Genomic DNA, 57,671 nt, shown 5'->3' with positions numbered 1-57,671 from the left:
TGGTCTTGCTCTTGGTCATATCGGTGACTCGAACAAACGAGAACTGTTGATGAAAGAAGCCTCGATCGGTTTACTCAACGGCATCATGTGGGCGCTGATTATTGGCGGCATTGTTGTCGCTTGGAAAGGTAACTGGATGCTAGGGGGAATCATTTCCGCAGCGATGCTGACCAACTTATTGGTCGCTGGGGTTGCCGGAGTAACGATTCCAATCCTCTTAAAGAAAATGAACATCGACCCAGCTTTAGCTGGTGGTATGGCGTTAACGACCGTAACGGATGTAATTGGTTTATCAGTATTCTTAGGGCTTGCCACAATACTGATTACCTAACTGAAAAAACTAAAAAGCCTGATGAACACATCAGGCTTTTTTAATTCTGAATTAGGAAAGCTTACTCACCCGCCACTTTCATCGCATCCAGTAAGATTGAACCCGTTTGAATTTGCGAGCGCGTTTCAACGTCGCTACCTACGGCAACAATCTTATTGAACATGTCTTTTAGATTACCAGCAATGGTAATTTCCGATACTGGGTATTGGATTTCGCCGTTCTCAACCCAAAAGCCTGCAGCACCGCGAGAGTAATCACCTGTTACCACGTTCACGCCTTGCCCCATCACTTCTGTCACTAGCAAACCAGTGCCGAGCTCTTTAAGCATTTGTTCGAAGTTTTGACCAGTCGATTTCACGTACCAGTTGTGGATGCCACCAGCGTGACCTGTCGGCGCCATCTTCATTTTACGTGCGGCATAACTGGTTAACAGGTAAGTCGCTAGCACACCGTCAGTGATGATCTCACGATCTTGAGTGTACACGCCTTCGCTATCGAAGGGGCTTGACGCCAAACCACGTAATACATGTGGACGCTCCGAGATATTGAACCACTCAGGAAGCACTTGCTTACCAAGGTGATCAAGTAGAAAAGAAGATTTACGGTACAGGTTACCACCGCTGATCGCCATAACAAGGTGACCAATCAAGCCAGTTGCAACATCAGCGGCAAACATGATTGGGTATTTACCTGTCTTTAAGCGCTGCGCATCTAAGCGGTTAATCGTATTCTCTGCCGCCTTACGACCCACTGTTTCTGGTGTCCATAAGTCATCGCGATGACGTGCCACTGTGTAGCTGTAATCACGCTCCATTTCGCCATTTTGACCAACGCCAATCACACAACAGCTGGTACTGTGGCGGCTAGACGCATAGCTTGCTAATAAGCCATGGCTGTTACCATACACTTTTACACCGTAGTGGCTATCATAACTCGCGCCATCACTTTGCTTGATTGCACTGTCATAACTTAACGCTTCTTTCTCAGCGGCGATCGCCACATCGGCAGCATAATCGGGATCAGGGGCGTCTGGGTGGAAAAGATCAAGCTCAGGGATCTCTTGCACCATGTATTCTTTGGCTGCGGGCCCTGCAAATGGATCTTCAGATGTGTAATGCGCAATATCCAGCGCCGCAATAACGGTTTGCTCGATAGCAGCTTCACTTAAATCAGACGTGGAAGCACTGCCTTTACGTTGACCTCGGTAAACGGTAATGCCCAGCGCACCATCGCTGTTGAACTCGACATTTTCTACCTCGCCCATGCGAGTAGATACACTTAAACCAGTGCTTTTGGTAATTGCGACTTCGGCGGCGTCAGATTTTGCCGATGCAAGCTTTAAGGCTCTTGCGACGGCTTGCTCTAGCTCGGTACGTTGCTCAGCAACCTGCTGTTTAATATCCATTGTCTTTCACATCTTGTCTTTGATGAACAATAGGATAACAAGAATTTCGCTTTCTCCCCACGATTCTTGTTAAAATAGTCATAATATTAATCAAAACACAGGCAACTGAAATGGCACGTAAGAATCAAAAAGCGCCATGGGAACCAGAAGAAGAGATCATCTGGGTAAGCAAATCCGAGATGAAGCGAGACATGGAAGAACTGCAAAAGCTAGGTGAGGAGCTTGTCGGCCTCAAACCTGCAGTTCTCGAAAAGTTTCCATTGAGCGAAGACCTGCGAGAAGCAATTGCAGACGCACAACGCTTTAAAAACGAAGCACGTCGTCGCCAATTACAACGTATTGGTAAGTTGATGCGTTATGAAGATCCAGAGCCAATCCAAGCGGCGTTGGATAAGATTCGTAACAAGCACTCTCAATTAACGGCGGTATTCCACAAGCTTGAAGCTCTGCGTGATCGCGTGGTAGAAGAAGGCGACAAAGCCATTGATGACGTAATGGAAATGTACCCAGAGGCTGATCGTCAGCGTCTACGCCAATTGGCTCGCCAAGCAGCCAAAGAGAAAAAAGCAGGGAAACCAGCAAAAGCGTACCGCGAAATCTTCCAGATCCTAAAAGGTCTGAACGAAAAAGAGTTTTAATTCGACGGTTCGATGCCAACGAGCATTCAATTAACGAAAAAAGCAGACATGATGTCTGCTTTTTTATCTTTTACTTAAATGTCAGTGTTACACCAAGCGATTAATACGCTCTCCGCGCTCGAAAGCGTCAATGTTCTCAATCAAGATTTCCACTAAACGTTGAATCGAAGAGTCACTACCCCATGCAACATGCGGTGTCAGTAACAAATTAGGTAAACCCATATTGGCAATCAGCGGATTGCTCTCATCAGCTGGTTCTTGTGTAAAAACATCAAAACCAGCCGCAGCAATTTCTCCCTGTTTTAGGGCATCCACCAGCGCTTGCTCATTCACCAAGCCTCCACGCCCCGTATTAATTAGAATGGCGTTGGGCTTCATTTGTTGCAACTCTGCTTGACCAATCAAATTCTGAGTATGCTTGTTGAGCGGACAGTGCAAAGTCAACGCATCAGAGCGTTTCAATACTTCCTCAAACGGCACATAACCAGGTCGACATTCTGATGCACCTTTACGCTCAGCAAAGATCACCTGCATGCCTAGCGCATCAGCTAACTGTGCTGTCGCTTGCCCTAAAGCGCCGCTGCCAATAACACCTAGCGTGCTACCACCTATATCCCCGATTGGGTGCGTAAAAAAGCAGAACTGCTTATTACGCTGCCATTCGCCAGCGGCAATATCTTGATGGTAACCAAATAAATTTCGGCGTAAAGCAAACAGCATCGCCATCACGTGCTCAGGTACCGAACGCGTCGCGTAACCACGTACATTGGCAACCGCAATATCATGCTTAGCACAGTAGTCCACATCGACGTTGTTAAAACCAGTTGCGGCAACCGCGATCATCCGCAATTGTGGTAGTTGCTCTAATACATTATGGTCAAGCAGGACTTTATTGCTAATCACGATATCTGCATCTGCTAACCTTTCTATTACCTGCTCTGGCGCGGTTAAGTCGTACTCACGCCAGTGGTGCTGAAAGCTAGGTCGTGGGATCTCAATATGTTCTGGGATGGTCGCTCGGTCCAAAAATACGATGGTCGGCAAAGACATAACAACTCCTTGTTCACGGCTGAAAGACAGGATACATCAACCACAGTAACGAAATAGCGAACTAGAAAGAACCGTTGTTGACTGCGGTTGGCATTAAGGGTGTGGCAACGTTTTATAATCAGGCAATGTACGTTCTGGCGAAAAATAGTTAAAGATCGCCGCCTCGGCTTCAGGATAAAAGTCACAAGGTACAAAAATACTGCTCAGCTGATCCGTGGCTGGGTGATAAAAACTTAGCTCCGCAGCGTGCAGCTCTAAACGTTCTGAAAACTGATACGCCTCTTCAGTTGCATAAAATTCATCACCCACAATTGCATGACCAATCGCCATCAAATGCACGCGCAACTGATGCGATCGACCAGTAATGGGGAGTAACCGCACAACGGTCGTATGGGTGCCATCTGGGTGCACTTCACGCTTCACCACTTGGAATAAAGTTTGAGATGGCTTGCCGTCGTCGAAGCATACTTTTTGTCGCGGACGATTTGGCCAATCACAAATTAATGGAAGGTCAATATTCCCTTCTTGCGGCTCGGCATGCCCCCAAACACGTGCGTAATACACCTTGTGGGTGAGACGATATTGGAACTGCTTTTTTAATGCTCGCTCCGAAGGTTTGTTTTTCGCCAGCAGCATCAACCCTGATGTCGACATATCCAAGCGATGCACTACTTGGATTTCTGGATGCACTTCCTTGAGGCGGCTCCACATGCTGTCGTAATGCTCTGCAAGTCGACCAGGAACAGACAGTAACCCAGATGGCTTATTCACTGCCAGAATGTCGTCATCCTCAAAAACGATATCGACCCAAGGATCGGTGGGAGGGGTATATTCAAGCATTGCCATGGGAGATCTCTACAAAATAAAAACGCCGCGATTATATACCCAAATAGCACCCAAATGCAGGGTGCTGAAGAAAAGTTCAAACCAATAAAACAAAGTCAATCCTTTAGCATAAAAACTAAAAATAGCACGTTGTAAATTTAGTTTGACAACAAGACGCATAACTGAATAGAGTGCTAGATGCACACAGCATGATATTCGCAAAGAATACTTAAAATAAATACATCAAAACACAGCATTTAAAAGACATTACCGTTGCGCAGTATAGGGCGAGCGCTCAGCTTGTCATGTACTGCGGTATGTATCTCTTTAGAAAGGTACATAAGATAAAAAGGACAATAAGCAATGGACTCCGCCGTTATAGATAAACCCCAATCCAAACTTTCCTTATTTTTTCGTTCGTTAGGCCCCGGCATATTAATGGCATCTGCTGCGGTCGGTGGCTCTCACCTCGTCGCATCAACCAAAGCTGGTGCGATTTATGGCTGGCAACTGGCGGCGCTGATTCTGCTCGTAAACCTGTTTAAATACCCTTTTTTCCGAGCGGGTGTACAATACACCATGGGGACAGGGCTCACCTTGGTTGAGGGCTACGCGAAATTAGGTCGGCCTTATCTATGGCTATTTCTATTTCTGAGCGTGGTCTCAGCCGTAATCAATACCGCCGCTTTGTTGATGTTTAGTGCTAGCTTGCTGGGCTACTTCATTCCGTTTTCACTATCAATGGCATCACTCAGTATCATTGTGATTGTCACCTGCCTGATCATATTATTTGCAGGCCATTACAAAGCGCTCGATACGTTATCTAAGGTGATCATGTCGGTGTTAACCATCGCGACTTTACTTGCCGTTTCTATCGCTTTTGGTAACCCTGTTGAGCAAGTGACCAACTTCGATCCACCGTCACCTTGGTCTATTGCGGCAATTGGCTTTATCGTCGTAACAATGGGGTGGATGCCTGCACCGATAGAGATCTCCTGCTTGACCTCTGCGTGGTTAAAACGCCAATCAAGCCAGCAAGAAGTAACATACCGCTCTGCTCTATTTGACTTTAATGTCGGTTATATTGGCACGGCTTTTCTTGCCATTATCTTTGTATCGTTAGGTTCTTTGATGCTCTATGGTTCTGGCGTTGCACTTGAAAACTCAGGCGTTGGCTTCTCCCACCAATTGGTTGGCTTATATGCGGCGACGATTGGCGAATGGTCTCGTTACTTAATCGCGGTAATTGCGTTTTTCTGTATCTTTGGCAGCACGATTACCGTTATTGATGGCTATTCGCGCGTTATTTCAGATTCTCAACGCCTACTACGCTCGCAACCAGACACTAACCCTAAAACCACTTCAGCGATCATGCTGGTAGTCTCCTTACTTGCATTAGGTATTGTGGTTTTCTGGGCTTCTGCGTTATTGCCTATGCTGAACTTTGCGATGATCCTCGCCTTTATGACCACGCCATTCTTTGCTCTGCTAAATTACACATTAGTGAGCAAAACCGAGTTACCTGAACCTTTGGCTGTTGGACCTAAATTGAAGTGGTTGTCGATTGCCGGTTTGATTTACTTGTTTGGCTTCTTGGCTGTATTTATCTGGTGGAAGTGGTTGATGTAAATGAGTTAGCTATCAGTGATTAATGCATTCCGCATAAAGAAACTAAACCGCAAATAAAGAAAAAGGTCTTCAACTGAAGACCTTTTTTAATGAACAATAAATGCTTACTTAGTTGTGGCTCACCACAATCAAACGTAGCGAGTCGAGCTGCACTTGAGCTTGGTTGATGTAACCAGTGAGCTCCTTAATTTGTGCATCAATGGCTTCAATTTCTTCGTCACGAATATTTGGGTTTACCGCTTTCAGTGCTTGCAAACGCTCAAGTTCTGCATTCAAGCTATGCTGCATATCTTGATGAGCTTGCTTGCGTACTTCCTCAACCTTCTCTTCGATAAGATTGTCCCCCGCTTCGATCAAGCGGTGTACGTCTTTCTGTACCGACGTGACCAACTTGCTGCCTAAGTGACGGTTTACAGGGCTGAGCTGGCGGTTAAAGCTTTCAAATTCCACTTGAGCAGACAAGTCATTGCCACGCGAGTCCATCATCAAACGGATTGGCGTTTTCGGTAAGAAGCGCGCGATGCCACTGCGTTTTGGTGCTTGCGCATCTACCGCATAAATCAGCTCAAGAAGAATCGTACCTACTGGTAGCGCTTTGTTTTTCAGTAGAGATACCGCAGACGTACCCACTCCTTCACTCATCAGAAGATCGATACCACCTTGGATCATTGGGTGCTCCCAACTGATAAAGTGCATATCTTCACGAGATAAAGCCGTATCACGATCAAACGTGATCGTCGCCCCTTCGTATGGCAGGCCTGGGTAGCTTGGTACCATCATGTGCTCAGATGGGGTCACAATCAGTGCGTTTTCACCTTTGTCGTCTTGGTTCAAGCCAATCGTATCAAAAAGAGAAAGTGCGAAGGTGACCAGATTGGTATCGCCGTCGGTTGATTCAATTTTCTCAACGATTTGTTGTGCTTTTTCCCCGCCATTTGAATGCATTTCTAACAGGCGATCACGGCCTTGCTCCAATTGGGATTTCAGCTCTTTATTCATTTTTGCTGACGCTTCAATGATCTCATCTAGCGTGCTGGTGTCACCAGAAGCAAGGATTTCAATCAGATCATCAGAGTACTTATCGTAAACGGCACGGCCTGTTGGGCAAGTTTCTGCAAAAGCGTTTAAACCTTCATCAAACCAGCGAGCAAGAATGGCTTGCGAGGTACCTTTCAGGTAAGGAACATGAATGTCGATGTCGCGGTTCTGGCCGATACGGTCCAAACGACCGATACGTTGCTCAAGCAAGTCAGGGTTGAACGGCAAGTCAAACATGACTAATTGGTTGGCAAACTGGAAGTTACGGCCTTCAGAGCCGATTTCACTACAGATAAGAACCTGTGCACCACCTTCTTCTTGCGCAAAGTAAGCGGCTGCTTTGTCACGCTCAAGGATCGACATACCTTCATGGAAGACGGTCGCACGAATGCCTTCACGCTCACGCAGCGCTTGCTCCAATTGCAGAGCCGTACTTGCACGAGAGGCAATCACCAGAATTTTCTCGCTGCGCTTCTCTTTTACCTTTTCAAGTAACCAATTCACGCGCGAGTCAAACTGCCACCAGCTTGCATCATCGCCTTCAAATTCTTGGAAGATCTCTTCTGGGTAAAGGTTCTTCATTGCACGTGCTTCCGAACTCATCTTACCGCCGATCATCCCAGCAACACGCATTGACGTGGTGTATTGCGGTGGAATATCCATTGGCATCAGGTGCACGTTACGCGCTGGGAAGCCTTTGATAGCAGCACGTGTATTACGGAACAGAACACGTCCCGTACCGTGACGATCCATCAAGTTGTCGATCAACTCTTGGCGCGCTGACGCTTTCGCTTCTTCGTCCGCTTCACTTTCGATAATGCGGAAAAGTGGTTCTACGTCTTGTTCAGACAGCAACTCAGTGATCTGGTTTTTCGCTTCATCAGGCAGTTTTTCACCAGAGAAGAGTGAAGTAATCGCATCTGCTACAGGCGCGTATTGCTCTTCTTCCTCGACGAACGCTTCGTAATCGTAGAAACGGTCAGGATCCAGCAAACGCAGACGAGCAAAGTGGCTTTCACGACCAAGCTGTTCTGGCGTTGCCGTCAGTAACAACACTCCAGGAGTACGTTCGGCTAAACCTTCTACCACTTGGTATTCACGGCTCGGTTTATCTTGGCTCCAATCAAGGTGATGCGCTTCATCGACAACTAATAGGTCCCATTCGCCTTCCAGTGCTTGTTCAAAACGCTTGCGGCTCTTGCGTAGGAAGTCTAAAGAACACAGCACGTATTGCTGGGTATCAAATGGGTTTTCTGCATCCGCGAATGCTTCGATACAACGCTCTTCGTCAAAGATAGAGAAATGCAGGTTGAAACGACGCATCATCTCAACCAGCCATTGATGTTGCAGTGTTTCAGGTACCACAATCAAAATGCGTTCTGCACGGCCAGACAGCACTTGCTGGTGGATGATCATGCCCGCTTCGATGGTTTTACCCAAACCCACTTCATCCGCCAGTAATACGCGTGGCGCGTGGCGACGGCCAACTTCGTGCGCGATATAAAGCTGATGAGGGATCAAACCTGCACGCATACCACATAGGCCACGCATTGGGCTCTTATGCTGCTCAAACTGGTTGGTTAACGCACGGTAACGCAGAACAAAGTTGTCCATACGGTCGATTTGACCGGCGTACAACTTATCTTGAGGTTTGTTAAAACGAATTTGGTTACTAAGGAAAATCTCACGCAGAACAACGGCGGTTTCTTGCGTGTCTTCACGAGTACCGAAATAGGTGTATAGGCCTTCATCTTCCAGTACTTCTTCAACTTTTAGAGACCAACCTTCTTGGCAGTCGATGACATCACCAACGTTAAAAGTGACTCGGGTAACAGGTGCATCGTTACGTGCGTAAACTCGGTTTTCCTCTGACGCTGCAAACATCAATGTCACAGTACGAGCATCCATTGCTACAACGGTACCTAAACCTAAATCGCTTTCCGTATCGCTAATCCAGCGCTGCCCCAAAGCAAATGTCATGAATTGACTACCTCGTTATTAGTTCTTGATTCGTGTTTCTTGTTGGTCTACTCATGCCCGTAGGCATGGATAATAGTTTAGATCTGATTCTGGCTTCTGCTATGCCGATAGCATTCGTCATTCTAGTATGAACTGAGTATTTTTAAGCCAGCTCAACATGATAAATCGGACGTAGCCTATACGCAGAAAAAGGTCGCTAATCTTACTTGAAGCTGTGATTTAGGTCACGCCGAAACCGCATCAAGCGGAAACTTTTTTTCCCAAACTATAAATGCAATCAAATTGTAAAATACTCATGCCAATTATTAAGTTGTAGAACGTAAATATTACGTATACTTCTAGTGAGGGGCGTTTAAAACCATTGCATATGATTTAAGCGCGTTAGTACACGATTAGGATCAACACGGGTTTGCAGTAAGTTGTCTTGCTACTCGGTTGCACACTAACCGACATCAGCCCGACAACCTCTATTGCAAGCAATCAGAGTTAGGCCGCTTCACACCTATTTGAGAACGACCTAACCACTCGCATGCAGAGCCGTATTACGGCAAGGAGACGCTATGGGCGATACCGATCGGAAACTGTTTGTACTTGATACCAACATTCTTCTTCATGAACCCTTTGCCATCTTCTCTTTCCAAGAACACGATGTCGTTATCCCCATGACCGTGTTGGAAGAACTCGACCGAATCAAAGACAGCAAACGCGATGTCGCAAGAGATGCTCGCGTGGCTATTCGCGCTTTGGAAGATTTGTTTAAAGAAGCAACGCCCGATGAAATTTCTGAAGGTATTCCTGTTTCTAAAGACAGCCCCGACCAAGGCACCATTTCCATTTTGGCGGATTTTGAACTGCAGGAAACCGTCAAAGCCTTCGCCGACAAAGCCGGTGACAACCGTATACTCAATGCGGTGCTTTATCTGCAAAACAAACGAGCACCACGTGAAGTGGTACTGATCACGAAAGACATTAACATGCGTCTGCGCGCCAAAGGCGCTGGCGTACGTTTTGTTGAAGACTACCGAACCGATCAACTGATTGACGACATTCAATACCTCACCAAAGGCTTTCAACTGCGTGAGGGGGACTTCTGGAGTGATATTGAGGAAGTAGAAAGTTATGCGCTGGGCGGAAAAACCTATCACAAGCTCAGTCGTGAACCTTTTGAACCAACCTTTATTAACCAATATGTGATTGATGAAGACAGCGACTTTGCTGGCCGCGTAGAAACCATCAATGAAGACAAATTAACGTTACTCGACCTGAGCCGCGAACGCATGATGCACCGTAAGGCTTGGGACATCACACCAAAAAACATCTACCAAGGAATGGCGTTGGATGCCTTACTTGACCCGGATATTGACCTGGTGATTTTAACCGGTGCCGCTGGTAGTGGTAAAACGCTATTAGCCATGGCAGCAGCACTGGAGCAAACAATTGAAAAAGGCATGTTCGATAAAATTATCGTGACGCGTAACACGCCAGACATCGGTGAATCCATCGGCTTCCTACCCGGCTCAGAAGAGGAGAAAATGATGCCGTGGTTAGCGGCGGTGACCGATACCTTGGAAGCGCTACATAAACACGATCACTGCACTGAAGGCTCATTGAAGTACATCTGCGATAAAGCCAATATTCAGTTTAAATCGATCAACTTTATGCGTGGCCGTTCGATTCAAAATGCGTTTGTGCTGCTTGATGAGTGTCAAAACCTCACCGCTTCACAAATCAAAACCATCATCACCCGCTGCGGCGAAGGAACCAAAATCGTCTGCTCCGGTAACTTGGCGCAGATTGACTCCCATTACCTCACCCCTGTTACCTCTGGTTTGACCTACATGGTTGAACGCTTCAAGAACTTTGAAGGCAGCGCGAATATTCACCTTAACGGCGTGGTTCGTAGCCGCTTGGCAGAGTTTGCCGAAGAGAACCTATAGTCGACATCGACTCACAAAAACAAAAGAGCGCTCTAATAAGCGCTCTTTTTATAACGATTCGAATGAGTTACTCAGTACCACCCACCGTCAGTGAATCCAATTTCAAGGTCGGCTGACCAACGCCAACTGGCACACTTTGACCAGCTTTACCACATACGCCAACGCCCTTGTCGATACTTAAGTCGTTACCAACCATCGACACTTGCTGCATGGCTTCGATACCAGAGCCAATCAACGTCGCACCTTTAACAGGGCGCGTAATTTTGCCGTTTTCAATTGAGTACGCTTCCGATGCGGAGAACACAAACTTACCCGAAGTAATGTCCACCTGACCGCCACCAAAGTTTGGCGCATACAACCCTTTCTCTACCGTCGAGATGATTTCTTCTGGCGTATGTTCACCTGGAAGCATGTAGGTGTTGGTCATACGCGGCATCGGCAAATGTGCATACGACTCACGACGACCGTTACCTGTTGGGTTCACACCCATTAACCGCGCGTTTAGCTTGTCTTGCATGTAACCTTTCAGCACACCATTTTCGATAAGCGTGTTGTATTGGCCATTCACCCCTTCATCATCCACATTGAGTGAACCACGAAGGTCTTTTAATGTACCGTCATCAACAATGGTACACAGTGAAGACGTCACTTGTTGACCCATTTTGCCAGAGAAAACCGAAGATTCCTTACGGTTAAAGTCACCTTCTAAGCCATGACCTACCGCCTCATGTAGCAATACGCCTGGCCAACCTGAGCCCAATACCACTGGCATCATGCCTGCTGGCGCGGCTTCTGCTTCAAGGTTAACCAACGCCATGCGAATCGCTTCGTCTGCATAATGGAAAGCTTGTTTCACACCATTGCTTTCCGTTAAAAAGAAATCGTAACCAAAACGGCCACCGCCACCAGCGCTACCTCGTTCACGTCGTTCACCTTTTTGAGCGAGCACGCTAATAGACAAACGTACCAAAGGACGAATATCGCCTGCATAAGTACCGTCTGTTGCCGCAACAAGCATCTGCTCATGCACACCGCTGATGCTGATCGAGACTTCTTTAATCAATGGTTCTTTAGTGCGGATGTAAGCATCTAGAGACTTAAGTAATTCTGTTTTTTGCTGCTTTTCCCATTCAGCTAGTGGATTCACAGCCGCGTAGTACGCTTGGTTCTCCGTACGTTTAAACGCATGAACTTTGCCATTTTGCCCTTGCTGAGCAATACCGCGCGCCGCCATTGCACTCTGCTTCAGGCCTTCAGGCTGGATTTGATCAGAGTAGGCAAAGCCTGTTTTTTCGCCAGTTACGGCGCGGACACCAACACCACAATCAATGTTAAAAGAGCCATCTTTGATGATGCTGTCTTCTAGAACCAGAGACTCATGCCAGCTGGACTGAAAGTAAATGTCCGCATAATCGATCTGGCGTGTCGCAATGCTGGCAAGCGTGTCAGCAATGTCTTGTTCTGTCAGACCATTTGGGGCAAGGAGTGCCTGTTCTATTTGGTTTGTGCTCATAGTTAGCTCTTTTATTTCCGTCTCAATTCATTTTGAAAGCGACTGTGTTGAGTCAGCGGCATATTCTGCCTTACTTGTTGGCTTTGTGACAAATCTATCTCTGTCACTAACAAGCCTACTTCATCCTGAAGCTGCTTATGGATACGTCCCCAAGGGTCAACGACCATCGAGTGTCCCCATGTTTTTCGTCCACATGGATGCGTTCCAGTTTGTCCGCTTGCCAAAATCCAACATTGTGTCTCAATCGCTCTAGCTCGCAATAATACTTCCCAGTGAGCTTGCCCCGTCACAGCGGTAAACGCAGCAGGCACCACAATGATATCCGCGCCTTCTTGGCGTAATACTTTATAAAGCTCAGGGAAACGAAGATCGTAACAGATGCTCAATCCAACGCTGCCGATATCGGTTTCCGCCACGACTATTTGATTACCCGCCATAAACGTGTCCGACTCACGATAACTACCATAACCATCGGCTACGTCGACATCAAACATATGCAGTTTGTCATAGTGAGCAATGCATTTACCGTGCGGCGGCAATACAAGCGTTGTGGTCGTGACACCTTTTTCGGTTTGAATGGGCATGCTTCCGGCAATCAGTGTTAACTGGTTCTTTCTTGCGATTTCAGAGAGCCGCTGTTGAATCACGCCACTCCCAAGTGGCTCTGCATGTTGATGGTACGCTTCGCGGTTGGCAAACAGCACCGTATTTTCAGGGGTAAGGACAAGCTTGGCACCTTGCTTACTCGCCAAAGCACACTGTTTTTCAATAAAGTCCAGATTCGCAGTGATATCAGGACCCGATGTCATTTGAATAATGCCAACACGTTCCATGTGTTTCCTCCCTATTCCATTTTAGTCGGTGAGTTATTTGGCCTGTTCACGCAGCTTTTCTGGCAGTTTGTATTCACCTTTACTTCGAGAAATTTCTTTTACCGTTGGTGAATCTAGTGGGCCTTTCACTTCATAATTGACTTGAGTGAAGACCTCAACCACCGGAGAAATCACTGTTGAGATGGCCAAGACATACAACGCGGTTTGTGGCGCTACTGCAAACGCGGTCAGCATTGGTAGGCCTGATGTGATGTCTGGGGTGAACTTCACTTCCGCATCGACCATTCTGCTGTTCATATTGGCGATGCCGCGGATCTGCATTTCTCCTGCTAAGGCATCCATCACGATATCGTTGGTGATAAATACGCCATCTTGGATCTTGCCCGTGCCTGTGATCGAGTTAAACGCCATGCCTTTATCGAATACGTCGGTAAAGTCGAGCTGCATCTTACGGATAATAGAATCCAAGCTGAACAAGCCTAACAAGCGTGCCGCACCACTGACTTCACTGATCACGCCTTTACCAAATTCCGTTGAGACATTCCCTTGCAAGGTTTGTGTCTTCATCGACCAAGGCGCGCCGTCCCATTCCATATTGGCGTTGATCTCAAATGGTGCCTGCTGAATACCCGATGTGATACCAAAGCGCTCCATAAGATCAGTGTTGTTATCACCTTTCATTTTCATGGTTAAGTTGGAATGGCTACTCTCTTTTGTCAGATCCCACCAACCGCTCATATCAATGCGGTTTTTGCCGCTGCTAAAGGTGATATTTTTCCACTCCAAACGGTTCTCGCGACGCTGCAAATCAACATTCACCTTCCCCACTTTGTAACCTTGCAACCAAAAATCATCGATGTTCAAAGTTAAGTTTGGCATCTCAGCGTGAAACTGGCGGTCAAAATTGGTAATCAAAGGCGCGTTTTGATCCTCACTGGCAAAGAGCGAACTGCGCTCTTTGGTCATCTCTTCAAACCCTGGAATATACAGGTGCAAGTGCTCCAAAGAGACCGATAAGTCATACGGCTTCAGATAGTTAGCCTTACCTTTAACCTCTTGACTGTCCACATCGAGTTGCCAGCTCAAATTCTTTTTGCTTGCGGAGAAGTCCACATCATGAAACTCAATCCCACCAAGCTGCAAGTTTGACGTTTCAACATCAATCCGTGTAGGCAATGGAATGCTCGGCGTCTTCATGCTTGCCAGAACAGATGAGGATTGCTTACCTTCCGAGCCCTGAAGCAGCTCTGCCCACTGGTCTAAATTAAGCTCACCGACACGCACTGATGCATCGTGTCCGACAATAGGGCTGATCCTGAAACCACCTTTGCCGACCATTAAATGAGTCGCCGTCAGAACAGGTACCTCGCCAGTTATATCTATCTCGGTTTGATACTTAGCATTTGGGATCTGTAGTCTTGCTGAAATTCTTTCTTGGTTGCCGGATGCCTGTAGTTTTGCTTGCCCGGATTCGCCAACTTGTTTCGCTAGCGGATAGGGATATTGACTCGCTAAACGATTTAGCTGCGCCAACACATCAAGTTGATAGGTGAAGCCTACATCATTAAGTTGTAAGTCAATGTCCATTTGCCACGGCGCATGCCCAGAAACAAGCTTTAACCAACGCTCACCAACATAAGGTTTGAGAGGCTCTACGTCCCAATCCCCTAATGTATTAATCGTCACATTGTAGCCCTGTTCCGCACTCTCACCACGAAAATCGAGGGAGATAGGCTGGGTAAGCAACTCTGCAGACAAACCCGATGTGGTGACCACATCATTATCGAAGTGGATACGCCCTGTGGCTTTCTCCAGCGTCATTGGCGGCGCTTCAATATCGACACGATTTTCTGTTAAATCGGCATAACCCCAAGCACGGGACTCTTTTTCAAAATCAAACGGAATGTTGAGCTGGAACTCAGAGTAAACCGGACCACTCACTTGCAGCGCCGTCAACGCTGCCCCGACCGAGTCCACCAATGGCGTCGCCATCATGTAGTCACGAACTTCATTGCCCGGCGCGCTCGCTTTGGCTTCAATCTCAATGTGTCCACCTTCCGCCAACTCAGGAATTCGCCCGGTAATACGCTTTGCATGGACACCATTTAACGTGGCGGACTTTGAATCCAAATACATGGCATCATTTTCAAACAGCAAGTCCAGCTGCAGATCCGTGATGGTTGGCCACGCCGTATCAAAGCTAAATTTAGCGTCTTTTAAACCGACCCACGCCTGAAACATGCCATTATGATCTTTATAAGGAAAATCCCCTAACTCGCCATACCACAGCAGCTTAGCCGTATTAACTTTACCACCTTGAATCGCAGTCGATAGGTAATCCGTTAAGTCTTGTCCGAGTGCCAGAGTCGGCAGGTAACGCCATGTTTCACCTGCGTTATAGAGATCTGCTTCAGCATAAAACGATAAAAATGGGCTTTGTTCTTTTGGAAAATCAAGACGGAATGCACCTAGTACTTGAAGATCCGGTGTCGCAGCCGTCACTTTATCAGACCACAAGCGCCAGCCGCTCTCATCTTGCTGCCAGATAATATCGACTTCACCTTGTTTGATATTCAGCGGAGCTTGAAATACATCACCGTACGGAAATACATCATCAATGACGGTTACTTTCGCTTTTGCCTGATCTAAATTACCAGATACACTGCCCTGTACATGATGGAATCCTGGTAGCAGTTCCCATTGCGTCATCGCGAGTTCATCCAGTTCCGCGGAGTAGCGTAACGTGTCTAAACCACCGTTCATGGACAAGCGAACATCTTCAACTCGGCCTTTCGGTGCCAATTTGTTGATAAGGTCACTGGTCGATTCTGACTCTGGAGCCAATTTGATGAGCGGAATAAGTGCTTCGATATCGAGTTGAGAAAGGTTGAGCGTCCAACCATTCGGTTGCCAATCAAACGCTGCGTCTAATTCCGGCCAAGGGGTGTTGTCGGTTCGGATCCGAAGTGAGTGACCATTTACTTTCCAACCTTGTTTATCTGGTCGAAGATTGAAAATACCTGACTCGATAAACAGCTCATGACGACCGTTTTCATTCCACACCAGCTCAGAAGGTAATAGTTCAACATACGCATCATTCGGTTGGCTGTGTTTCAGCGTCAGCCAAGTGTTTAAACTGACCTTACCCGACTCAGCACCCGACTCTTCTTGCATGTAAGTGGTTAACCAAGGCGTCACTGAGACATCTTGGGCACTCACGTAAAACTCACCAGACACATCACGCAGCGAACCATGGTCTTTAAAGTTAGCGCTCACTAACAATGAATTCAGACGAACATCGGCAATGTTCACGGTGCCTTCTGCTAAGTGGTGCTTGCCTTGGTTGCTCCAACGGAGCTGCTCGATATCTAAACGGCGAGTCTCACCAGATACCGATTTATACCAAATCCGTGAGTCGGTAATGGTGAAGTCTTCAAACTGACGTAAAAGAAGTGAGTCGAGTTGGTCGATGAGCTTCACTTCGCTCTTGTCCACACTCGGCTCCTGCTCTTGACGACTAGAGGTCGGCAGAATGTCTACGGTATGAATATCCAGAGCGAGGTTATGAATGGTAAGGTCAGCAACCACCGGTTTGAGTTGCAAAAGAGATTGAATGAGATCGAATTCAATTTGGATTTCTTCAACGGCAAAGCGTGCATCCTGAATATTCGGCAGATTCGCTTCCAAACCGAGTAGCGCGATCGAGGGGTGATTATTGCGCCACGTCCCTGCGACGTTGGCGATAGAAAAGTCAAAACCTGTGTCCTGCTTGACCCAGGTTTTGATCTCATCTTGGAAGTGGTTAAGTTGTGGCAATGTGACGCGCAGTGTGGTTACTAATATGGCCAATAACACCAGTACAGTAACTAAACTCCACGCACAAAAACGCCCAAAACGGTTAACACCAGAATTCACAAATGTTCCAAATTACATCATTACGACGTCAAACTGTTCCTGAATGTACAGGGGCTCAGCCTGAACTCGCACTTGCTTGCCAATAAATACTTCGAGCTCAGCCAATGCATGAGACTCATCACCCAACAGCGCTTCAGCAACAAACGGCGATGCATATACAACAAAATTATCGGCGTCGTAAGCACGGTTTACACGAGTAATCTCGCGTAATATCTCAAAGCACACGGTTTCAACCGTTTTCACGCTACCACGGCCCTCACAAGTAGGACAGCCAGAACACAAGATATGTTCAATACTTTCTCGTGTGCGCTTACGCGTCATCTCGACTAAGCCGAGCTGAGTAAAGCCGTTGATGTTGGTTTTTACTCGGTCTTTAGCCAGTGCGGTTTCCAACGAGGTAAGCACTCGCTGACGGTGCTCTTCAGACGCCATATCGATAAAGTCGATGATGATGATGCCGCCGAGATTGCGCAAACGCAGCTGACGAGCAATAGCTTGCGTTGCCTCAATGTTGGTATTAAAGATGGTCTCTTCAAGATTACGACGACCAACAAATGCACCAGTGTTGATATCGATGGTGGTCATGGCTTCAGTTTGATCGATGATCAAGTAGCCACCCGACTTTAGCTCAACCTTGCGCTCTAAAGAACGCTGAATTTCATTCTCGGTGTCGTACATGTCAAAGATTGGCTTGTCACCTTCGTAAAGCTCAAGCTTGTCTGTTAACTCAGGTACATACTCAGAAGTGAATTCTTTCAGGTTTTCATATTCGAGGCGGGAGTCGACCATGATTTTATCGAGCTCTGTGCCGACAAAATCACGCAGAATGCGCTGGGCCAAACCAAGCTCACCGTAAAGCGTTGAACGCGTTTTGTATTTTGAACGACGCTCCATGACTTTTAGCCACAAGCGCTTAAGAAATGCCGCATCTTGAGAAAGCTCTTTTTCATCTGCGCCTTCCGCGGCGGTACGAATGATAAAACCACCGTGCTCATCACAGTAATGGTTCACCACTTTTTTCAGACGCTCGCGCTCTTTCTCACTCTCAATACGCTGCGAAACACCGACATGACTGGCACCCGGCATAAAAACAAGATAACGTGAAGGTAAGGTGATATCCGTCGTTAAACGCGCGCCTTTCGTGCCGAGCGGATCTTTGACCACTTGTACAACAATGTCTTGTCCCTGACGTACCAGCTCAGAGATATCACGGACTTGAAACTGCTGTTTTTCGTTCTCTGCCACACATTCGGTATGCGGGACAATATCTGACGCATGTAAAAACGCCGCTTTATCTAAACCGATATCAACGAAAGCCGCTTGCATACCTGGCAGTACTCGGCTGACTTTGCCTTTGTATATATTGCCCACAATGCCGCGACGCGATTCGCGCTCGATATGTATTTCTTGTAGTACTCCACCTTCAATCATGGCCACACGAGTTTCACTCGGGGTCACGTTAAGCAGCAATTCTGCACTCATGTGCACACCTCAAAACAATTATAAAAATTCTTGAATTAGCTGATCGGTTTCGAACAAAGGTAAGCCTACTACAGCCTGATAACTGCCTTCGATTCGGGTGACAAATCGCCCTCCGAGTCCCTGAATACCATAACTTCCAGCTTTATCGCATGGCTCTCCTGACTGCCAATATTGTTCGATTTCTTCGTGAGTCAGTTGTTTGAACCACACGTCAGTGGTGACGACCACTGAATGTTGTTGTTCCGATGATACGACGCTCACCGCAGTCATCACTTGATGACGACGGCCGGATAAGTCAGTAAGCATACGCTTTGAATCTTCAAAACTTTTTGGTTTTTCTAGCACACGGTCATCGCATACTACGACCGTGTCAGAGCCCAATACAACGGAATCAGGCTTAGCTAATGCTAAGCCTGCCTGAGCTTTTTCCAAAGAAAGACGCAGCACGTACTCTCGTGCCTGCTCATGAGCCTGTTTAGCTTCCTCAATATCAGGCAATACGATCTCAAAGTCATAACCTAGTTGAGCAAGCAGCTCTTTTCTTCTCGGAGAACCCGAAGCGAGAACGAGAGATAAGCTTTTCTTCACCGCTTTACCTTACGTGCCATGCACGACGAACTCGTCGCATTAATAAAAACATCCATGGCCAAAGTATACAGTTTATTGCTGCCGTCCACAGAGATAATGGATTAAATACTACGTCCTGGTTCAAATATTCCCCACAGAATATCAAAACTTCCAATAACGCAGTAAAAAAGGCAATTAAAATCGACTGTTGCCACAATGCCATGTTACGAATCAACAGGAAATTCAACGCCACCAGATAGATGACAATCGACATCATCATGCCGCGAATTCCAAGCGTTGAGCCGATCAAGATATCCCATAATAAGCCCAGCACTAGCGCGGTTCCAACGTTCACTCGGTGCGGCAGTGCCAACACCCAATAACACGTTACAAGGAACAACCATGATGGACGTAAAACATCTAACACACCTGGCCACGGAATGGTTTGCAACACCAGCGCAACGAAGAAACTGACACCAATCACCATTCGGCTGCTCACTACATTATTGGCCATCAGTTACCTCTTGTTCTTCTTGCTCTAACCCTTCATCCACATTGGATCGCAGCACTTTGTGTTGACGATCTTCATTCGGCCAAATCAGCAGTAGGTAACGTAAGCGATCAAACTCTACAACTGGCTCAGCTTTGATTGACGCAAACTCTTGGCGCGTATCGTGATCCACATTGGTAACCGTCGCGACTGGATATCCCTCTGGGTAAATTCCACCTAGGCCGGATGTCACCAATAGATCGCCAACCTGAATATCAGTACTGGTTGGAATGTGCTCCAGTTGGATTTCATCCATTTCACCATTGCCCGACGCGATCACTCGAATATCGTTACGGATCACCTGGACAGGAATCGCATTTTTCGCATCCGTTAGCAACAGAACACGTGCGTTGTGCGCTGCGACAAACGTGACCTGACCAACAATGCCTTTTTCGTTGATCACTGGCTGTCCGACGTACACACCGTCTATTTGTCCTTTATCAATCACCACTTGATGACGATAAGGTGAGGTATCAACCGCCATCACTTCTGTTACGACTTTCTTTTCATCCCGGACAAATGAAGAACCTAACAATTTGCGTAGACGTTGGTTTTCTTCTTTATATTGATCGAGCAAGATCAGCTCGCTTTTCAGGCGTAGCACTTCTCGCTTTAAGTTGCGATTGCCTTCAACTAATGCCTGACGAGTATTAAAACGTTCAAATACGCCATCGAACATGCTGCGAGGCAAATTGGCTGCGTATTGAATGGGCGCAACCATACTGTTCAATAAGTATCGGACGTTGGAAAACGTATCTAGACGACTATCAGCCAGCATTAAGCTCGCCGACACGATGACAGCAAAAAACAGACGTAATTGCAGAGACGGACCTCTGCCAAAAATCGGTTTCATCTTGTTTTTGACCTGATTGCTTCCATGATTATTGAGCCTTACTTGGCAACCTAAAAATACTTAAATAAATACTTTTAGGTATGGAGCATGTTTGAATTACAGAGAGAGCAGAAATGAAGGTGAAGCCCGACATGAGCTTCACCTAAACCTTTATTCTTCAGAGAACAGATCGCCACCGTGCATGTCGATCATTTCTAGTGCTTTACCGCCACCACGCGCAACACACGTTAGTGGATCTTCCGCGATAACCACAGGGATACCGGTTTCTTCCATTAATAGACGATCGAGATCTTTCAGTAGCGCGCCACCACCAGTCAGAACCATGCCGTTTTCAGAAATGTCTGAAGCAAGCTCTGGTGGACACTGCTCAAGTGCAACCATGACTGCTGAGACGATGCCAGATAGCGGCTCTTGAAGCGCTTCTAGGATCTCGTTTGAGTTCAGGCTAAAGCTGCGTGGCACACCCTCTGCAAGGTTACGACCGCGAACTTCAATCTCTTGAACTTCATCGCCAGGGTAAGCAGAACCGATTTCGTGTTTGATCTTTTCAGCCGTTGCTTCACCAATTAAGCTGCCGTAGTTACGACGTACGTAGTTGATCACGGCTTCATCAAAGCGGTCACCACCGATACGTACAGACGATGAGTAAACCACACCGTTTAGAGAGATAACCGCAACTTCAGTTGTACCACCACCGATATCGACCACCATTGAACCTGTCGGCTCAGATACGCGCAGGCCTGCACCAATTGCTGCCGCCATTGGCTCGTCGATTAGGTAAACTTCACGCGCGCCAGCACCGAGTGCTGATTCACGAATCGCGCGACGCTCAACTTGGGTAGAACCGCAAGGAACACAAACAAGAACACGTGGGCTTGGCTTTAGGATGCTGTTGTCATGCACTTGTTTGATAAAGTGCTGAAGCATTTTTTCGGTTACGTAGAAATCAGCGATTACGCCGTCTTTCATTGGGCGGATAGCGGAAATGTTGCCAGGTGTACGACCAAGCATCTGTTTTGCTGCGTGACCGACTGCAGCAACGCTTTTTGCAGAACCTACACGATCTTGACGAATAGCAACTACAGAAGGTTCATCAAGGACAATTCCTTGCCCTTTTACGTAAATTAGAGTGTTGGCTGTACCTAAATCGATAGATAGATCGTTAGAAAACATGCCACGAAGTTTCTTAAACATACTCTTCGCTCATCCTGCAAAAATATAGAAGACAAAAATTGCTCTAAATGTACCAATGCCTCGCTGTCACAGCAAGGTATTGGTACACAAACATGAGCAGAAAGCCTCAATTTCTTGCAGTTTCCTAACTTAAGGCCAAAAACCTAAGTTGTTACTGTCCGGTTAACCCTGGCTCACCACGGTAAATCACACGGTCATTACCACGGTGAATACCGAAGGTGACGACGGAAGATGGGTTTTCTTCACCAGCTTTCTTATTATCCCAGTTGTACTTGAGCCAAGGTAAGCCATTTTTTGAATCATCAAGATCTAACCAAACGCGCGTTTGCTGACGGTTAGATTCAGCTTCTGTGGCTTCAATAGAACGAGAACGACCAGCGATCACTTTGCCGCCTGCACTCAATGCCACATCGACATCCTGAGCGACGCCATCTGTATTTTTCTTTTCAGACCAAACCAGCTCTTGTTTTTCTTTAACGCCTGAAACATCCGTTTGGCTGTCATCTAAGTTGAGAGTGAAACGTTCACCATTCCAGTATTCTACTCTTAGAGGGATATGTAAGGTCGAACCCTGATTTCCACCAACATCATCAAGAGCTATACGACCAAAGCGAATGTCTGGCTGAACACTGAGTTTGCCCTGTCCAATATTTGTAGGATCACTATTCTCTTCCACACCCATAATCGAAATATTGGTATCTGATCTCGCTTCATTTAAATTGAAAGGACCATCTGCATAAACTTCACTTACTAATTGCTTATTATATATTAAACCATCATCTTTGGTCCCTATAAATCGGCCAACACTGCGTCCCGAACCTAATGCACTATCCCATTCACTACTATAAGATGGCCATGCAACAAACCTTGAAGATCTGACGGTATCATTTTCAAATAAAGCAAACTGCGCTTGATGAGCATCAAAGTAGGCGTAGTTTTGTAAAGGCGCTCCATTACTCGCAAATGCCTCAACAAAAAATTCTTTAACGCCGAATCCTTGTCCCATATACACGAAACTCTGGTCTCCATAAGACCAAGAATTGCTAGGAGCCAACGAACTTAACGATGGATTACCAACGACACTGAATAGACCAGGATAAATGCGACCAATCGTGGTTTTCCCATCCTGAATTTTAAACGCTTCGCTGTCCAAATATTTTGACTTTCCGTTAGTTCCCTCTGGAGCTTTCACGGTGATAGTAAAAGCGCCTACATCGAATACAGATTGATTTAAGTTTAATACCCCATTTGCCCAAAAACTTTCAGCAGGAAGTGTTGGATGAAGCAAAGCGCCAGAGCGAGCATTTGGTGAATTAGGGTATTTTACATCAATGCCAAACTCCATATGTGGTTCAGCATAGCTCTTCGTCACTTCCCCTAAAGCGTTTCGAGCAATAACTTTTACTCCAAATTCATCAGTTGCTGCAACAAACCCATCGGAGCATCCCTTATCAACCCCTATACAGGTTCCACTAGCGCCATCCGTTAACCTAGACGTGTCTATATCAAAATAGTCAGGAAAACTAACGAACGTGGCACTATTTTCAGCACTATCATCTGCAACCCGAGCAAGTAAGGTAACTTTACCCGCATCGTTATAATTCACATCAAGGTCAATTTTTCCACGCTCAAAGTGCACATCTTGCACTTTCTTCCATGTTGATTTATCAAGCGACACCTCAGACTCCCCGACTCTAACGGATAGAGGTTCACTTATAACGCTATTATTCGAAAGCTTAAACTCGACATCTTTTCTCACTTCAATATCTTGTTCTGAGCTTGTTTCACACAAAGCTAAAGAAGCGCCGGTACTGTAATCACCTCTCAAGTGCCCTTGTCCATCGAAGAAAGATAACGCGGCAATCTTGTCAGGCACAAATAAGTTTAACGCGTGATCAAAACGAATCTCACATTTATCATCAAATTGGCCACTATCAGATAACTTACATTGCACGGGTTTAAAGTTATATTGTGGGATTGAACTGTACGCTATACCCAAATTAGCCACATCAGCCCCAAGGGATTGAATCTGAAGTTTTTTTTCATTCCTAAGCTCAAATCTCCCATTTAGCTCATGACCATTCGCGTCTAACCACTTAGCTCCTGGGATATCTTCTAATTGAACCATTAAAGGCTCAAGAGCTTCCACTTTACCAGCGGCATTTGATGGATAAGTTAAATCGCAGAATTCATCCAAACACGCTTTCAATACAACCTGTTGGGATGAGCAAACATCACCAGAACTGACATATTCAAATCGAAAGTGATCAATACCATCTACAATTTTGTTTACGTCTTCTGCACAAACCTGAAAATTATCAATCTCATGGTTGTTTTTTGCTCCACCCGTTGATGCGGTGACAGATAAACGTAAGTTCTCAGGTTTACTCACAACATTTACATATCTTGTGACATCAAGAGCGGAAAGTAAGCTATCCCAATCCCCACCACCAATTTGACGATATACATTAAGTAAGACTTTTTCTTCACCATTAGCATCCAAACGGGTCGTAATTTCTATTTGATAACGATGTACTGTTGTTGGTCGTTCATCAATATTAATCCGCTTATCAGACGATATAGATTTGATAAATTGATATCCATCTAGCCAAGTCCCATCATTCTTCTTAATGCCAGGACCGCGAATGGCTATATTATTCTTTATTCGGTTTCCATACTTCCTAACTGGAGCTCCTTGAAGTTCATAATTGCCATATTCATCAATACCAATACCTAACCAACCACCAGCAAAACCTTCGATATCACGGGTCACATTGGGATCATCGGTGTATTGCGACTTCAGCTTAACACCATAACCAAGAGGCCCACCGAAAGCCCCTGCACTTGGAGGAACATTTGCATCAGAGAAAACAAGAGCGATGCCATCACCACCGTCACTACTCCCATGTACATAATGCTCAAAGTCAATCAAAATGTAGTTATCACTCATTGGAAACGTGTAGTTGTAAGCGGCAGCTGTTGATTGGTTGTTGAGGTTCTTTGTTAATCTGAATCGACCATTACTGGTAACATATGGCAACTCACTACCGTCTAAACCAGTGATCGACCAATTCTCGATAGATGATGCATTGCTAAACTCCTCTTTATCTAATTCATGACATTTATCAATTGGTGGGGGTTCAGGAATAAATTCCGGACACAAAGAAGTGATTGTTTCAATAGGACACGCTCCATCTGTCTGCGATGGCTGACATGTTGGGTCATCAATACCGCAATATATTTTTTCTTTATGAAAATCATATGAATTATCATCAGACCACACAACACCACAAACTGATGAATTTTTAACAGTCGCTTCACCATGAGAATGAATGGCATGGGTTAAGGCGTAAATGCCCCTATTTTTATTTTCTTTCGAATTATTTAATAGCACTTCATGACCTTGTGATACGACAGAACCACATACGAGCGAATTTTTTATATCTACTTTGTTTCTCGCCCAAATGTTGCCATGAATCTCATTGCTATTGCCACTTCCCTCAAGAATTACCTCTTCACCTTCACTCGTCACATTGCCTGTCACTTTTGTTTTCTGAAGTGTAATTTTACTTAACGCCCAAACATCGCCTTGAATTTCATTCCCACCTTGCTCCGTTTTAACTTCACCACCTTGACTTGTAACTGCTCCATCTACTTGAGTTTTTTTAAGTGTAATATTGCCGCTAGCTGTTACGTTACCATTGATAATATTGGGACCTTGTTCGGTTTTTATCTCACCTTTACTTGTCACGTCACCTTCAACTGTTGCTCCTTTAAACGTAATATTTCTATCAGCGGTGACATTACCAATAATAATATTGGTATCTTGTTCGGTTTTTACCTCACCGATACTGAATAAGTTAATAGGCACATTTGATTTGCCGATATAATTATTACGTTTGAGCAGAATCTCTCCCCATGAGCGAATAGACATTTCGCTATCAGACACAATGGTATCACCGCTATTTAACATGAGACCGTTAGGGCATACGTAGGTTGTAGGTATAGGCTCCCTAGAGTCCTTGCCCTCTAGGTAACCGTTACTACATAAATTATCCGCATCTTTAGGCATCCACCCATCAAACTTCCACCCCCACCAGCGGTAAGTCGCCTCTGGTGTAATATCGTACTCTTTTGCGAGGACGTTAGCCGTACTCATCATCCATATCAGGGCAAAGCAAATCAGTTTTTTCATTCTTGTTATTACTCCCGAACCCAAATCTCTTGCTGGCGCTCAACTTGCGATAAGCCCGAGCCACAAACGGCCGTAGCTTGCACCCTAAATAATGACTCTGCTGCAGACGTGTCTGCGTTCAGAGTACCTAACTTTACGCAACTAATTGAGTTAAGCCTGCATCCTGTCCCTTGTGTTACATTTGGCGCGGCACCGCTCACCTGATTTTTGCAGAGTGTCGCGACGCTATCACTCATACCATTGAGTGGATACAACCTTGTCAGTGCCCACTCATTTGCAGATTGAGCAACAAACCAAGCTTTTGTTCCCAAAAACTCTCTTGTTAATCCGCTTTGGTTCGACCATGTCACTTTCATTAAAGAGGAAGCCAAATATCCCATCACAATAATGACGAACAACACGATGATTAGTACATTTCCGATGGAGTTTCTTCTACGGGACATTGAGCACCTGCACATCTTGTTGATACACACTACGTTCACCATCCTGCTCAAACTCTAAATTGATATGAACTAAACCACCTCGTTGCAGAGTTGGCTCTAGGTAACGCATACCACTTACGGACGTATCGACACTATCCGCAACCGTAATACCATTTCGCGTAACTCGCTTGGTATCAAAACAGTAGCGAACCTCCGACTTTTCTTGATAAATATAAAGACGGCTAGAAACAGAGGAGCCCGTAATCGTACTTGCCCCCCCACTAACAACAAAAACCTTACCTGTTTTAGCTAAACCACCAATGGCTATATTTCGCGAAGAAGTTGATTGTAAATCTTCATATCGGCTCGGATTTATCACCATCCTGCGATTCGCAGGAATAGGATTAAGCGTTGAGTCATTACCTAGCAAAAATTCTAAGTCATTATTCTTAAAAGTGTAAAAACCAGAATATTCAATCGGCACAAACTCTAGACAATTAGTTGTTCCTTTTGGCACATGAAAACTATTAGGTACAGCATGGCGGATTTCACGCGTCATCTTTTCTAAAACAAACTGAGCCTGTGTTTGTATTCGTTGGCGCTCGATAGTATCAGCGTAACCTTTCATTCCTAACTGGACATACCCAGCTACCCCCAACATGATGAAGCTGCCGACCACAATCGTAACTATCATTTCCATTAAGGTGAAACCACGATCTTTCATCAGTAGTTCCCCTTAATAGCTGTTAAAGTAAGGGGCTGCGTGTTCCCCGCAAAAATCCTTAATGTTACTTTTTTGTATTCGGTTATTTCATCGGGAGCTTTATCCGTCAGATCATCATAGGCAACGCTAACTTCTAATCTAAAGTTTTTGTACTGCTCTGTACTGTCCGCACCAAGTACATCACTGATATTCCCTCTAGAGGCACCATCACACTGAGAAGCTGTTGTAGATGTGCTCCAACACCCGATATAGTCATCGACATCATTGAAATCACTAGGCGTTGTTTCCAAGGAACCGTCTAGTCTTTTATCCGCACCTAATTTATTTACGTCAGTGCAGCTCACTCCATTCTCACCACATCGAATGGTGCCGCCATCAAAATCACTGTTTTCATCAAAGCCTCGCGCCAATATCTGAGACATAAAACCTTGGCCTAATGCGGCGGCGCGGGTTTGATAATGAGGAATAGCTGAATCTCGAATTTGAGGGACAAGAAAAGAAGTAAACGCCACCATCGCAATGCCCATTAAAACGATTGCAATGATCATTTCAATCAAAGTCATGCCGCTAGATTTCTTCATGAGCATGTACCTTTAGAAACATAACCTTGAGAATTAATTTCAACTTGGCAGCGGCTTCGACCATGCTTAGCTTCAATTAAGATGTTTACAGCACCACTTACAGGATTGCCGAGAAGGTTAAAATTAATTGTATTTGCGGCACCGCTGATAACGGAAAACTTTGCGGACTTATCGATAACCACGTCACTACGGGCATCTTGTGTACTACCTGTTAGTGCACAGGCAGCAACCGAACCAATACATGAGCTAGAAACTTGTAAACGAAAATTGTTGTCAGGACTTGCAACATTAGACTGCATACGATTCACCTGTACTTGGCGAATTACAGAAATCACGCGTTCTTGTAATGCATATGCAGAGAAACTGCCAGAGCCCATAAAACGGCTGGCTGCAAAAAGTGAAAGGATAGAGAGGAGAACAATCACGAGGATTAACTCCATTAACGTGAACCCTAATGCAGAGCTGCGAATTTTCATAACCCAACCTTAGGCTTAGAACAAGCGAGATAAGTATACGATGAAATTATGAGATTAATGATAGGTTTATAATTTTTCGATTCGAAGTGTGAACAGACGAACAAATAACCAATGTCTAGTTATTTTGCCCTTTTGAACGACCAATCTCTTCTTCAATTCGATCGTAAGTTTCTTTATTGCTCAATGTTTCAGAAACATGCTCCGCGGTTTGCTTGGTTTGCTCCCACTTTGCTTCGTAAGTTTCTGGTTCAAAGCTGATAAATCTTGGTAATACCACATAACCGACTACACCTAAGATAATCAGTACAACCACAAACTCTATTGCACTAAGACCCGATGATTTACGCATATGAACTATTCCGAGATTAATCAAAATAAAGAGATAAAGGCCAGCAATAAAACTGACCTTCTTGAACATACTTTTAACACTTATCGTCAACAATTACCGTTTTAGCTGCTTTGTCAGCTGTATTGCCCGTAGCCTCGATATAAGCCACATAACAACCAGTTGTTTTTTCTTCATTATCTAACTCTGCTACATCTAACTTCCAGCCTTCAGTATCTCTACCTTCAAATGTAAATGCTGTACTAGCATTAGTAAGCGAAAACTCTTTCCAATCATCAGTTAAACCTGTTACAGCAACATCTAGACCTGCCTCTGTTGGGTAGCCATATGCTAGTGCAATACCTTCAACGCTTGCTTTGGCATTACCTTTTTCTAACCCCTCAACTCCCTCAACAGCAGCTTTACCATATGTGATACCCGCAGCACCATCAATGGCCCCCTTCAAACCTTGTAATGAAGCTTTACGAGCATCATCTTGCAGGTTAAGGAAACGTGGTGCTGCAGTGACCGCTAGAATACCTAGGATTACAATTACCACTACCAATTCGATAAGGGTGAAACCACCTTGTCTTTTCATTGTTTACTCTCTCTATGTAAGCATGCAGTACAACTGCAAAGTTTCGTTTAGGTCACGCGACCATTTTGGATAATGTCAAAACGGTTTGGGGCAGCAACGTTCACTAAAACTGACCGTGAAGTGGATACTGTATCTACCGCTTGAGCAGAATGACGATTCGCCATTATTCAGTTCATGCTGCAATGAGAAAAACACATTATTGTTTACCCTCTATTACAGCGTCTTACTTATGGTAATGATTGCATTATACCGACTTTGATTACCAATTATAGTGATTAGGTGTCAAAAAATTCACTCCGCCGACATTTCGACGTCTATTTTCAGTTGATTAGCTGTTGAAATAACTACAATCGACTGACCATTTTCATAAGTATAGTGACAGACATAACGATCAGTTTTAATGGCTCCACTGATATCTATTAACTTATTGGTCATTATTTTACGTTGTGGATAATGCACTGCTAGCCAATAACCACAATCTAAAACACCTTGCTGAGTAAAGGGAGACACTAGCCCGCCCTCAGTCATGGTGAGGTTAAAACCATCCATCAGCATATGTTTTGGCTCGCCTTGTACTAGCCAAGCTTGACGATAACGCTGAACACTATCTTGCATCCAAACTCTCGCCAACTTCGCTCCAGTAACTTGCGCCTGCTCGGTGACAGGACGTAATTTGACCGCCAAGCCAACAGCAATGATGGTAGCAATTACCCCAAAAAAGATTAGCGTCGCTCGACTTTGATTTTCAACCACCTATTAGCCGCCTTTGATGATGTCTAGCATTCCCCACATTGGCAGGAAGATACCCAGTGCCAGCACCATGACCATGCCTGCGACAATCACCAAAAGTAGCGGTTCTATTCTTGCAGTCAGTGTTTTTAGATCGTAATCAACTTCTCGATCGTAAAAATCCGACACTTCTAGCAGCAGCTCATCAATACGACCGGTTTCTTCCCCTACCGCAATCATCTGAATCACCAATGGGGTGAAGATTTTACTGTTGATAGCGGTAACCGAGATGGTGCTACCCGCTTCAATCGCGGATTTCATATCAAGAATTCGATTTTCTAAAAAGCGGTTCCCCAGAGCTTCCCCAGCTAAAGCTAAAGACTGGTTAAGTGGAACGCCTGACTTAAGCATCAACGAGAAGGTTCTGGCAAAACGGGAAAGCTGCGCGCGATTAACGATATCGCCCACAATTGGAAGCCGAAGCCGAAACTTATCGAACTTTTCCCGACCATCAGCCGTCGCCACCCAGGCTCTGAAAACCGCAAACGCGCCAATCATTGCCACAATCAACAACACCCAATAATTAACAAAGAAATTAGAAGTAGCGATCAAAATACGCGTCGGCAGTGGTAACTCAACACCAAAGCGCGTAAACATCGATGCAAACTCAGGGATCACCAAGATATTCAATATAAACATGGCGATGGTGATAAAGATAATGACAAACGTCGGATAACGCATCGCCGCTTTGATGCGTTTGCGAGTCTCGAGTTCCTGCTCGTAGTAATTCGCCAGTTGCAATAGCGCTTGATCGAGTCGACCCGTATTCTCACCTACGTTGATCATAGAAACGAACAGTGGGCTGAATACTTTGCTGTGTTGCTGCATCGCAGAAGACAAACCTCGGCCATTACTCAGTTCAGAAACGACATCTTCCAGTGCCTCTTTGAGCTGTTTGTTTTCACAATTTTGCAGCAGGCCACGCATAGAACGCAGCAACGGTACGCCCGCTTTAGTTAAGCTAAACAACTGGCGAGAGAAAAGAATGATCACTTCCAATGGAATGGCTGGCACAAATAGCTTAGACAAGCTCATTTGGCTTTTTGTCGACTCTTTCTCTAACCGCACATTGAGCGGGATGATCCCTTTGTTCATCAACGCTTCCGCTGCAGCTTCTGAGCTCACTGCCTCGATTTTGCCGTTAGTGGATGAGCCGTCTAGAGTACGACCTTGATAACGAAAAGTTGGCATTCACTTACCTATATGAAAATGGGATCAGTCTTACCAGAAGCGTCACCTTCACCTAGGGTCATCACTTCATCCAAGCTGACGGTGCCTTGCAGCGCCAGTTCCATCGCCGAGGCAAGCAGCGGCTTATAGTTTTCTGAGCAACGCGCGGCTTGCGCAAAACCGACCGCATCGTTGGCGCGCAGTTTATCCATCATTTCTTGCTCCAGTTCGAGCATTTCAAACACACCGATTCGGCCTCGATAGCCAGTCAAGTTACAGTTTTGACAGCCTGCACCTTTATAAAAAGTGGTGCACACTTGGTTTGGAAAACGCCCAGCTAACCACTGTTGGCGTGACTCGTCTAGATGGTCTTCTGTTTTGCAATCTGGACAAACACGGCGAACAAGACGCTGCGCCACCACAGCTCTTACCGCACTGGCAACCAAGTAACCCGGCGCGCCCATATCAATCATGCGTAACGCACTGTCAACCGCGTCGTTAGTATGAAGAGTGCTCAATACTAAGTGACCCGTTAATGCAGCTCGTAGACCAATTTCTACTGTCTCTTGATCACGCATCTCACCGACGAGAATAATGTCCGGGTCTTGACGTAAAAAGGTTCGAAGCACACGCGAGAAAGTCAGCTCGATCTTACTGTTTACCTGTACCTGAGTGATGCGAGGCAGACGGTATTCAACCGGATCCTCTGCTGTAATGATCTTTTTCCCTGGCTCGTTGAGCTCACTTAATGCGCCGTAAAGCGTGGTGGTTTTACCTGAACCTGTCGGCCCCGTCACCAAGATCATGCCGTGCGGACGAGCCAACTGTCGACGTAAACGAGCAAGCAAATCGGGAGGCAATCCTGACTCTTCTAATGGACGCAAACCAGCAGACTGGTTAAGCAGACGCATTACTACGGACTCCCCGTATTGCGTTGGTAGCGTCGACATACGAATATCGATTGATTGACCACGCACTTTGATATTGAATCGGCCATCTTGTGGCAAGCGCTTCTCAGAGATGTCTAAGTGCGCCATCAACTTCAATCGAAGAACCAAAGCCGATGCGATATTCACTTCATTCAGGATGGTTTCATGCAGTACACCATCAATACGCTGACGTAAGCGCAAAATCTGATCGTCTGGCTCAATATGAATATCCGATGCCCCGACTTGTACCGCATCTTCAAACATGGAATTAACCAGCTTTACAACGGTAACTTCCTCACTGTCGGTTCCATCAATACCGTAATCGAAGCTTTGCTCGTCTTTATGCTCTTCATGCAACTGTTCCGCGAAAGAAGCGATCTCTTTGGTGCGGCGATAATAGCGGTCAAAGCTTGAAATAAGTTGGCGCTCTGAAGCCACGATGAACTCAAGGTTGTATTCACCTAGCAAATTCATCAGTGACTCTTGGATGAACAAATCCGCAGGGTCACTCATGGCAACGCGCAACGTGTCCCCATTTCGAGCAACGACCATCGCGCGTAAGCGACGTGCGTGTACCTCAGGTAGAATCTGTACCGCTTCCGCATCCACAGGGGCGCGACCAAGATCGATCAATGGCAAACCAAGTTGTTGGGACAAGAAGTCCAACATTTGCTTCTCAGTAATAAAGCCGAGATCAATTAACGCATCACCCAGCTTCTGCCCGGTACTACGTTGTGCGTTTAGTGCTTGCTGGATTTGCTCTTCAGAGACGATACCTTCTTCAACCAGAAGATCGCCTAAGCGTTTTCTCAACTGAATTTTCATTGTGCATTCTCCAGCTGTTTCAAGATGCTCAAACGGTCGCGGATAAACGCTTGCGATTGATTCGAAATGCCAACTTTACCCAGAGCTTGGTTGTAAGAGTTGATCGCGGCGGTAAACGTCAGCGCGCGCTCTTGTTGAATCGCTAAACCTAGCCACCAGCGCGCATTTTCCGGCTCACGCTGAGTAAGGAGTTGATAACTCTCAAGCGCAATATCATTCTGCTTGTGTTTTTGTGCTAATGCCGCACGCATCGCCAAGTAATCTCGACTTGGCATTGGAGGCAAATGCACAAGCGGACTCAGCGCCGCTTCAGGTTGATTGGCTTTCACTAACAACTTAGACAAGGCCAAGCGAAGTACTTGGTTGTTCGTGTCAAGGTTGATGCCTTCTTGGATAATCTCATACGCTTTACGCGTGTCGCCTTTGCCAAAGTACAACGCCGATAATTTTTGACGCGTGTCTGCATTCATTGGCTCATAACGTAACGCCTCAGCATAAGCCGACAACGCCGTTTGCATATCGTTAGCATCCAGTGCTTTTTCCGCTCGGCTAACCGCTTTAAGAGATAACTGGCGGTGCGTCAGCTCAACCTGCTCAATACGCATTGAACTGTTGTCTGCTGTTGTGCGGGTTACGTGATTAAATTGCTCATCGTTTGGCATCGTTGCCACTTGCGCGAGTAGCACTGCATCTTCAGAGACCGCATTTACCTCCGCTCTTGGCGCGAACCTATCAGTCTCAGGCATATGAAGCTGTTGCGCAGCCGGTTGTGTCACTGGCTTCGTGTAAACCACATGGGCTGTCTCGGGCGTCATTTTACTCGTTGGCGAATGAGTACTCTCTGATGATGTGATTGACGAAGCATTCACTGACGACAATGGCATGGTTTCTGTTTGAGCAGATGAAAGCTCGCCTGACGGGATAGGACCGCGAGAGACCGCCCAGCCGCCCACCGCAAGGCTTAACGAGAAACCGGCAACGAGCCAAAGCCAAGGTTTACTGCGTGAAACGTTGGGAATGTCCGCACGAGTAAGCTCTGACGGTGATGTTTTTTCAGCGAGTTCTGATAATGCTTTATTGATGGCACTCAAGGTTGACTCCATCCCCAAAATACGGGTGTTTTAAACGTAGGTTTACGGGCATCAAACGTATCGTGCATAGCTGCGTAAACGTGATGATTTTTTAATAGTGTGCAACGATCATTAAATGCCGCAAGCAACGACTTGTGGCTAATTTGGTTGATCAAACGTGGAATCCCCATGGATGAACGCCAAATCGCTTTTTTCTGCTCAATAGAAAAAATGTGCGCTCCATTGCCTGCCTTGTCTAAACGATTATTGATGTAAGCCACGCCTTCATCGATAGAAAGAGGACGCAGCTGACAACTAAACGTAATACGTTGACGAAACTGCCTTAGCTCGTGGCTGGCCAATCGTTCATCCAACTCAGGTTGTCCGAATAGCACCAGTTGAATGAGTTTATCTTGTTCCGTTTCTAGGTTACCGAACAGACGCAATGTTTCTAAAGCTTGTGGAGAAAGAGCTTGTGCTTCATCGACGATCAAGACGGTTTTCTTTCCCGCAGAATGCACTTGAATCAGGTGTTCTTGAATGAGAGAAACAATACGTAGCGGGTCATCGTTCTCGATGCCTAACTCTCTGGCGACAGCAAACTGCAACTGCTCTCCATTCAAAACTGGATTGGGTAAGTAAATCAGCTCGACTTCAGATTCAATCTGCTCAATTAACTTACGACACACCATGGTTTTTCCGGTGCCGACTTCTCCCGTCACCTTAATCACCCCTTCTCCCATTTGCACAGCGGCTAAAATGGTTTGGATCGCCTCATAGTGAGGGACTAACCCCAAGAACATTTCTGTGTTTGGGGTTAACGAAAAAGGCTGAACTCGAAATCCAAAATGTGACAAGTACATACTCGAATCACAAACTCATTGAAAAACGGAACCTTTCCCCGCGCTTATTGCGCATCTGGGAACCACTCTTGCAGCAGATCACGAGAGCGCTCTAGCTCTTTCTGCCAAGAGTTCACACCAACTACGGTCGGTTTTAGCAAGATGACCAATTCTGTTTTCTCAGTCACGTTATTTACGTTGCGGAACAAATGCCCCAATGCGGGCACATCGCCCAAGAATGGGACTTTAGAAACAAGCTCACGATTTTGCTGTTTCATCAAACCGCCGATAACCACAACATCGCCATCTTTAGCACGAATAACCGAGTCTGATTCACGAATAGAGCTTTTTGCCAGTGGCAATTGGATGTTTTGGAACTCACCGCCCAAGTTCAATTTCTTCACTTCTTCCGAGACTTCAATAACCGCAGGGTGAACATGCAGGAACACATTGCCTTTGTTATCAATTTGCGGAGTCACATCGAGAGAGATACCTGAGAAGAATGGTGTTAATTCCACTTCTGGAACGGCATTTGAATTTTCACCGTTGCCTGCATTGCTCGATAGCTCGGTAACAAAGTACTCATCGGTACCCACTTTGATGACCGACTTTTGGTTGTTGGCAGCGGTAATACGAGGGCTCGAAAGAACGTTCAAGTCACCTTGTGTAGACATAAAACTCAACACAGCATTGAAGTTGCCATCAGAGATAGTCACGTTGGTTTGGCCGCCCAATAGCGTGCCAATCGCATCCAACGGTGGTAATGCCGACGCAGGGCGGTTCACTACGACACTACCCGAGTTACCAATTGACGCCGATAAGTTCGACCAGTTGATGCCTTGTTGGTAGCCATCATTCAACGTCACTTCTAGAATTTTAGCTTCAAGAATGACCTGACGCTGCATGCGCTCCTGCGATACACCTAAGAACTCACGGACTTCTCGAATATCATCTGGAAACGCTCGAACCGTAATCACTCCTGCTTGAGGTGTTACGACAACGCTTTGTCCTTTGCCTGAACCAATTAGATTCGCAACGGCTTGCTGCAGCATCGGCCAGAAGTCACTTTCAGTGATGGTTTCGATGCGCGTACCGCCCGTAGAGGTAGTCGAGCTATCGCCGCTGTTACTTCCATTGTCAGAGTCTGATGAGTCAGAACTGTCTGAGCTACCGCCAGAATTAGACGTACCAGCCGAGGTCACTGAGCCCGTGACAATGCTCGTCAATGATCGACCAGAGCGTTTGAACTGGAGGTAATCAACAGGAATGGTTACCGTACGCATACCAGCAGGGTAGATTTGAATAACTTTGCCAGACTTCACCACATCATAGCCATACATGTTCTGTACAACGCTCAGGACTTCATCCAACGTAACATCTGACAAGTTGACGGTGATATTACCTTGTACCGCTGGATGAATCGCCACGCTGTACTCAGTGCCTTTGACTAGCGAGGCAAAAAAGCTTCGTGCATCGACCGCATTCGCTTGAATACGGAAACGCTTCGAGGTGCCTTGCTCTGAAGCAACATTCGAGTCTAAGTTAGGCATCAGGTCCGCTTCGACAGAAGAAGGAATTTCTTCTAACGTGCGGCTGTTCGCTTGATTGATAGATTCATTGAGCGCTTCTTTGACTTCCACTGGGTCACGGTGACCCATTGAACATCCCATTAAAGAAGCAATCGTTATTCCTACAACTAATTTGCGCATATCTGATCAGGCTCTGGTTATTATTTTTTTACGTTTAAACCAAAAAGCTCTAGGTCCCACTGACGGTTACCACGCTTTAAAGTTACAAATTCACTATTAATGCTCGCGACGCGATAACCCTTAAATAGCTCGCCTTTTTCAACAAGCTTGTTATCCATAATCGCGACACAAGCAGTACTTGGCTTACACACAATACTGTTGAGCGTAGGCAGTCGGTACTGTTTTGCTTTTGGTTTCGCTGACGTTTCAACCGCAGGCTTTTCCCAGCCAAGTGGTGCCGTTGGATCTTGGTTCGCCCAAGCAGTTCCTGCCGCAGCCATGACAAGTAATGAGATGATGAGTTTTTTAACCACCAATAAACTCCTCTCGAGATCCTAGTGTGTAGACTTCCAACACAAGCTTCGCTTTCGGGTACTCTTCGACTTTGTAACTAAAGCTGCGCCAATAATAACTGGCAGGAAGGCTCTCCAACTTATTTAGATAATTGGCAATAGAAAAGTAGTCGCCAGTCAGCTCCATGCGTACAGGGTGCACGTAGTAACCAGAGTATTGCGATGCTTCTTTATCTTCCGTAATTGGCTCAGATGGCAAAGTTTGCAAAGACAAAAGGTGAATGCCACTTTGCTGCTCTAATACATTTTCCAGCAGCTCAGCCATTTGCGAAGGTGTAATAAGGTGTTCGATGATCTCCGCTAGCTGCATCGAAAGGTGCTGACTTTCTGTTAGCAGGTTAGATATCGCGCGATCAATCTCAGCGTTTGGATCTTTCTTCAGCTGCGCTTGAATACGTAGCGTGTCGATTTCAATCTTTTGATTGGCTTGCTTTAAATTGCTTAGTTGCCTCTCATTACTGATGATCTCGTTAAGCTTTGGTTCCAGTACCAGCGTAAAAAGCAACATGATCACGACAACTAAACCACACAGCGCGATAAGCACTTTTTCACGCGCGCTCATTTCGCCAAAGCGCTCTTCTAATGAGATCCAGAATTCGTTCATTTCTCTTTATCCTCGCGCGTTTTTAGTTCAAACGTCACAATATCCTTATCATTTCGGCCAATTTTGACGTCGTCAAATGTCCGGCCAACCAAGCTAATTTCATTTTTAAATTGGTTAACCCAACTTGGTACTGAGCTCGGCTTTTTCGCCAGTCCCTTCAGATCTAAGGTATGGTTATTGATTCGAATTTCGGACAAAGAAATTTCTTGGTTTCCTAGCTTAGCTAATGATTGCATCACGCCAGAGTAACCCGTACGCTGCGAGTCATCGTATTTCCCGACGGCTTTAAGCGAGTCTCGCTTCGCCTTGACTTCACGCTCTAAGCGGGCTTTAGCTGCCAGCTTATTATTGTCGGGCTGATGCTTACGTAGCTTGACTTGATAGCGTTCAAGCTCTGACTTCATGATATCGCCTTTGCTTTTTACAATAGCAATTTCATCTTCTAAACCACTGCTCTGCCAAGTCACATAGCCGTAAGAGAGTAGAATGGCCGCAGCCGCGACACCCCAAGATAACGCGATATTTCTTAGTGTCAGGAGCTCTTTTTTCGGCTTTAAGTAATCAGGGTATAAGTTAACGCGTCGAGTATTAGAAGCCGCAGCAGCATCTGCTAAAACGTGTCCTGATAACTCATGTTCTGGTGGTAATAACGGAGAAACTTTAGTGCTTAAACGGTAGTTCAGAGACTGAACAAGCTCACTCTCATCCTCCTCATCACAACATACTTTCAATTGATGCAGCTGCACATGGCGCAACTGAGAAGAAAGATAATCAATCGAACGTTGCAGTTCTAACGAGAGGCTATCCATCTGTAACTCGCTAGACGGAACACCCGTTAACGGTGGCGTCACACTGCGAATCGAACGATGGAACGCGATAGTATTTTCGACAAAAGCGCTAATACGGAAGTGACCACGCACACTGCGTTGTAATAATAGGAAGTTACCTAGTTCACCTGCGGTCTCTCCCCAAATGTCGTCTTCAGGAAGAATAGCTTCTAATGGCAACTGGGCGCGACTGGCCAGTAACACGATCTTATCCAACATTTTTCGTGATAAGACGTAAGCTTGCACTTTGGTTGAATTGGGTAGCTCTACCGCATCGGCAATGATGTCAACGGCGCGCTCAGAGATCAGTTCTTTCAACAAAAACGGTAATGCTGCAGGCCATTCTTGGCGCGGCATGACAGGTTTGTCGATTTGATACATCTGATAATAGTTATGAGAAAGGACAACCGTTAGAGAATCATACGCACTCGCAGCAACGCTCAATGCTTGCTCTACGGCTTTCTCCCAATTGGATTCAGAAATATCAAATTGGTATGGGCGACCACTTTTTATTGAAGATGATAAATAAACGGCGTCTGGCTGAATAACCAAAAAGCAGGAACGACCACCACCAGATGATCGTTTGAGCTTGTCGAGTAGTGCTTTGAAATCCATGATTATTATCTTTATTTTTTACGCCAGCGATTTCGTCTTCCCAATTTCACTTGGGATTCTGATTGAGAACTTGGCAATGCTTGTGGACGAGGAAGAAACTGCTGCTCTGCAGAGAAGTAGCGCCCTTGCCCACCATAAACCCCGAGCTCAATTAACGTGTTGAGCTCGTTTTGATTCTCAATTCCCACTGCTATGATTTTAGTTTTACTGTTTGCCGCGGCACCTAGCATGCTGCGGACAAATAGCTGGTTCTCATGTCGCTGGTCGATTTTTGCTACTAAACTGCGATGAAGTTTAAGGTAACGAATATCCACTTCTTTTAAATAGTGAGTGCTGACGATGGTTCGTCCAGCCTGCCCAACCATTAAGTGGCACCCTAAACCGGCCAGCATTTTAGCGACTGGTCGCATAAAGTCTAAGTGTCTTACAAATTGTGCTTCAACAAACTCAAAACTGAGACACTTTCTCTGTTCACGTGACAACTGTAAGAGTTCATCACGAAACCATTTAAAGTACTCTCGGTTAGAAAAAGGCGTTACATTCAAATTGAGCGCATACGATCTTGAGTTATCAAAATTATCCTTAAATTCTCTTAAGAATTTATTAATAACTGACTTATCCATTTGCGCTTCATAACCAACCTGTCTGATCGCAGAAATAAACCGAGACGCTTTAACAATGCCATTCTCAGGATCGCGAATCCGACATGTTAACTCTTCATATAATGATTTTTTATGCGTTGCGTCACTTATTGGGTGCACAGATTGTGCGTAGAGTATCACATTTTCTGGTGTAAGTGCTGTGTCAAATAACGTTCTCCACCTCACACTTCCGCGAGCTTCTTCATCGTGGTTCCATTTTTTGAAGCGACTCCAATTATTGTTATTTTGTAGTTGCGCACTACGCAAAGCTGTCTCTGCTTCATCGATGATTTGGCTGTGTCGCTCACCCTCTTTATAAGTAGTGATGCCTATATGGCACCAGTTGTCTGGGTCGAGTGGCTCTGGCGGAATTAATTTTTCTAACTGGCGAATGCATTGTGATGCCAAATTAGCCACATCTTTGGCACTTTGATGCGGCAGAAATAACGCAAAATCAGCATCGTAATAACGAGAAAATACAACATCAGGGTATCGCTGAACTAAGTTGGATAATAAACTCCCAACTTCAACAATAAACTCATCCGTAATTTGCTTATCTTGCTCTTCTTCAACCAGTTTCCAGTCTTGAATACGTACTAGCAACACGGCGCCGCGAGCCCCACTTTCTAGTAACGCCGATTCCAGTTTGCTATCAAATAGCACTCGATTGGCGGTACCTGTTAACTTATCAAGGAAGGTTTGAGTTCGAATAAAGGTATCAAATCGGCTTCGCTCTTGACGCGCATCTTGTAACTCTTCAATTAATACATCGAGCGCTTCACTGGCAGTATAAGGCCATTCTTTTTTGTCACCTTTTGCATACTGCTCTACCCGACCAGCAAGGATCATCCTGCCTCGCTCTTCGAGCATTTCAGAGCCTTCTAATTGCTCCTTAAGCCACGCAACGCCGCGCATTAAACAGAAGATGATCAGGATAATGGCAAGCGTGATCGACCAAAGCGCCTGCATTGAGTAGCTGTAACCTAAGTAAGGCGGGATCGCTTTAAAATGAATCGTGTAATCTTGATTGTGAGTCAGTTGGTATTCTGTCTCAAACAAGACTGACGCTTCCATTTGATGAGAAGTATCTTTGAAGCGATAAACAACCGCATTGTCGGTCGACAATGTCATTTCGACAATATTGGAAGCCTGCAGCATTTTCGGCATCCAGCGCTGCATAGAATAAGCAGCGTCAGGATCTTCCATCTCCTTGTCGACCACCTCTACGATCCCTTCTAAATAATGGGTGAGATATTCCTGCCCAAGACGTTTAAAAGAGAGGGTGCCACCGACAAACAAGATAAACATGGCGCAGATGACGATCATGGTGACAAAAGCCACCAGCCGTGTGCTTAACTTAAGAGTTGGGGTATACCTCATGAATACCAAATTCCTTTTTTATTCATCATATACCTTATTGAAATATTTATACTTGATAAGAGTTCATCAAACAATCGGATTCGTCTGATAGTGAGAGGCTGGAGCATAAAGAACATCACACTCATTGATAAGTTTTATTGTTACGCCTAACCTTGCTGAGATAAGCCTTTGAGATCATTAGATAGCGACAATAAAAAAGACCGCGATATTCGCGGCCTTTTCGATTCAAGCATAAGCAGAATTTAGAACGGGATATCGTCGTCAAAATCCATTGGTGGCTCATTGTACTGCTGCTGTGGTTGCTGCGGAGCCTGCTGTTGTTGCTGTTGCTGAGGCGCATTGTACTGCTGCTGAGCTGGTTGTTGAGGCTGACCCCATCCACCTTGTTGCTGCTGTTGACCGCCCATTGGTGCGCCGCCACCTTGACCACGACCGCCAAGCATTTGCATCACGCCGTTGAAGCCTTGAACAACGACTTCAGTTGAGTAGCGATCTTGACCGCTTTGGTCTTGCCATTTACGAGTTTGCAGTTGGCCTTCAATGTATACTTGAGAACCTTTACGCAAGTACTCACCTGCTACTTCCGCAAGTTTGCCGAACAACACAACACGGTGCCATTCCGTTTTTTCGCGCTGTTCGCCAGTCGCTTTATCACGCCATGAATCAGAAGTCGCAATAGTAATGTTTGCTACTGCACCGCCGTTCGGCATGTAACGAATTTCAGGGTCGTTACCTAGATTCCCCACCAAAATAACTTTGTTAATTCCACGGCTGGCCATGATGTGCTCCGTTTCACTCTGGATATATAAAATTTTAGCGCATTAGAATAGCACGCTTTAATGTTTTGATTAAAGTCTAATACCATTGTGATCTAATGAGTCATCTACTAGAACCCAAATCGCATTTCAACTTACGCATGTAGCACTTTTGATTCGCGTTGCAGACATCGTTTCGTGAAGCTTTGAATTCGAACGCATTTATTCAGTAAAGCTATGGTTATAACCTCTCTTTAATGCCAACTTATGGCCTTTATTGAACACTGGGAGATTTGAACACGTGAGAAAGTCGGCTTACGCAAGAAAGCTATTTCTGATCAGTATGGAAGATAATGCGCAAAAAAAGGTGGCGGCACTCGAAAAGTACATTGATATGAGCATCCCGGTGATTTCGACCGAAGCACTCATGGAAGCTAAGCCACAGCATCGTAACAAAATCCTACTGATCGACTTCAGTGAACATAAATCACTCGTTCAATCGATCAAAAACTTACCGCTGGTATGGAAGAACTTTGAAACCGTTGTGTTCAATGTCCCTAAAAGGCTGACCACGGATGAGCTTCTTTCATTTGGTCAATTAAAGGGGCTGTTCTATTCCGAAGATACGCTAGAGCAAATTGGAGAGGGATTAAAAGGCATTGTTAACGGTCAAAACTGGCTGCCGCGTAATGTAACCAGTCAACTTTTACACTATTACCGTAACGTCATTAATACTCATACTGCCCCAGCCACGGTAGACCTAACCATTCGCGAGCTGCAAGTACTGCGTTGCTTGCAAGCTGGCGCATCGAACAGCCAAATGGCCGAGGAATTATTTGTCAGTGAATTCACCATCAAATCGCACTTGTATCAGATATTCAAAAAGCTATCAGTGAAGAATCGCGTTCAAGCAATCGCTTGGGCAGATCAAAACTTAATGTCATGATGCGATGCCGCGACTCTAATGACTGAAATGACGAGTCGCTCATCTTTTTTCCGCACTGAGTCTCACACTTTTTCCTACTTTATTCATGATTCATTGACGCCTCTCGTGTTAAAGTTATGCGCAGATTCTTGATAATAACGAGATAGGATATTCCCCCAATGATTAAAAAATGTCTGTTCCCTGCTGCAGGCTATGGCACTCGCTTCTTACCGGCAACGAAATCTATGCCAAAAGAGATGATGCCAGTCGTGAATAAACCGCTTATTGAATACGGCGTTGAAGAAGCAATTCAAGCTGGTATGAACGGCATGTGTATTGTGACGGGTCGTGGCAAACACTCTATCATGGACCACTTCGATAAGAACTACGAACTGGAACACCAGATTAGCGGTACCAATAAAGAAGAGCTATTGGTAGATATCCGTGAAATCATTGAATCTGCAAACTTCACTTACATCCGTCAACGCGAGATGAAAGGCTTAGGCCACGCGATTCTGACCGGGCGTGAACTGGTGGGTGACGAACCATTTGCCGTCGTTCTTGCTGATGACCTTTGTGTCAACGAAGAAGAAGGCGTGCTAGCTCAAATGGTGGCGCTATTTAAACAGTTCCGTTGTTCTATCGTTGCCGTACAAGAAGTCCCAGAAGATGAGACTCACAAATACGGCGTTATCTCTGGTGAAATGATCAAAGATGACATCTACCGCGTAGACGACATGGTAGAAAAACCTGAGAAAGGCACGGCACCAAGCAACCTTGCGATCATTGGTCGCTACATTCTGACCCCTGATATTTTCGAACTGATTGAAAACACAGAGCCAGGTAAAGGTGGTGAAATTCAAATCACTGACGCGCTACTTAAACAAGCAAAAGCGGGCTGTGTCTTGGCTTACAAATTCAAAGGCAAACGCTTTGACTGTGGTAGTGTTGAAGGTTACATCGAAGCAACCAACTACTGTTTTGAAAACCTGTATCTAAAAGATGAAAAAGCCTCAGAGTTAGGTAAACACGCAACACAAAAAGCGGTATAAAGCATCGTCATAGTACGAAATTATTGTTTCTAAAGCCCAGCATTATGTTGGGCTTTTATTTTTACTGTTTTTTTATCCAGTAATTTTCTTTGCACATTTCTCACACTATGTAATACTTGCCCCACTTGGTTATACATAGAGCAAAAACGATGGATAAAATAGAAGTTCGCGGTGCCCGAACCCATAACCTCAAAGACATTAATCTTACAATCCCTCGCGATAAACTGATTGTCATTACTGGACTAAGTGGCTCCGGTAAATCCTCTCTCGCTTTCGATACATTGTATGCAGAAGGCCAACGACGCTACGTAGAATCTCTCTCTGCCTACGCTCGTCAGTTTTTGTCTCTGATGGAAAAACCCGATGTAGACCATATTGAAGGATTATCACCCGCGATTTCTATTGAACAGAAGTCTACTTCTCATAACCCGCGTTCAACCGTCGGTACAATTACCGAAGTCTACGATTACTTACGTCTGTTGTATGCTCGTGTGGGTGAACCCCGCTGTCCAACGCACCATGCCCCTCTTGCCGCACAAACCATCAGTCAAATGGTGGACAAAGTTCTAGAGATGCCAGAAGGCAGCAAAATGATGCTGTTGGCCCCTATTGTCAAAGAGCGTAAAGGTGAGCATGTTAAAACGCTTGAGAACCTGGCAGCTCAGGGCTTTATTCGTGCGCGTATTGATGGAGAAACTTGCGATCTTTCAGATCCTCCAACGCTAGAGCTACATAAAAAGCACACCATTGAAGTCGTGGTAGACCGCTTTAAAGTTCGTCCCGATCTGCAACAGCGCTTAGCCGAATCTTTCGAGACCACGCTCGAGTTATCAGGCGGAATTGCGGTTGTCGCGCCAATGGATGGCGACGGTGAAGAGATTATTTTCTCCGCCAACTTCGCTTGTCCACAATGTGGTTACAGCATGCAAGAGTTAGAGCCGCGACTTTTCTCATTCAACAACCCTGCTGGTGCATGTGGCACTTGTGATGGTTTGGGTGTGCAGCAATACTTCGATCCAAGCCGAGTAATTCAAGATGATTCATTAAGCTTGGCACAAGGTGCGATTCGCGGTTGGGATCAAAAGAACTACTACTACTTCCAAATGCTCACCTCATTGGCCGATCATTATGGTTTTGATCTCCATGCACCTTTTAATTCTCTGCCAAAGAAAACGCAAGATGTCATTCTAAAGGGCTCTGGCCGCACTGAGATTGAGTTTAAATACATCAACGATCGTGGCGATATTCGTGTTAAACGCCATCCATTCGAAGGTATTCTGAATACCCTCGAACGTCGTTATCGTGATACAGAATCCAACTCTGTCCGTGAAGAGCTTGCGAAATACATCTCCACTAAATCTTGTTCAAGCTGTGGTGGTACTCGTCTGCGCCTTGAAGCACGTAACGTGTTTATTGCTGATACGACACTGCCTGAGATTGTTGAACTTAGCATTGCTGATGCATTGGAATTCTTCCATTCCTTGAAACTTGAAGGTCAACGAGCCCAAATCGCTGAAAAAGTGATGAAGGAAATCAACGATCGCCTGCAGTTCTTGGTTAACGTTGGTTTGAACTATCTGAACCTGTCTCGCAGCGCCGAAACGCTCTCTGGTGGTGAAGCTCAACGTATTCGCTTAGCCAGCCAAATTGGTGCGGGTCTTGTTGGTGTGATGTATGTTCTGGACGAACCGTCGATTGGTCTCCACCAGCGAGATAATGAACGCTTATTAAAAACGCTCACTCATTTGCGCGATTTGGGGAATACCGTACTCGTGGTAGAACACGATGAAGATGCGATTCGCTGTGCGGATCATGTCATAGATATCGGTCCTGGCGCTGGCGTACACGGTGGTAATGTTGTCGCGGAAGGCTCCATGGAAGAGATAATCGCAAATCCGAATTCTCTGACAGGTCAGTACTTAAGTGGCGCTAAAGAAATCGCAGTGCCGAAAGATCGCACGCCGCGTGATCCGAAAAAAACGGTTGAGCTCTTAGGCGCAACAGGTAATAACCTTAAGAACGTTAATCTTTCAATTCCTGTTGGGTTATTCAGCTGTATTACAGGGGTATCTGGTTCAGGTAAATCAACGCTGATTAATGATACTTTCTTTAAAATTGCTCATACCCAACTTAACGGGGCGACAACGGCTCAGCCTTCACCTTATAAGTCGATTAGAGGTTTAGAGCACTTCGATAAAGTTATCGATATCGATCAAAGCCCAATTGGTCGTACACCTCGCTCCAACCCTGCAACTTATACGGGGATCTTTACCCCAATCCGTGAGCTGTTTGCAGGCACACAAGAGTCGCGTTCTCGCGGTTACAAGCCGGGCCGTTTTAGCTTTAACGTACGCGGTGGTCGTTGTGAGGCCTGTCAGGGTGATGGTGTCATTAAAGTTGAAATGCATTTCCTACCAGACGTTTATGTGCCATGTGATGTATGTAAAGGTAAGCGCTACAACCGTGAAACACTTGAAGTACGTTACAAAGGCAAAACCATTGATGAAGTGCTAGAAATGACGGTCGAAGACGCCCGAACGTTCTTTGAACCCGTACCTGCTATAGCACGTAAGCTACAGACTCTAATGGATGTTGGCTTGTCTTACATTCGCCTAGGTCAAGCCGCAACGACACTCTCCGGTGGTGAAGCACAGCGTGTTAAACTGGCGCGAGAGCTATCCAAGCGCGATACAGGAAAAACCTTGTACATTTTGGATGAACCAACAACCGGCCTGCACTTCCATGATATCCAGCAGTTGCTCACCGTGCTGCACAGACTTCGCGACCACGGAAACACTGTCGTGGTGATCGAGCATAACCTGGACGTCATTAAGACAGCGGACTGGATTATCGATCTAGGACCTGAAGGGGGACAGGGTGGAGGCGAGATAATCGCTCAAGGCACACCTGAAGATGTGTCGCAAATCGAGGGTTCGCACACAGCTCACTTCCTTAAGCCTATGTTGAAGTAGAAAAAACAGGTAAAGTACCGAGACCAGCAAGTGCTGGTCTTTTTTCATTCAAAACAACGCAATAACTATGGCTACTATACATGTAAGTGGAACAAAGCTTTCTCCCGAAAAAGTACAGGTTCCCCTCAATCGCAAGTTTCTCATTGCCTTGGCAACACTATTTGTGTTGGCAATGCACTTTTTCATGCCCAACCCCGGCGGTTCAGGGCTTTCACTTTCCTTCAATGCGACAACTTGGATTACTTTTAGCTTTGCATTAGGCATTGGGTGCTACCAACTCGCGAATAATCGAGCGCTACGTTACTCAAAATTAACCATCGGCTTGTTCATTAGTGCTCTTATCATGACGGTGCCCATTCTGTACCCAAATGCGAATAGCAGTTTGGCAGCCAACAAGCTCATTGGTCTGTGGTGTGGTGTCCTGTTTTTTATTGTCTTACAACAATTTCATTTCAGTAATAAACATCGCCAACGCCTGTTATGGTTTATTGTCCTTGCGGTTGTTATCGAAGCCATTTTTGGTCTGACACAATATCTGTATCTCAAACCAGGCAATCCGTTTGGTTACGACACGATGGCCAATCGTCCCTATGGTATTTTCCAACAGCCTAATGTAATGGCCAGTTTTCTTGCGACAGGATTGGTGATTGCCAGCTATTTACTTGCACGTCAGCCCTACAAATACGACCGTAAGTTAAGCGATGTTTATCTTCTCTATGCAGTGCCAGTTTTAACCTTACCATTGATTGTGGCGTTGGCTTCACGCACTGGTTGGTTAGCATCGATCATCGCCGTGTTGTTGGTCATCCCATACATGTATCGCTTTGCGACCAAAGGGCGCTTTATCCGCTGGGTTACGTCGCTTGTCACTGGGCTCGCACTCTCAGTCGTTGTCATGTATCTTGCCTTTCCTGATGGAAGTGGGTTAGCCGCAGAAAAAGTAAACATGGAGTCTCCTCGAGCGTATACTTTTCCGCAAACATTAGACATGGTGATTGAAAAGCCTTTTACTGGTTATGGATATGGCAAGTTTGAATCTGAGTACATGCTGTATACGGCTCGTCAACATGCCCTAAATGAGAATTACCCAGCAGGTTTGCCAGCCATGGATCATCCGCATAATGAGCTACTTTACTGGGGAGTAGAAGGTGGCTTGCTGCCAATAATCGGCATCTTCTTAGCGATGGCACTGGTACTGTATCGAATCTATCAAGCCAAACGCGGAACTCGTCTTGCGTTGCTGGCCTTGTTTATACCTATCGTATTGCACTCACAACTGGAATACCCTTTCTACCACTCTCTCGTGCATTGGTTGATCTTCGTTATCCTACTGTACTGGGTCGATCAGCGCGTCTCTCGTTATCGACAAGTCGGCTTTAGTAATGTGACCAAAAGCTTGCTGCGTGTTTTTAGTTTGGTACTTCCCGTTGCGTTTACGTTTTACATGGTAAGCGCATTGCATACGAACTATGTATTGACGAAGTTTGAGACCACTAGGCCAACTAACCCTGATATTCTGAATCAAGTCAGTAACCCTGTGGTTTGGAAAGATAGGTTTGATTGGGATGTCTATAGCACATTTTTAAACATTGGGCTGTACCAACAAGATGCAACCTTGATTCAGCCTTATATCGATTGGTCGCTAAAAATCATCAAAGATAAGCCTCGCCCTGCATTTTATAATAATTTGATTTTGGCCTACCAAGGCTTAGATGACTCAAGTAAAGCGGAGCAAATCAGAGCTGAAGCGCAGTTTTTGTTCCCGAAGATTGATTTCAGTGACGTCAATTACCGACCACCTTCTCAAGCAATCTCTGCCTCACCAGCCCCCACTTCAGGAGCTGAGTAATAAATACAAAAAAGCGAAGGGATGACCTTCGCTTTTCTTTATCTCATTGCGGTATAGCTTTATTCAGTGAGTGACTCTTCTAACGCTTTTAAGCACAGTGCAACGTTTTCAGGTCGAGCGCCGTAACCCATTAAGCCAATACGCCACGCTTTACCAGCTAATGCCCCGAGGCCTGCACCAATTTCTAGGTTATAGGTTTCTAGCAAGTGAGCACGAACTTTTGCTTCATCAATTCCTTCAGGCACGTAAATCGCATTTAATTGCGGCAAACGATGGGCTTCGTCCACAACAAATTCAAAGCCTAACTTTTGTAGGCCATTTTTGAGTTTTTCATGCATCAGTTGGTGACGAGCCCAAGCGTTTTCTAATCCTTCATTTTTCAGTATCAGTAAAGCTTCATGAAGCGCATACAAGCTATTAACTGGCGCCGTATGATGGTAACTACGCTTGCCTTCTCCACTCCAATACCCCAAAACTAAACTCTGATCGAGGAACCAACTCTGTACTGGTGTTGTTCTTGCTTGAATCTTTTCAATCGCGGCAGGAGAAAACGTCACTGGTGAGAGCCCTGGTACACATGACAAACATTTTTGACTGCCAGAGTAAACCGCATCCAGTTGCCATTCATCCACTTTTAACGGCACACCACCAAGTGACGTCACCGCATCAACAATAGATAATGCATTATGCTGTTTCGCCAGCTTACCCAATGCTTGAGCATCACTGACTGCACCAGTTGAGGTTTCGGCATGCACAAAAGCAAGGATTTTTGTATCTGGGTGCTGTTCGAGTGCTTGCTCGACTTTATTAATGGAAACAGGCGTCCCCCATTCATCATCGACGATAACAACTTCACCACCAGCACGGACGACATTTTCGCGCATGCGTTCACCAAATACACCGTTACGGCAGACGATCACTTTATCGCCTTTCTCGATCAAGTTTACAAAGCAGGTTTCCATCCCTGCACTACCTGGTGCTGAAACCGCAATAGTGAACTCATTGTCAGTTTGAAAGGCATACTTCAATAGCAGCTTGAGCTCATCCATCATACCGATAAACAGAGGATCAAGGTGACCTACCGTAGGACGGCTTAGTGCTTGTAACACTTGAGGATAAATATCAGAAGGACCAGGTCCCATTAAAATACGGTGAGGCGGAATAAAGCTTTGGATCGACATGTCAGCTCCTTGATTATCTTTTATCCTGAGCATTCTAAAAGTTCTATTCAATAACATGGCTCAGGTGTAGGGTTCTTCACCCTAATAGATTTTTCCTCTATCAGCAATTAGCCGTAAGTATGGAGGTCAAACCAGTATCACAAAATCGTTAATAAAAAACACCATAAAGGTTGAAATATTGATTGACATTAAGGCCTCAAAACCGTTCAATGTTTGAGCTTTATGTAGAAGAGGAGCGCTACCCAGGTAGATGATTTGTGGAACCGCAATTCCAACACCAATCATTGAGGGGGAGTAGTGCCGAGGTAAGTCAAAGTTGCAGGATTTGACTTGTCGGTTGAATTGGGCTGAATCCCATCAACTGTCATCAGCGCAGTCTGATGAAGGGCTTCTGAGGGTAAATTTTTCAAATAGCATTCTAAATACCTCTCTTTTTGCTCTGTTCCTTTTCTCACCAAACATTGGATGTACAATTTTTTAGGAAGTCGTGGGAGAACGCAGTGAGCGCATTTAACGTAGCTAAATTCGGTGGAACCAGTGTTGCTAACTTTGAGGCAATGAGTCGTTGCGCCACCATTATCGAAAACAATCCAAATACTCGCCTGGTCGTGAGCAGCGCTTGCTCTGGCGTCACCAACCTATTGGTGGAACTCGCCAACGGTGTTCAGGATCAAACGCACCGTACTGAGCTGCTGCAAAATCTGGCCAACATTCATGACGCCATTTTAACTCAGCTCGAAGACAGCACGAAAACTGCTGCCGAGGTGTATGGCATATTAGATACCGTAACCAGCCTGGCCGAGGCTGCATCTATCCAAGCTAGTGCGAAGTTAACCGATCATTTAGTCGCATGTGGCGAACTCATGTCGACGCATATTCTAACTCAGTTAATGTGTGAGCGAGGCATTCAAGCTGTGCGCTTTGATATCCGCGATGTGCTGCGTACTGATGACAACTTTGGTCGCGCGGAGCCAAACATTGAAGCAATTTCGACGCTTGCGCAAGATAAACTCGTACCACTTTGCCAACAATCCGTTGTTGTTACTCAAGGCTTCATAGGATCTGACGAAGCCGGTAATACAACAACACTAGGTCGAGGAGGCAGCGATTACAGCGCCGCCTTAATTGCTGAGAGCGTCAAAGCGGCAGGGTTAGAAATATGGACTGATGTTCCGGGCATCTACACAACAGACCCGCGAATTGCGCCAAAAGCCTCACCAATTCCTGAGATCAGCTTTAGTGAAGCTTCAGAAATGGCTAACTTTGGCGCTAAAATCCTTCACCCTTCTACGCTAGTACCCGCATTACGCCACGACATTCCGGTATTTGTAGGGGCATCGAAAGAGCCTGAAAAAGGGGGAACTTGGATTCGCCACCAAGTCGAAAGCTCACCGTTATTCCGTGCGCTAGCTTTGCGTTGTAACCAAACCATGGTAACGCTACGCAGCGCCAATATGTTCCACGCATACGGATTCTTAGCGAAGGTTTTTGAGATCCTTGCAAAGCATAAGATCTCTGTCGATTTGATCACGACATCTGAAATCAGTGTATCGTTAACACTTGATCAAACTGATACCTCTGGCGGAGCACCACAGCTGCCGCAAGCTGCACGAGAAGAGTTAGAAGAGTTATGTAAGGTAGAAGTTGAACATGACCTATGCCTCGTTGCTCTCATTGGTAACAACATGAGTGAGAGTAAAGGCTACGCGAAACAGGTTTTTGGCACGCTAGAAGATTTTAACCTACGCATGATATGTTATGGCGCTAGCCCTCACAACTTATGCTTCTTGCTCCATGAATCGGTATCGAAACAAGCCATACAAAAACTCCACACTGAGTTGTTTGAGAAGTAAGTTCAACTCAATAAAACAAAGGGCTGCGTATCTGCAGCCCTTTGTTGTTTCAATAGTTGTTACATTTGAACGAGGTAAACATCAATTTAACCGTTAATGTTTGGCCCTAACCATTTTTCAGCCTCGATCCTATCCCACCCTTTGCGATCGGCGTAGCTCTCTAGCTGATCTTCTTGGATCTGTGCGATCGCAAAGTAACGTGAGTCAGGATGAGAGAAATACCAACCAGAGACTGACGCGCCCGGATACATTGCATAGCTGGAGGTTAGAGTCATGCCAATATTCTCTTCCACATTAAGTAGCTCCCAAAGCGGTCCTTTTTCAGTATGCTCAGGGCACGCTGGATAACCCGGCGCAGGGCGAATACCTTGGTATTTTTCACGAATGAGATCATTGTTAGATAAATCTTCATCCGCAGCATAACCCCAAATTTCTTTACGGACACGCTCATGCAAATACTCAGCAAACGCTTCGGCTAGGCGATCCGCCACCGCTTGAATCATAATTGCGTTGTAATCATCTCCCTGTGCTTTGTATTCATCAGCAAGCTCTCGTTCACCAATACCACCAGTGACAGCAAATGCCCCTATCCAATCATGTTTACCCGACTCTTTAGGTGCGATGTAGTCAGATAAACAATAGTTGAATCCTTTTGGTTTCTCGGTCTGTTGACGCAAGTTACGCAGTACTTTCACAACGTCGGTACGAGTTTCATCAGCATAAACTTCAATGTCGTCCCCCACGCTCGCAGCAGGGAATAAGCCACACATTCCACGCGCTTTTAACAGGCCTTCTCGCTCAACTCGATCAAGTAACTCGTTGGCATCTTCGAATAAACGTTTTGCTTCTTCACCAACTTCTTCATGTTGGAAAATTGTTGGATACTTACCCACAAGTGACCAAGTCATAAAGAATGGTGTCCAATCGATGTATTGACGTAATATAGCCACATCAAAATCATCGAAGATATGAATACCAGTCTTAACAGGCACTGGAGGAGTGTAAGCTTCCCAATCGATCGCAACTTTATTCGCTCGAGCCGCTTCTAATGTCACTGGTTTGGTTCTCGGTTTCTTTCGATTATGTTGATCACGTACTCGTTCGTAGTCAGCTTCAAGTTTTTCAACAAATTCAGGGCGACGTTCATCTGACAATAGAGAAGTACATACGCCCACCGCACGTGAGGCGTTATTCACGTAAACAACTGGATGCTTGTAATTTTGCTCAATCTTAACTGCTGTATGGGCTTTTGACGTTGTTGCGCCACCGATGAGAAGAGGTAAGTTAAAGTCGAGACGCTCCATCTCTTTTGCAACATGCACCATTTCGTCTAATGAAGGCGTGATCAACCCTGATAAACCAATAATATCGACGTTCTCTTCTTGCGCTACTTTTAAGATCTTTTCGCAAGGAACCATGACACCAAGATCGATAATTTCATAGTTATTGCACTGCAATACAACGCCTACGATATTTTTCCCGATATCATGTACATCACCTTTGACCGTCGCTAGCAAAATCTTACCGTTTGTTTGTCCCACCTGCTTTTCTGCATTGATGTAGGGCTCCAGATGCGCGACTGCTTGCTTCATCACTCGTGCAGATTTTACGACCTGAGGAAGGAACATTTTACCTTCACCAAACAAGTCTCCGACGACGTTCATCCCATCCATTAGTGGGCCTTCAATCACCTCTAATGGCTTTGAAGCGTTGACACGAGCCTCTTCGGTATCATCAACGATGAACTCAGTTATTCCTTTCACTAACGCGTGCTCTAAGCGCTTTTCAACAGGCCAAGTTCTCCACTCAAGTGCAGAGGCATCCTCCTCTTTACCTACCCCTTTGCCTGCATATTCCGCCGCGATATCTAACAATCTCTCAGTGGCGTCATCACGACGGTTAAGAACGACATCTTCCACAGCCTCACGCAATTTTTCAGGCACGTTATCGTAGATTTCTAACTGACCCGCATTCACAATCCCCATATCCATACCATTTTTAAAACAGTGATAGAGGAACACCGCGTGAATCGCTTCACGTACATAGTTATTGCCACGGAAAGAGAATGAGACGTTAGAAACACCACCCGAGATCATCGCATGTGGTAAATCACGTTTGATATCGCCAACGGCTTCAATGAAATCCACCGCGTAGTTATTATGCTCCTCGATCCCCGTAGCAATGGCAAAAATGTTTGGGTCAAAAATGATGTCTTCTGGTGGAAAGCCCACTTCATCAACAAGAATTCGGTAAGCGTTGGTACAAATTTCTACTTTGCGCTCACGTGTATCTGCTTGCCCTATCTCATCAAACGCCATCACAATCACAGCCGCACCGTAACGGCGGATCAACTTAGCTTGTTCAACGAATTTCTCTTTGCCTTCTTTGAGAGAGATCGAGTTAACAATGCCTTTGCCTTGGATGCACTTAAGACCGGCTTCAATAACCTCCCACTTGGAAGAGTCAACCATGATTGGTACTTTTGAGATTTCAGGTTCTGACGCACAAAGGTTTAAAAAGCGAACCATACAAGCTTGTGCATCCAACATGCCTTCATCCATGTTGATATCGATAATTTGAGCGCCATTTTCAACTTGTTGACGAGCCACATCGAGCGCTTCATCGTACAGCTCTTCTTTAATCAAGCGTTTAAAACGCGCAGAACCGGTTACATTAGTACGCTCACCGACATTGATAAATAAAGAGTCTTTATCAATCGCGAGCGGCTCTAAGCCAGACAAGCGACAAGCAACGGGAAGATCAGGTAATTTACGAGGGGCGATATTTTCAACCGCGAGTGCCATTTGGCGAATGTGCTCAGGAGTTGTACCACAACACCCACCAATTAAGTTTAAAAAGCCACTTTGAGCCCACTCTTTAACATGCTTAGCCATATCTTCTGGCGACAAATCGTATTCGCCGAATGCATTCGGAAGCCCAGCATTTGGGTGAGCGGAAACAAAAGATTCTGATATACGCGAGAGCTCTTCAACATAAGGACGAAGCTCATCTGGGCCCAGCGCACAGTTCAAACCAAACGAAATCGGTTTAACATGACGTAATGAGTTGTAAAACGCTTCTGTGGTTTGACCGGATAATGTCCGACCGGAAGCATCGGTAATAGTCCCCGAGATCATCACAGGTAACTCAATACCCATCTCTTCAAACACACTTTCAACAGCAAATGAACAAGCCTTAGCGTTAAGAGTATCGAAGATAGTCTCGATAAGAATAAGGTCAGAACCACCTTTAATAAGCGCTCGAGTCGATTCAGAGTAAGCCTCAACTAACTCGTCGAAAGAGACATTTCGATATCCAGGGTCGTTTACATCAGGAGAGATAGAACAAGTGCGGTTCGTCGGCCCTAAAACCCCTGCGACATAACGCGGTTTATCGGGTGTTTTTGCGGTCCATTCGTCTGCAACTTCACGTGCAAGCTTGGCAGCAGCAAAGTTAATTTCTTCACTTAGGCTTTCCATCTCGTAGTCAGCCATCGCAATGGTTGTTGCGTTAAACGTGTTGGTTTCGAGAATATCTGCACCCGCTTCTAAATATGCAGCGTGAATTTCCTTGATAAGTTGAGGCTGACTTAGAACCAACAGGTCGTTGTTACCTTTTAGATCACAATGCCAATCCGCAAAGCGTGTTCCTCGATAGTCTTGCTCTTCAAGTTTGTATCCCTGAATCATGGTTCCCATACCACCATCAATCAAAAGAATACGTTGCTTCAATTGAGCTTCAATCTGTTGTCTTACGTTACTTCCCACAGTACAGCCTCATTCCTTTAGTTATCTTTCCATCCTATCACACAAACTTCAGGAGTCTAGACGTCTAAACGTGGAATTAATGATTATTTTATCTCCTTCTTAACTTACAAAATAATCGCGAAAAAATGTTTGCTATTTAAGCAGCATCAGTCGAGAATCCCATTCATAAAATGTTACAAATAGAGAGCTCTATGTCGGTCTATCATACTTTATGTTTTCTATCCGCAGCTGCGATGCTAATTGCTTTTGTAAACAGCAAGATAGGAAAGATGCAAACCACCATTGCGATTACCGCAGGTTCAATGGTGCTTTCACTTCTAATCTTAATTGCGGGCCAAAACAACTGGTTCCACCTCACCGAAATTGCGACAGAAACGGTCACAAGGATCAACTTTGAAGATTTCTTGCTCAAGGGCATTCTTGGCTTCTTACTATTTGCGGGTGGATTAGGCATCAAACTCCCGAACCTTAAAGATCAAAAATGGGAAATTACCGTTTTGGCTCTCGGAGCCACCCTATTTTCCACTTTCTTTATCGGGTTTGCGCTCTACGGATTCTGTCAGTTAATTGGCATCCAATTTGATTTGGTCTACTGCTTACTATTTGGTGCTCTAATATCGCCAACTGACCCAATCGCTGTATTGGCTATAGTTAAAAAGCTCGATGCTCCCAAACGTATCTCCACCCAGATTGAAGGAGAGTCGCTCTTCAATGACGGCTTCGGTTTGGTTATCTTTGTCACTCTATTTACGATTGCATTTGGTACTGAGGCACCAACTGTAGGTAGTGTCACCTTACTCTTCATCCAAGAAGCTATCGGGGGTATCACATATGGTTTCGTCCTCGGTTTGCTATTCCACTACTTAATCAGTGCCACCGATGATCACTCAATGGAATTGTTACTTACCATTGGTGTCCCAACGGCAGGTTACGCATTTGCTGAATACATCCATGTATCAGGCCCACTCGCGATGGTTGTATCCGGTATTATGATTGGCAACTGGACACGCTTTATCGGCTTTTCAAAAGAGAGTGAAGACCACCTTGACCACTTTTGGGAGCTCGTCGATGAGTTCTTGAATGGCGTGTTATTCCTACTGATCGGTATGTCGATGCTGCTATTTGAATTCCACAAAGAAGACTGGATCATGATGGCTATATCAGTCCCTCTTGTACTAGCAGCTCGCTATCTAAGCGTATTTCTTTCTTACATAGGCTTTAAACGTTACAGAAAATATAATCCATGGTCAGTGCGTATTTTGACGTGGGGAGGTTTACGCGGAGGCCTGGCACTAGCGATGGCACTTTCTATTCCATCAGGTATTTGGGTGATTCAAGATAAGTTAATCGATGTAAAAGAGATTATTCTTGTAATGACCTACTCCGTCGTTGTTTTCTCTATCCTCATTCAAGGCTCAACAATCACCCCAATGATTGAAAAAGCAAAAGATGAAGAGAAGAAAATGGAAGAGAACAACCAAGCAATAACCACTCCGGTGCATACGGAGCCAGTGGACTCTTAAAGACACGTAACTTAATAGATGAAAAAGCAGCTATCTAGCTGCTTTTTTCATATCTAATCTTCGGACTCCCCTTCAAGAACAAAACGCTTGTTACTCTTTGATATACAGTTAAATATCCGAATAATCGTCACGCTACGGTGTCATAGATACTAACTATTACCGATAGATAATATTCATAGACGAGTCTTTTAGTTTAAGCATTTTCATCATCACTTCCCTTCCCTTGGCAATATAGGCTCCCTAAACTTCTACAACACTTAACAATGAGCGACTTTGTATTTGTATAGAGAAAGAAGCATTGAGGATGATTGCGAGCTCACTCCCCCAAACGGGCTTGAAATCCCACTAAACTAAGGTCTGAGCTAGCACTCAGGTTGTTCAAGCCCTTAGCAGAAGTATAGAGTCCTCATACTTGATCTCAGCGACACTGAACTTATATTCAAAGTTGTTCTGTTTTCGAGATAGAAACAAAGCGACACCTCGAACAACTAGGTTCATAGCTAGATATGTCTAATATGTTATAGAGGAATCTTTGGTAAGCACGTGCTGGTACTCAAAGCTAGAGCTCGAGACTGGAATCAACTCGTTCATGGAAGGGCTTAGAAAGCATAGCGAAGAGGGAAGCCTGCCTCTCGATGCAAAATTTCAATATGGAAATAGGGTTAAGGTAAATCGGGTAACCAAAACGAAAAAATCCCCAGTCTTTCGACTGAGGCTTAATATAAATGGCGGAGTGGACGGGACTCGAACCCGCGACCCCCGGCGTGACAGGCCGGTATTCTAACCAACTGAACTACCACTCCGCAGTGGTATCACTCGCTTGTAATCAGCAAGTGTCCATAATTTAAAGCCTGGCGATGTCCTACTCTCACATGGGGAAGCCCCACACTACCATCGGCGCTATTTCGTTTCACTTCTGAGTTCGGCATGGAAGTCAGGT

42 protein-coding genes, 1 tRNA gene and 1 riboswitch (1 of these 44 running past the window's edge) are annotated in these 57,671 nt (G+C 45.4%); of the genes, 10 read left to right on the top strand and 33 right to left on the bottom strand.

The genetic code is table 11. From position 1 onward, the window contains the following. On the top strand, window positions 1–331 hold the end of the coding sequence (mgtE, locus tag NL644_RS21860; RefSeq protein ID WP_253658793.1) for a magnesium transporter. 1,028 nt of this gene lie to the left of the window's left edge; 331 of the gene's 1,359 nt are visible here — the last part of the coding sequence; the start codon falls outside the window, past its left edge; it ends in the stop codon at window positions 329–331. 61 nt (window positions 332–392) lie between these two features. Here the strand turns inward: mgtE and pmbA are convergent, their stop codons facing one another. Beyond that, entirely contained in the window at window positions 393–1,736 is a 1,344-nt protein-coding gene (pmbA, locus tag NL644_RS21855; protein WP_005396252.1) for a metalloprotease PmbA, read from the bottom strand. A 110-nt stretch (window positions 1,737–1,846) separates the two neighbouring features. On the opposite strand from pmbA, the gene yjgA reads away from it, so the two are divergent. Continuing rightward, a complete protein-coding gene (gene yjgA, locus NL644_RS21850) occupies window positions 1,847–2,374 on the top strand; it encodes a ribosome biogenesis factor YjgA (protein WP_253658792.1) in 528 nt (175 codons plus the stop codon). A gap of 87 nt (window positions 2,375–2,461) precedes the next feature. On the opposite strand, the gene NL644_RS21845 is transcribed toward yjgA, so the two are convergent. Then, window positions 2,462–3,424 (bottom strand): D-2-hydroxyacid dehydrogenase, encoded by a 963-nt coding sequence (locus NL644_RS21845; RefSeq protein WP_253658791.1) that lies wholly within the window; start codon window positions 3,422–3,424, stop codon window positions 2,462–2,464. A gap of 93 nt (window positions 3,425–3,517) precedes the next feature. Further along, window positions 3,518–4,270 carry a pseudouridine synthase gene (locus NL644_RS21840; RefSeq protein WP_253658790.1) on the bottom strand — a complete coding sequence of 251 codons (753 nt, stop codon included), beginning with the start codon at window positions 4,268–4,270 and terminating at the stop codon, window positions 3,518–3,520. Window positions 4,271–4,612: 342 nt separating this feature from the next. On the opposite strand from NL644_RS21840, the gene NL644_RS21835 reads away from it, so the two are divergent. After that, a complete protein-coding gene (locus tag NL644_RS21835; RefSeq protein WP_253658789.1) occupies window positions 4,613–5,878 on the top strand; it encodes an NRAMP family divalent metal transporter in 1,266 nt (421 codons plus the stop codon). Window positions 5,879–5,986: 108 nt separating this feature from the next. Here NL644_RS21835 and rapA read toward each other — a convergent pair whose 3' ends face one another. Further along, the gene (gene rapA / locus NL644_RS21830; protein ID WP_253658788.1) at window positions 5,987–8,896 is read right to left on the bottom strand and encodes an RNA polymerase-associated protein RapA; all 2,910 of its coding nucleotides are present in this window, start codon (window positions 8,894–8,896) and stop codon (window positions 5,987–5,989) included. Window positions 8,897–9,456: 560 nt separating this feature from the next. Between rapA and NL644_RS21825 the strand changes: the two genes are divergently transcribed. Further along, a complete protein-coding gene (locus NL644_RS21825; protein ID WP_006742346.1) occupies window positions 9,457–10,833 on the top strand; it encodes a PhoH family protein in 1,377 nt (458 codons plus the stop codon). Window positions 10,834–10,900: 67 nt separating this feature from the next. Here NL644_RS21825 and tldD read toward each other — a convergent pair whose 3' ends face one another. The 26 genes from tldD to NL644_RS21695 form a co-directional block, all read right to left on the bottom strand. Beyond that, window positions 10,901–12,346 (bottom strand): metalloprotease TldD, encoded by a 1,446-nt coding sequence (gene tldD / locus NL644_RS21820; protein ID WP_253658787.1) that lies wholly within the window; start codon window positions 12,344–12,346, stop codon window positions 10,901–10,903. Window positions 12,347–12,357: 11 nt separating this feature from the next. Beyond that, complete coding sequence (locus NL644_RS21815; RefSeq protein ID WP_253658786.1) at window positions 12,358–13,179, bottom strand: carbon-nitrogen hydrolase family protein; 822 nt, start codon at window positions 13,177–13,179, stop codon at window positions 12,358–12,360. Between the two features lie 33 nt (window positions 13,180–13,212). Beyond that, window positions 13,213–17,094, bottom strand: a complete 3,882-nt coding sequence (locus NL644_RS21810; RefSeq protein ID WP_253658785.1) for a YhdP family protein — start codon at window positions 17,092–17,094, stop codon at window positions 13,213–13,215. A gap of 12 nt (window positions 17,095–17,106) precedes the next feature. Next, complete coding sequence (rng, locus tag NL644_RS21805) at window positions 17,107–18,576, bottom strand: ribonuclease G (RefSeq protein ID WP_005381138.1); 1,470 nt, start codon at window positions 18,574–18,576, stop codon at window positions 17,107–17,109. A gap of 18 nt (window positions 18,577–18,594) precedes the next feature. Next, entirely contained in the window at window positions 18,595–19,164 is a 570-nt protein-coding gene (locus NL644_RS21800; protein ID WP_253658784.1) for a Maf family protein, read from the bottom strand. A gap of 4 nt (window positions 19,165–19,168) precedes the next feature. After that, window positions 19,169–19,657: a rod shape-determining protein MreD gene (gene mreD / locus NL644_RS21795; RefSeq protein WP_012841380.1), complete on the bottom strand. Its 489-nt coding sequence runs from the start codon at window positions 19,655–19,657 to the stop codon at window positions 19,169–19,171. After that, window positions 19,647–20,546 (bottom strand): rod shape-determining protein MreC, encoded by a 900-nt coding sequence (gene mreC / locus NL644_RS21790; protein ID WP_005396268.1) that lies wholly within the window; start codon window positions 20,544–20,546, stop codon window positions 19,647–19,649. The genes mreD and mreC overlap by 11 nt, the downstream gene beginning before the upstream one ends. Window positions 20,547–20,696: 150 nt before the next feature. Continuing rightward, entirely contained in the window at window positions 20,697–21,740 is a 1,044-nt protein-coding gene (locus NL644_RS21785; protein ID WP_005381144.1) for a rod shape-determining protein, read from the bottom strand. A gap of 151 nt (window positions 21,741–21,891) precedes the next feature. Next, window positions 21,892–25,935 carry a DUF6701 domain-containing protein gene (locus NL644_RS21780; RefSeq protein WP_147269931.1) on the bottom strand — a complete coding sequence of 1,348 codons (4,044 nt, stop codon included), beginning with the start codon at window positions 25,933–25,935 and terminating at the stop codon, window positions 21,892–21,894. An 8-nt stretch (window positions 25,936–25,943) separates the two neighbouring features. After that, window positions 25,944–26,378, bottom strand: a complete 435-nt coding sequence (locus NL644_RS21775) for an MSHA biogenesis protein MshP (protein WP_114323988.1) — start codon at window positions 26,376–26,378, stop codon at window positions 25,944–25,946. Continuing rightward, the gene (locus tag NL644_RS21770) at window positions 26,368–27,081 is read right to left on the bottom strand and encodes a PilW family protein (protein ID WP_114323987.1); all 714 of its coding nucleotides are present in this window, start codon (window positions 27,079–27,081) and stop codon (window positions 26,368–26,370) included. The genes NL644_RS21775 and NL644_RS21770 overlap by 11 nt, the downstream gene beginning before the upstream one ends. Next, a complete protein-coding gene (locus tag NL644_RS21765; RefSeq protein ID WP_114323986.1) occupies window positions 27,081–27,662 on the bottom strand; it encodes a prepilin-type N-terminal cleavage/methylation domain-containing protein in 582 nt (193 codons plus the stop codon). Before NL644_RS21765 ends, NL644_RS21770 begins: the two co-directional genes overlap by 1 nt. Next, the gene (locus NL644_RS21760; RefSeq protein ID WP_114323985.1) at window positions 27,659–28,138 is read right to left on the bottom strand and encodes a type II secretion system protein; all 480 of its coding nucleotides are present in this window, start codon (window positions 28,136–28,138) and stop codon (window positions 27,659–27,661) included. The genes NL644_RS21765 and NL644_RS21760 overlap by 4 nt, the downstream gene beginning before the upstream one ends. A 115-nt stretch (window positions 28,139–28,253) precedes the next feature. After that, on the bottom strand, window positions 28,254–28,487 hold the full coding sequence (locus tag NL644_RS21755; RefSeq protein WP_005481019.1) for a hypothetical protein: 234 nt from the start codon (window positions 28,485–28,487) through the stop codon (window positions 28,254–28,256). A gap of 73 nt (window positions 28,488–28,560) precedes the next feature. Continuing rightward, window positions 28,561–29,061: a prepilin-type N-terminal cleavage/methylation domain-containing protein gene (locus NL644_RS21750; RefSeq protein ID WP_114323984.1), complete on the bottom strand. Its 501-nt coding sequence runs from the start codon at window positions 29,059–29,061 to the stop codon at window positions 28,561–28,563. A 291-nt stretch (window positions 29,062–29,352) separates the two neighbouring features. After that, window positions 29,353–29,814, bottom strand: coding sequence for an MSHA biogenesis protein MshF (locus tag NL644_RS21745; protein ID WP_253658783.1), 462 nt, complete (start codon window positions 29,812–29,814; stop codon window positions 29,353–29,355). A 3-nt stretch (window positions 29,815–29,817) separates the two neighbouring features. Continuing rightward, the gene (locus tag NL644_RS21740; protein WP_253658782.1) at window positions 29,818–31,041 is read right to left on the bottom strand and encodes a type II secretion system F family protein; all 1,224 of its coding nucleotides are present in this window, start codon (window positions 31,039–31,041) and stop codon (window positions 29,818–29,820) included. A gap of 8 nt (window positions 31,042–31,049) precedes the next feature. Further along, on the bottom strand, window positions 31,050–32,774 hold the full coding sequence (locus NL644_RS21735) for a GspE/PulE family protein (protein WP_253658781.1): 1,725 nt from the start codon (window positions 32,772–32,774) through the stop codon (window positions 31,050–31,052). Then, window positions 32,771–33,865: a lipopolysaccharide assembly protein LapB gene (locus NL644_RS21730; RefSeq protein ID WP_253658780.1), complete on the bottom strand. Its 1,095-nt coding sequence runs from the start codon at window positions 33,863–33,865 to the stop codon at window positions 32,771–32,773. The genes NL644_RS21735 and NL644_RS21730 overlap by 4 nt, the downstream gene beginning before the upstream one ends. Beyond that, entirely contained in the window at window positions 33,862–34,707 is an 846-nt protein-coding gene (locus NL644_RS21725; RefSeq protein ID WP_253658779.1) for an ExeA family protein, read from the bottom strand. The genes NL644_RS21730 and NL644_RS21725 overlap by 4 nt, the downstream gene beginning before the upstream one ends. Window positions 34,708–34,751: 44 nt before the next feature. Further along, window positions 34,752–36,395: a pilus (MSHA type) biogenesis protein MshL gene (gene mshL / locus NL644_RS21720; protein ID WP_046873589.1), complete on the bottom strand. Its 1,644-nt coding sequence runs from the start codon at window positions 36,393–36,395 to the stop codon at window positions 34,752–34,754. 20 nt (window positions 36,396–36,415) lie between these two features. Then, window positions 36,416–36,748, bottom strand: a complete 333-nt coding sequence (locus NL644_RS21715) for a hypothetical protein (RefSeq protein WP_046873588.1) — start codon at window positions 36,746–36,748, stop codon at window positions 36,416–36,418. Then, entirely contained in the window at window positions 36,741–37,391 is a 651-nt protein-coding gene (gspM, locus tag NL644_RS21710) for a type II secretion system protein GspM (protein WP_054868338.1), read from the bottom strand. Before gspM ends, NL644_RS21715 begins: the two co-directional genes overlap by 8 nt. Continuing rightward, complete coding sequence (locus NL644_RS21705; RefSeq protein WP_048626837.1) at window positions 37,388–38,833, bottom strand: hypothetical protein; 1,446 nt, start codon at window positions 38,831–38,833, stop codon at window positions 37,388–37,390. Before NL644_RS21705 ends, gspM begins: the two co-directional genes overlap by 4 nt. Before the next feature lie 11 nt (window positions 38,834–38,844). Further along, the gene (gene csrD, locus NL644_RS21700; protein ID WP_253658778.1) at window positions 38,845–40,854 is read right to left on the bottom strand and encodes an RNase E specificity factor CsrD; all 2,010 of its coding nucleotides are present in this window, start codon (window positions 40,852–40,854) and stop codon (window positions 38,845–38,847) included. Between the two features lie 242 nt (window positions 40,855–41,096). Further along, window positions 41,097–41,633 (bottom strand): single-stranded DNA-binding protein, encoded by a 537-nt coding sequence (locus NL644_RS21695; protein ID WP_012841367.1) that lies wholly within the window; start codon window positions 41,631–41,633, stop codon window positions 41,097–41,099. 277 nt (window positions 41,634–41,910) lie between these two features. Between NL644_RS21695 and NL644_RS21690 the strand changes: the two genes are divergently transcribed. The 4 genes from NL644_RS21690 to NL644_RS21675 all read left to right on the top strand — a co-directional run bounded on the left by NL644_RS21690 (window position 41,911) and on the right by NL644_RS21675 (window position 48,407). After that, on the top strand, window positions 41,911–42,555 hold the full coding sequence (locus NL644_RS21690) for a LuxR C-terminal-related transcriptional regulator (RefSeq protein WP_005397417.1): 645 nt from the start codon (window positions 41,911–41,913) through the stop codon (window positions 42,553–42,555). Window positions 42,556–42,713: 158 nt separating this feature from the next. Next, window positions 42,714–43,586 (top strand): UTP--glucose-1-phosphate uridylyltransferase GalU, encoded by an 873-nt coding sequence (gene galU / locus NL644_RS21685; RefSeq protein WP_005397418.1) that lies wholly within the window; start codon window positions 42,714–42,716, stop codon window positions 43,584–43,586. A gap of 149 nt (window positions 43,587–43,735) precedes the next feature. Beyond that, window positions 43,736–46,558 (top strand): excinuclease ABC subunit UvrA, encoded by a 2,823-nt coding sequence (uvrA, locus tag NL644_RS21680; RefSeq protein WP_253658777.1) that lies wholly within the window; start codon window positions 43,736–43,738, stop codon window positions 46,556–46,558. Window positions 46,559–46,625: 67 nt separating this feature from the next. After that, the gene (locus tag NL644_RS21675) at window positions 46,626–48,407 is read left to right on the top strand and encodes a PglL family O-oligosaccharyltransferase (protein WP_253658776.1); all 1,782 of its coding nucleotides are present in this window, start codon (window positions 46,626–46,628) and stop codon (window positions 48,405–48,407) included. A gap of 59 nt (window positions 48,408–48,466) precedes the next feature. Here the strand turns inward: NL644_RS21675 and NL644_RS21670 are convergent, their stop codons facing one another. Continuing rightward, window positions 48,467–49,588 (bottom strand): alanine--glyoxylate aminotransferase family protein, encoded by a 1,122-nt coding sequence (locus tag NL644_RS21670; RefSeq protein ID WP_114323954.1) that lies wholly within the window; start codon window positions 49,586–49,588, stop codon window positions 48,467–48,469. Window positions 49,589–49,808: 220 nt separating this feature from the next. Then, a riboswitch (Lysine riboswitch) is annotated at window positions 49,809–49,987 on the top strand. A 101-nt stretch (window positions 49,988–50,088) separates the two neighbouring features. Between NL644_RS21670 and lysC the strand changes: the two genes are divergently transcribed. Then, the gene (gene lysC, locus NL644_RS21665) at window positions 50,089–51,441 is read left to right on the top strand and encodes a lysine-sensitive aspartokinase 3 (RefSeq protein ID WP_114323952.1); all 1,353 of its coding nucleotides are present in this window, start codon (window positions 50,089–50,091) and stop codon (window positions 51,439–51,441) included. An 86-nt stretch (window positions 51,442–51,527) separates the two neighbouring features. Here lysC and metH read toward each other — a convergent pair whose 3' ends face one another. Next, complete coding sequence (metH, locus tag NL644_RS21660; protein ID WP_114323951.1) at window positions 51,528–55,208, bottom strand: methionine synthase; 3,681 nt, start codon at window positions 55,206–55,208, stop codon at window positions 51,528–51,530. A gap of 191 nt (window positions 55,209–55,399) precedes the next feature. Between metH and NL644_RS21655 the strand changes: the two genes are divergently transcribed. Next, the gene (locus tag NL644_RS21655; RefSeq protein WP_114323950.1) at window positions 55,400–56,731 is read left to right on the top strand and encodes a sodium:proton antiporter; all 1,332 of its coding nucleotides are present in this window, start codon (window positions 55,400–55,402) and stop codon (window positions 56,729–56,731) included. 726 nt (window positions 56,732–57,457) lie between these two features. On the opposite strand, the gene NL644_RS21650 is transcribed toward NL644_RS21655, so the two are convergent. Further along, a tRNA-Asp gene (locus tag NL644_RS21650) sits at window positions 57,458–57,534 on the bottom strand. Window positions 57,535–57,671: the final 137 nt, after the last annotated feature.

Origin of the sequence: Vibrio sp. Y10_XG_PY6, assembly GCF_024181795.1 — a bacterium.
In the GTDB taxonomy this organism is placed as follows: domain Bacteria; phylum Pseudomonadota; class Gammaproteobacteria; order Enterobacterales; family Vibrionaceae; genus Vibrio; species Vibrio diabolicus.
Note: the sequence above shows the minus strand (reverse complement) of the source record. Positions and strands in the feature narration are given on the sequence as shown.

What these genes read in the sequence shown, in the direction of transcription:
- pmbA (WP_005396252.1), bottom strand. Translation starts at nt 1,736, where the DNA reads ATGGATATTAAACAGCAGGTTGCTGAGCAACGTACCGAGCTAGAGCAA.
- yjgA (WP_253658792.1), top strand. Translation starts at nt 1,847, where the DNA reads ATGGCACGTAAGAATCAAAAAGCGCCATGGGAACCAGAAGAAGAGATC.
- NL644_RS21845 (WP_253658791.1), bottom strand. Translation starts at nt 3,424, where the DNA reads ATGTCTTTGCCGACCATCGTATTTTTGGACCGAGCGACCATCCCAGAA.
- NL644_RS21840 (WP_253658790.1), bottom strand. Translation starts at nt 4,270, where the DNA reads ATGGCAATGCTTGAATATACCCCTCCCACCGATCCTTGGGTCGATATC.
- NL644_RS21835 (WP_253658789.1), top strand. Translation starts at nt 4,613, where the DNA reads ATGGACTCCGCCGTTATAGATAAACCCCAATCCAAACTTTCCTTATTT.
- rapA (WP_253658788.1), bottom strand. Translation starts at nt 8,896, where the DNA reads ATGACATTTGCTTTGGGGCAGCGCTGGATTAGCGATACGGAAAGCGAT.
- NL644_RS21825 (WP_006742346.1), top strand. Translation starts at nt 9,457, where the DNA reads ATGGGCGATACCGATCGGAAACTGTTTGTACTTGATACCAACATTCTT.
- tldD (WP_253658787.1), bottom strand. Translation starts at nt 12,346, where the DNA reads ATGAGCACAAACCAAATAGAACAGGCACTCCTTGCCCCAAATGGTCTG.
- NL644_RS21815 (WP_253658786.1), bottom strand. Translation starts at nt 13,179, where the DNA reads ATGGAACGTGTTGGCATTATTCAAATGACATCGGGTCCTGATATCACT.
- rng (WP_005381138.1), bottom strand. Translation starts at nt 18,576, where the DNA reads ATGAGTGCAGAATTGCTGCTTAACGTGACCCCGAGTGAAACTCGTGTG.
- mreD (WP_012841380.1), bottom strand. Translation starts at nt 19,657, where the DNA reads ATGGCCAATAATGTAGTGAGCAGCCGAATGGTGATTGGTGTCAGTTTC.
- mreC (WP_005396268.1), bottom strand. Translation starts at nt 20,546, where the DNA reads ATGAAACCGATTTTTGGCAGAGGTCCGTCTCTGCAATTACGTCTGTTT.
- NL644_RS21785 (WP_005381144.1), bottom strand. Translation starts at nt 21,740, where the DNA reads ATGTTTAAGAAACTTCGTGGCATGTTTTCTAACGATCTATCTATCGAT.
- NL644_RS21780 (WP_147269931.1), bottom strand. Translation starts at nt 25,935, where the DNA reads ATGAAAAAACTGATTTGCTTTGCCCTGATATGGATGATGAGTACGGCT.
- NL644_RS21775 (WP_114323988.1), bottom strand. Translation starts at nt 26,378, where the DNA reads ATGTCCCGTAGAAGAAACTCCATCGGAAATGTACTAATCATCGTGTTG.
- NL644_RS21770 (WP_114323987.1), bottom strand. Translation starts at nt 27,081, where the DNA reads ATGAAAGATCGTGGTTTCACCTTAATGGAAATGATAGTTACGATTGTG.
- NL644_RS21765 (WP_114323986.1), bottom strand. Translation starts at nt 27,662, where the DNA reads ATGAAGAAATCTAGCGGCATGACTTTGATTGAAATGATCATTGCAATC.
- NL644_RS21760 (WP_114323985.1), bottom strand. Translation starts at nt 28,138, where the DNA reads ATGAAAATTCGCAGCTCTGCATTAGGGTTCACGTTAATGGAGTTAATC.
- NL644_RS21755 (WP_005481019.1), bottom strand. Translation starts at nt 28,487, where the DNA reads ATGCGTAAATCATCGGGTCTTAGTGCAATAGAGTTTGTGGTTGTACTG.
- NL644_RS21750 (WP_114323984.1), bottom strand. Translation starts at nt 29,061, where the DNA reads ATGAAAAGACAAGGTGGTTTCACCCTTATCGAATTGGTAGTGGTAATT.
- NL644_RS21740 (WP_253658782.1), bottom strand. Translation starts at nt 31,041, where the DNA reads ATGCCAACTTTTCGTTATCAAGGTCGTACTCTAGACGGCTCATCCACT.
- NL644_RS21735 (WP_253658781.1), bottom strand. Translation starts at nt 32,774, where the DNA reads ATGAAAATTCAGTTGAGAAAACGCTTAGGCGATCTTCTGGTTGAAGAA.
- NL644_RS21725 (WP_253658779.1), bottom strand. Translation starts at nt 34,707, where the DNA reads ATGTACTTGTCACATTTTGGATTTCGAGTTCAGCCTTTTTCGTTAACC.
- mshL (WP_046873589.1), bottom strand. Translation starts at nt 36,395, where the DNA reads ATGCGCAAATTAGTTGTAGGAATAACGATTGCTTCTTTAATGGGATGT.
- gspM (WP_054868338.1), bottom strand. Translation starts at nt 37,391, where the DNA reads ATGAACGAATTCTGGATCTCATTAGAAGAGCGCTTTGGCGAAATGAGC.
- NL644_RS21705 (WP_048626837.1), bottom strand. Translation starts at nt 38,833, where the DNA reads ATGGATTTCAAAGCACTACTCGACAAGCTCAAACGATCATCTGGTGGT.
- csrD (WP_253658778.1), bottom strand. Translation starts at nt 40,854, where the DNA reads ATGAGGTATACCCCAACTCTTAAGTTAAGCACACGGCTGGTGGCTTTT.
- NL644_RS21695 (WP_012841367.1), bottom strand. Translation starts at nt 41,633, where the DNA reads ATGGCCAGCCGTGGAATTAACAAAGTTATTTTGGTGGGGAATCTAGGT.
- galU (WP_005397418.1), top strand. Translation starts at nt 42,714, where the DNA reads ATGATTAAAAAATGTCTGTTCCCTGCTGCAGGCTATGGCACTCGCTTC.
- uvrA (WP_253658777.1), top strand. Translation starts at nt 43,736, where the DNA reads ATGGATAAAATAGAAGTTCGCGGTGCCCGAACCCATAACCTCAAAGAC.
- NL644_RS21675 (WP_253658776.1), top strand. Translation starts at nt 46,626, where the DNA reads ATGGCTACTATACATGTAAGTGGAACAAAGCTTTCTCCCGAAAAAGTA.
- NL644_RS21670 (WP_114323954.1), bottom strand. Translation starts at nt 49,588, where the DNA reads ATGTCGATCCAAAGCTTTATTCCGCCTCACCGTATTTTAATGGGACCT.
- NL644_RS21655 (WP_114323950.1), top strand. Translation starts at nt 55,400, where the DNA reads ATGTCGGTCTATCATACTTTATGTTTTCTATCCGCAGCTGCGATGCTA.